The 57,413-nt window shown below is 45.3% G+C and carries 63 protein-coding genes (2 of these 63 only partly in view); 2 read left to right on the forward strand and 61 right to left on the reverse strand.

The window, feature by feature from the left end:
* The 9 genes from ABUA27_RS00405 to ABUA27_RS00450 form a co-directional block, all read right to left on the reverse strand.
* Positions 1-1,213 (reverse strand): IS3 family transposase (locus ABUA27_RS00405; RefSeq protein ID WP_349820026.1); only part of this gene is annotated, 1,213 nt, incomplete at its 3' end.
* A gap of 393 nt (positions 1,214-1,606) precedes the next feature.
* Positions 1,607-1,996: a flavodoxin family protein BilS gene (gene bilS, locus ABUA27_RS00410; RefSeq protein WP_349820027.1), complete on the reverse strand. Its 390-nt coding sequence runs from the start codon at positions 1,994-1,996 to the stop codon at positions 1,607-1,609.
* A gap of 48 nt (positions 1,997-2,044) precedes the next feature.
* A complete protein-coding gene (locus ABUA27_RS00415; RefSeq protein WP_287846670.1) occupies positions 2,045-2,728 on the reverse strand; it encodes a hypothetical protein in 684 nt (227 codons plus the stop codon).
* A gap of 2 nt (positions 2,729-2,730) precedes the next feature.
* Entirely contained in the window at positions 2,731-3,165 is a 435-nt protein-coding gene (locus ABUA27_RS00420) for a MarR family winged helix-turn-helix transcriptional regulator (RefSeq protein ID WP_287846669.1), read from the reverse strand.
* A gap of 132 nt (positions 3,166-3,297) precedes the next feature.
* Complete coding sequence (locus ABUA27_RS00425; RefSeq protein WP_349820028.1) at positions 3,298-3,465, reverse strand: DUF6219 family protein; 168 nt, start codon at positions 3,463-3,465, stop codon at positions 3,298-3,300.
* Positions 3,466-3,706: 241 nt separating this feature from the next.
* Positions 3,707-5,641 (reverse strand): immunoglobulin-like domain-containing protein, encoded by a 1,935-nt coding sequence (locus ABUA27_RS00430; RefSeq protein WP_502879937.1) that lies wholly within the window; start codon positions 5,639-5,641, stop codon positions 3,707-3,709.
* A 5-nt stretch (positions 5,642-5,646) separates the two neighbouring features.
* Positions 5,647-6,186: a VWA domain-containing protein gene (locus tag ABUA27_RS00440; protein ID WP_287969441.1), complete on the reverse strand. Its 540-nt coding sequence runs from the start codon at positions 6,184-6,186 to the stop codon at positions 5,647-5,649.
* Entirely contained in the window at positions 6,158-6,568 is a 411-nt protein-coding gene (locus ABUA27_RS00445) for a VWA domain-containing protein (protein WP_288835269.1), read from the reverse strand. The genes ABUA27_RS00440 and ABUA27_RS00445 overlap by 29 nt, the downstream gene beginning before the upstream one ends.
* 792 nt (positions 6,569-7,360) lie before the next feature.
* Positions 7,361-7,939: an RQC-minor-1 family DNA-binding protein gene (locus tag ABUA27_RS00450; protein WP_317374948.1), complete on the reverse strand. Its 579-nt coding sequence runs from the start codon at positions 7,937-7,939 to the stop codon at positions 7,361-7,363.
* Between the two features lie 259 nt (positions 7,940-8,198).
* Here ABUA27_RS00450 and ABUA27_RS00455 point away from each other — a divergent pair, with 259 nt between their 5' ends.
* Positions 8,199-8,384: a cupredoxin domain-containing protein gene (locus ABUA27_RS00455; protein ID WP_022424722.1), complete on the forward strand. Its 186-nt coding sequence runs from the start codon at positions 8,199-8,201 to the stop codon at positions 8,382-8,384.
* Between the two features lie 218 nt (positions 8,385-8,602).
* On the opposite strand, the gene ABUA27_RS00460 is transcribed toward ABUA27_RS00455, so the two are convergent.
* The 14 genes from ABUA27_RS00460 to ABUA27_RS00525 all read right to left on the reverse strand — a co-directional run bounded on the left by ABUA27_RS00460 (position 8,603) and on the right by ABUA27_RS00525 (position 18,247).
* Positions 8,603-8,740 carry a hypothetical protein gene (locus ABUA27_RS00460; protein ID WP_238634629.1) on the reverse strand — a complete coding sequence of 46 codons (138 nt, stop codon included), beginning with the start codon at positions 8,738-8,740 and terminating at the stop codon, positions 8,603-8,605.
* A 105-nt stretch (positions 8,741-8,845) separates the two neighbouring features.
* On the reverse strand, positions 8,846-10,513 hold the full coding sequence (locus ABUA27_RS00465; RefSeq protein WP_349820029.1) for a recombinase family protein: 1,668 nt from the start codon (positions 10,511-10,513) through the stop codon (positions 8,846-8,848).
* Between the two features lie 50 nt (positions 10,514-10,563).
* Positions 10,564-10,716: a hypothetical protein gene (locus tag ABUA27_RS00470; protein WP_169737582.1), complete on the reverse strand. Its 153-nt coding sequence runs from the start codon at positions 10,714-10,716 to the stop codon at positions 10,564-10,566.
* 40 nt (positions 10,717-10,756) lie between these two features.
* Positions 10,757-11,185, reverse strand: coding sequence for a type II toxin-antitoxin system PemK/MazF family toxin (locus ABUA27_RS00475; RefSeq protein ID WP_051643282.1), 429 nt, complete (start codon positions 11,183-11,185; stop codon positions 10,757-10,759).
* Positions 11,186-11,789: 604 nt separating this feature from the next.
* A complete protein-coding gene (locus tag ABUA27_RS00480; protein ID WP_031476464.1) occupies positions 11,790-12,218 on the reverse strand; it encodes an RNA polymerase sigma factor in 429 nt (142 codons plus the stop codon).
* Positions 12,219-12,743: 525 nt separating this feature from the next.
* Complete coding sequence (locus tag ABUA27_RS00485) at positions 12,744-13,226, reverse strand: hypothetical protein (protein ID WP_031476466.1); 483 nt, start codon at positions 13,224-13,226, stop codon at positions 12,744-12,746.
* Positions 13,227-13,280: 54 nt separating this feature from the next.
* The gene (locus tag ABUA27_RS00490; protein WP_031476468.1) at positions 13,281-14,099 is read right to left on the reverse strand and encodes a 4Fe-4S binding protein; all 819 of its coding nucleotides are present in this window, start codon (positions 14,097-14,099) and stop codon (positions 13,281-13,283) included.
* A 174-nt stretch (positions 14,100-14,273) separates the two neighbouring features.
* Positions 14,274-14,876, reverse strand: coding sequence for a class I SAM-dependent methyltransferase (locus tag ABUA27_RS00495; protein WP_031476470.1), 603 nt, complete (start codon positions 14,874-14,876; stop codon positions 14,274-14,276).
* A 46-nt stretch (positions 14,877-14,922) separates the two neighbouring features.
* On the reverse strand, positions 14,923-15,105 hold the full coding sequence (locus tag ABUA27_RS00500) for a cysteine-rich KTR domain-containing protein (protein ID WP_078097050.1): 183 nt from the start codon (positions 15,103-15,105) through the stop codon (positions 14,923-14,925).
* A gap of 13 nt (positions 15,106-15,118) precedes the next feature.
* A complete protein-coding gene (locus ABUA27_RS00505) occupies positions 15,119-15,640 on the reverse strand; it encodes a hypothetical protein (protein WP_031476472.1) in 522 nt (173 codons plus the stop codon).
* Positions 15,637-16,251, reverse strand: coding sequence for a CPBP family intramembrane glutamic endopeptidase (locus tag ABUA27_RS00510; protein ID WP_349820030.1), 615 nt, complete (start codon positions 16,249-16,251; stop codon positions 15,637-15,639). The genes ABUA27_RS00505 and ABUA27_RS00510 overlap by 4 nt, the downstream gene beginning before the upstream one ends.
* A 44-nt stretch (positions 16,252-16,295) precedes the next feature.
* Positions 16,296-16,460, reverse strand: a complete 165-nt coding sequence (locus tag ABUA27_RS00515) for a hypothetical protein (protein ID WP_349820031.1) — start codon at positions 16,458-16,460, stop codon at positions 16,296-16,298.
* A 4-nt stretch (positions 16,461-16,464) separates the two neighbouring features.
* Entirely contained in the window at positions 16,465-17,352 is an 888-nt protein-coding gene (locus ABUA27_RS00520; protein WP_031476476.1) for a helix-turn-helix transcriptional regulator, read from the reverse strand.
* A gap of 262 nt (positions 17,353-17,614) precedes the next feature.
* Positions 17,615-18,247, reverse strand: coding sequence for a TetR/AcrR family transcriptional regulator (locus ABUA27_RS00525; protein WP_087272928.1), 633 nt, complete (start codon positions 18,245-18,247; stop codon positions 17,615-17,617).
* Between the two features lie 228 nt (positions 18,248-18,475).
* Here ABUA27_RS00525 and ABUA27_RS00530 point away from each other — a divergent pair, with 228 nt between their 5' ends.
* On the forward strand, positions 18,476-18,835 hold the full coding sequence (locus tag ABUA27_RS00530; RefSeq protein WP_031476383.1) for a helix-turn-helix transcriptional regulator: 360 nt from the start codon (positions 18,476-18,478) through the stop codon (positions 18,833-18,835).
* Between the two features lie 28 nt (positions 18,836-18,863).
* Here ABUA27_RS00530 and ABUA27_RS00535 read toward each other — a convergent pair whose 3' ends face one another.
* On the reverse strand, positions 18,864-20,672 hold the full coding sequence (locus tag ABUA27_RS00535; RefSeq protein WP_349820032.1) for a lysozyme family protein: 1,809 nt from the start codon (positions 20,670-20,672) through the stop codon (positions 18,864-18,866).
* Between the two features lie 33 nt (positions 20,673-20,705).
* Complete coding sequence (gene srtB, locus ABUA27_RS00540; RefSeq protein WP_502879675.1) at positions 20,706-21,485, reverse strand: class B sortase; 780 nt, start codon at positions 21,483-21,485, stop codon at positions 20,706-20,708.
* Between the two features lie 85 nt (positions 21,486-21,570).
* Positions 21,571-21,975, reverse strand: a complete 405-nt coding sequence (locus tag ABUA27_RS00545) for a DUF6075 family protein (protein ID WP_031476377.1) — start codon at positions 21,973-21,975, stop codon at positions 21,571-21,573.
* A gap of 16 nt (positions 21,976-21,991) precedes the next feature.
* A complete protein-coding gene (locus ABUA27_RS00550; RefSeq protein WP_031476375.1) occupies positions 21,992-24,325 on the reverse strand; it encodes a VirB4-like conjugal transfer ATPase, CD1110 family in 2,334 nt (777 codons plus the stop codon).
* On the reverse strand, positions 24,309-24,770 hold the full coding sequence (locus ABUA27_RS00555) for a PrgI family protein (RefSeq protein ID WP_031476373.1): 462 nt from the start codon (positions 24,768-24,770) through the stop codon (positions 24,309-24,311). The genes ABUA27_RS00550 and ABUA27_RS00555 overlap by 17 nt, the downstream gene beginning before the upstream one ends.
* A gap of 78 nt (positions 24,771-24,848) precedes the next feature.
* Positions 24,849-25,166, reverse strand: coding sequence for a type II toxin-antitoxin system RelE/ParE family toxin (locus ABUA27_RS00560; protein ID WP_031476371.1), 318 nt, complete (start codon positions 25,164-25,166; stop codon positions 24,849-24,851).
* Positions 25,150-25,437: a type II toxin-antitoxin system Phd/YefM family antitoxin gene (locus ABUA27_RS00565; protein WP_031476369.1), complete on the reverse strand. Its 288-nt coding sequence runs from the start codon at positions 25,435-25,437 to the stop codon at positions 25,150-25,152. Before ABUA27_RS00565 ends, ABUA27_RS00560 begins: the two co-directional genes overlap by 17 nt.
* A gap of 95 nt (positions 25,438-25,532) precedes the next feature.
* Positions 25,533-25,604, reverse strand: a complete 72-nt coding sequence (locus tag ABUA27_RS12675) for a hypothetical protein (protein ID WP_502879678.1) — start codon at positions 25,602-25,604, stop codon at positions 25,533-25,535.
* A 25-nt stretch (positions 25,605-25,629) separates the two neighbouring features.
* Positions 25,630-25,887, reverse strand: a complete 258-nt coding sequence (locus ABUA27_RS00575; RefSeq protein WP_031476367.1) for a hypothetical protein — start codon at positions 25,885-25,887, stop codon at positions 25,630-25,632.
* A gap of 26 nt (positions 25,888-25,913) precedes the next feature.
* A complete protein-coding gene (locus ABUA27_RS00580) occupies positions 25,914-26,750 on the reverse strand; it encodes a VirB6/TrbL-like conjugal transfer protein, CD1112 family (protein WP_031476365.1) in 837 nt (278 codons plus the stop codon).
* Positions 26,751-26,855: 105 nt separating this feature from the next.
* Positions 26,856-27,212, reverse strand: coding sequence for a glutamyl-tRNA amidotransferase (locus tag ABUA27_RS00585; protein ID WP_031476363.1), 357 nt, complete (start codon positions 27,210-27,212; stop codon positions 26,856-26,858).
* Between the two features lie 13 nt (positions 27,213-27,225).
* Positions 27,226-29,016 (reverse strand): VirD4-like conjugal transfer protein, CD1115 family, encoded by a 1,791-nt coding sequence (locus ABUA27_RS00590; protein ID WP_117918406.1) that lies wholly within the window; start codon positions 29,014-29,016, stop codon positions 27,226-27,228.
* Positions 29,003-29,200: a hypothetical protein gene (locus ABUA27_RS00595; protein WP_031475745.1), complete on the reverse strand. Its 198-nt coding sequence runs from the start codon at positions 29,198-29,200 to the stop codon at positions 29,003-29,005. The genes ABUA27_RS00590 and ABUA27_RS00595 overlap by 14 nt, the downstream gene beginning before the upstream one ends.
* Before the next feature lie 15 nt (positions 29,201-29,215).
* The gene (locus tag ABUA27_RS00600) at positions 29,216-30,079 is read right to left on the reverse strand and encodes a hypothetical protein (RefSeq protein ID WP_031475743.1); all 864 of its coding nucleotides are present in this window, start codon (positions 30,077-30,079) and stop codon (positions 29,216-29,218) included.
* A complete protein-coding gene (locus ABUA27_RS00605; RefSeq protein WP_031475741.1) occupies positions 30,079-30,912 on the reverse strand; it encodes a PcfB family protein in 834 nt (277 codons plus the stop codon). The genes ABUA27_RS00600 and ABUA27_RS00605 overlap by 1 nt, the downstream gene beginning before the upstream one ends.
* On the reverse strand, positions 30,854-32,266 hold the full coding sequence (locus ABUA27_RS00610; protein ID WP_031475739.1) for a relaxase/mobilization nuclease domain-containing protein: 1,413 nt from the start codon (positions 32,264-32,266) through the stop codon (positions 30,854-30,856). The genes ABUA27_RS00605 and ABUA27_RS00610 overlap by 59 nt, the downstream gene beginning before the upstream one ends.
* Entirely contained in the window at positions 32,266-32,598 is a 333-nt protein-coding gene (locus ABUA27_RS00615; protein WP_031475737.1) for a plasmid mobilization protein, read from the reverse strand. Before ABUA27_RS00615 ends, ABUA27_RS00610 begins: the two co-directional genes overlap by 1 nt.
* Positions 32,558-32,710: a DUF3789 domain-containing protein gene (locus ABUA27_RS00620; protein WP_078097016.1), complete on the reverse strand. Its 153-nt coding sequence runs from the start codon at positions 32,708-32,710 to the stop codon at positions 32,558-32,560. Before ABUA27_RS00620 ends, ABUA27_RS00615 begins: the two co-directional genes overlap by 41 nt.
* A gap of 137 nt (positions 32,711-32,847) precedes the next feature.
* Positions 32,848-33,150, reverse strand: coding sequence for a hypothetical protein (locus ABUA27_RS00625; RefSeq protein WP_031475735.1), 303 nt, complete (start codon positions 33,148-33,150; stop codon positions 32,848-32,850).
* A 76-nt stretch (positions 33,151-33,226) separates the two neighbouring features.
* Positions 33,227-34,210: a DUF3991 and TOPRIM domain-containing protein gene (locus tag ABUA27_RS00630; RefSeq protein ID WP_031475733.1), complete on the reverse strand. Its 984-nt coding sequence runs from the start codon at positions 34,208-34,210 to the stop codon at positions 33,227-33,229.
* Positions 34,211-34,331: 121 nt separating this feature from the next.
* Complete coding sequence (locus tag ABUA27_RS00635; protein ID WP_117918407.1) at positions 34,332-34,661, reverse strand: DUF6664 family protein; 330 nt, start codon at positions 34,659-34,661, stop codon at positions 34,332-34,334.
* A 79-nt stretch (positions 34,662-34,740) separates the two neighbouring features.
* Positions 34,741-36,276: a helicase-related protein gene (locus tag ABUA27_RS00640; protein ID WP_502879676.1), complete on the reverse strand. Its 1,536-nt coding sequence runs from the start codon at positions 36,274-36,276 to the stop codon at positions 34,741-34,743.
* 91 nt (positions 36,277-36,367) lie between these two features.
* Positions 36,368-36,556 carry a transposon-encoded TnpW family protein gene (locus ABUA27_RS00645; protein ID WP_004452856.1) on the reverse strand — a complete coding sequence of 63 codons (189 nt, stop codon included), beginning with the start codon at positions 36,554-36,556 and terminating at the stop codon, positions 36,368-36,370.
* Between the two features lie 123 nt (positions 36,557-36,679).
* On the reverse strand, positions 36,680-37,945 hold the full coding sequence (locus tag ABUA27_RS00650) for a plasmid recombination protein (RefSeq protein WP_117468900.1): 1,266 nt from the start codon (positions 37,943-37,945) through the stop codon (positions 36,680-36,682).
* A gap of 180 nt (positions 37,946-38,125) precedes the next feature.
* A complete protein-coding gene (locus tag ABUA27_RS00655; protein ID WP_021650243.1) occupies positions 38,126-39,268 on the reverse strand; it encodes an AAA family ATPase in 1,143 nt (380 codons plus the stop codon).
* Positions 39,269-39,609: 341 nt separating this feature from the next.
* Positions 39,610-40,557 (reverse strand): serine hydrolase, encoded by a 948-nt coding sequence (locus ABUA27_RS00665; protein ID WP_021639596.1) that lies wholly within the window; start codon positions 40,555-40,557, stop codon positions 39,610-39,612.
* A gap of 196 nt (positions 40,558-40,753) precedes the next feature.
* Entirely contained in the window at positions 40,754-41,131 is a 378-nt protein-coding gene (locus tag ABUA27_RS00670) for a TnpV protein (protein WP_032089827.1), read from the reverse strand.
* Positions 41,056-43,176, reverse strand: a complete 2,121-nt coding sequence (locus tag ABUA27_RS00675) for a recombinase family protein (protein WP_349820034.1) — start codon at positions 43,174-43,176, stop codon at positions 41,056-41,058. Before ABUA27_RS00675 ends, ABUA27_RS00670 begins: the two co-directional genes overlap by 76 nt.
* Positions 43,177-43,223: 47 nt before the next feature.
* Positions 43,224-49,757, reverse strand: a complete 6,534-nt coding sequence (locus ABUA27_RS00680) for a helicase-like domain-containing protein (protein WP_502879677.1) — start codon at positions 49,755-49,757, stop codon at positions 43,224-43,226.
* A 39-nt stretch (positions 49,758-49,796) separates the two neighbouring features.
* On the reverse strand, positions 49,797-50,021 hold the full coding sequence (locus ABUA27_RS00690; protein WP_031475727.1) for a hypothetical protein: 225 nt from the start codon (positions 50,019-50,021) through the stop codon (positions 49,797-49,799).
* Positions 50,005-50,223, reverse strand: a complete 219-nt coding sequence (locus ABUA27_RS00695; protein WP_031475725.1) for a hypothetical protein — start codon at positions 50,221-50,223, stop codon at positions 50,005-50,007. Before ABUA27_RS00695 ends, ABUA27_RS00690 begins: the two co-directional genes overlap by 17 nt.
* Before the next feature lie 14 nt (positions 50,224-50,237).
* A complete protein-coding gene (locus tag ABUA27_RS00700; RefSeq protein ID WP_031475723.1) occupies positions 50,238-50,486 on the reverse strand; it encodes a hypothetical protein in 249 nt (82 codons plus the stop codon).
* A gap of 14 nt (positions 50,487-50,500) precedes the next feature.
* Positions 50,501-51,193 (reverse strand): hypothetical protein, encoded by a 693-nt coding sequence (locus ABUA27_RS00705; RefSeq protein ID WP_031475721.1) that lies wholly within the window; start codon positions 51,191-51,193, stop codon positions 50,501-50,503.
* A 138-nt stretch (positions 51,194-51,331) separates the two neighbouring features.
* Positions 51,332-51,607, reverse strand: coding sequence for a hypothetical protein (locus ABUA27_RS00710; RefSeq protein WP_031475719.1), 276 nt, complete (start codon positions 51,605-51,607; stop codon positions 51,332-51,334).
* A 9-nt stretch (positions 51,608-51,616) separates the two neighbouring features.
* A complete protein-coding gene (locus ABUA27_RS00715; RefSeq protein WP_031475717.1) occupies positions 51,617-51,919 on the reverse strand; it encodes a hypothetical protein in 303 nt (100 codons plus the stop codon).
* A 268-nt stretch (positions 51,920-52,187) separates the two neighbouring features.
* Entirely contained in the window at positions 52,188-56,336 is a 4,149-nt protein-coding gene (locus tag ABUA27_RS00720) for a SpaA isopeptide-forming pilin-related protein (protein ID WP_349820035.1), read from the reverse strand.
* A 186-nt stretch (positions 56,337-56,522) separates the two neighbouring features.
* Positions 56,523-57,413: the 3' portion of a ParB/RepB/Spo0J family partition protein gene (locus tag ABUA27_RS00725; RefSeq protein ID WP_031475713.1), read on the reverse strand. Its footprint extends 45 nt past the window's final position; 891 of the gene's 936 nt are visible here — the last part of the coding sequence; its start codon lies off the right edge, out of view; it ends in the stop codon at positions 56,523-56,525.
* Positions 57,412-57,413 carry a 2-nt sliver of a ParA family protein gene (locus ABUA27_RS00730; protein ID WP_031475711.1) on the reverse strand. It continues 826 nt past the right edge of the window, so just 2 of its 828 coding nucleotides fall inside the window; its start codon lies beyond the right edge, outside the window; the stop codon is cut by the window's right edge — 2 of its three bases fall inside, at positions 57,412-57,413. The genes ABUA27_RS00725 and ABUA27_RS00730 overlap by 47 nt, the downstream gene beginning before the upstream one ends.

Below are 57,413 nucleotides of genomic sequence, written 5' to 3' on the forward strand. Positions count from 1 at the left end.
TGCCTGAAGAAGTGATATGACTCACAACTCGCCCGCTTACTGCATCCTTTACACATGACAGGTATTCAGTTCTATTCAGCCCGTATTTCAGATAGCTCACATCTGTAAGCAGTATCTCACCCGGTCTTGCCAGACGGAACCTTCTCTTAAGAAGGTTTGGCTTCCTGTTGCTTTTTAAGTTTTCTCTGTTCGTTTTCAATTCAGTACGCTCCCTGCGGATGGCGCATATGCAGTTGTATTTTCTCATCAGTCTGAGAATCTTGTTTCTTCCAAAATGAACACCACATATATCAGGAAGCATCATATAGATGGTGCGTGTTCCTTTTCTGAATCCCTTATAATCCATGACCTTTTTTATGTATTCAAAATCAATCTCATCCTGTCTTTCCTTCATGCCGTAATTATCATCTGAGAGTATTGAATAATAGGAAGATTTGGATATGCCAACTCTCTTTAGTATGGAACGGATGGAATAGTCATACCTGTCGTGTGGAAGGTCTCTGATCCATATGCATAATGCCTTCTTCTGTTCAGGGGAAAGGGAAGGAAGAATTTTCCTGATCCTTTCAAAATGCATCATTGACAGTTTTTCTAGTGCTCTCATCCTGTTGTGCTGAATGCGGCATCTGAACTCCTGATCACACTCAATCATCATATTATCAGAATCGCCATTCCAGGATATGAGCTGTTTCTTTATTTTATTTCGCACTCTGATAGGAAGATCAGAACCATCAATCTCAAATATGCCAAGAATTTCATCGATGGAATAACTAATGAATATTATAGCTTCATCATAGAACTGCTTTTTGAGTGTGAAATGGGTTGCAGTGCATCTCTTGATATATGGATGACCAGAGTATTTCTCTACTGCATCAGCACTTATCTTTTCTTTAGGTTTTTCTCCATCTTCAAGTTTTCTTTTTAATTCATATATTCTATGATATCCGACTTTATTGGGATCAAGACCATAAGATTCAAGCAGGGATTCAATGGACACAGAAGGATATTCCTTGAAGGCTTTATCGATGAAATCAGAACTAAAATTAATTCCTTTTCTTGATTTAACGAATACTCTGGAGTCAATCAGAAATGAATTATCATATAATTCAACTGAATATAGGCTCTGTCCAAATACTTTATTCTTTCCGTTAGTAGGACGACCATAGCGCTTAAAGTTAATGATGATGTTATTTATTATAATTTTCCCTAACATCGAACAGTCAAAGCCGAATGATTTAAGTGTTTCTCTTATCTGAAAGGTAGATGGCTGCTTGATCCATTCATCATATAGGATGCATCTGAATTCATGTGTTAATGTAAGTCTGTCTTGTTTTATGTCTTTGACATAGGGCGATTTAGAAAGTAACTCAATTTCTTCATTAGTGAACCTTTTTGGCATAGCATAATTTCAACAACGAAATGAAAAAAAGATACCCACAAGGTGGGTATCACAACTGTCAGGTTGTTGTCCTCCTTATGGGTACCATTTTACATCCCCTTATGCTTTAATTTTAGCTATCAAATTATTCAAATCATTTTCATCAGGATGTGTTAAAGCTTGATCAAAATTATCAATGAGCATATCAATATTAGGCATATGATCAGGCTATGCCTTCATTTTTACATATCGATCACGTACAGATTGTGGCATCTTACCCTGGCACATATGTTCACCTACAATTGTATTACTTGCATCAATGCTTGTTTTCATATTATTTAGAATTCTCTGGAAATATTCTTCACTTACTCCAAATCCTGCTGTACCAAATAAGAAAATCTTCTTATTCTTTAAGGCTTCTAATAGTTTAAGAGTTGCTGCATCCGCATTACCTTTATCTGTCCAGAAACCAATATAAAACATATCTGAATCTACTTTTTTACATGGTCCAAAATAATCACAATCTTCTTCAGCTGGCGTGTCATGAATAGCCTCTGCAAGCATCTTTGTATTACCTGTTGGAGAACTATATAGTATTGAATATCTTTCTTGTTCCATCATTTCTACCTCACTTAATGATTTATTACAATACTATATAACACTATTCTAATTAAATAATAGCTGTAATCCCATTACAATCACCCACATATAGGCACATGTTTTAGGAATCATTAACAAACCAATTTTAGGTTTTTTCTTACTTAATAAAGTGACTGGTAAATAACAGCCAAATGAGATAATAATAGCTGCAACCATTCTAGTCATGTGAAGATTACCAGTATTACCGCTCATTGCATATAGAATAATAATTCCAATACCAGTAACTGCAAATACGGCATTTCTGATAATAGATAGTTTTAAGTTACCTTCATCCCCACACCAGTCATTTTGTGGTAAGAAACATACTACAATTCTAATGATTGCGGAAATGTAGATCATTGCTTCTACAATAAATGGAGCAAAAAGAGTTGGGAATGTGAGTTTCCAGATATAAAGTAAGATAATATAGAAAACAGTCATAGTAATAGAAGAAACCTGCAAACCTATACCAAGTTGTCTCTTAATTTTTTCATTAGTTCCTTTGAATGCTCTTATAATTCTAGGAACTAAGTGGAAGGCATCACCACCACATAATGTAAGAGTTAAGATACCATATAGTATAAATAACATATTGCCATTTGCGTTTGTAAGGAAGATTACACCAGCTACTAAGTCAAATAATAAGTAACAAGTATCAAAGATAGCCTCCATGATATCTGGCATTTTAGGTACATATTTTTGGTTATTCATAATCATAATCCTTTCTTTTGAATGCATTCTTCCGCATTCCTACAAATTTTTTCAAATACATTACGACATACTTTTATTTCTTCGTCAGTTAAACCTTGAAGCATGTCATGCGCAAATTGATTTTGAACATCTAATCCTTCTTTAACGATTTCATTGGCTGAATCCTGTAAATATAGCTCCACTCGCTTTTTATTGCTTGAAGATGTCTTCTTAGTAATATAACCACGTTCTTCTAATACTTTTAAAGCGGTCGAGACATGAGATTTTGTCGATTTTCTTATTCTAACAATATCCGCTGCTGTATTGTACTCTGGATTATGATACAAAAACATCAGTATGTCATATTCCATCTTTTTAAGATGATACTTATCACAAGTAGATGCGGTTAACATCTCATAATAAAGAGTAATCGTCTTATGTTGATCCCAGAAATACATATTAAGCCCCCTTTTTTTATCGTTCTATTTAGAACTTCTATGTTCTATATAGAACATTATAGGTATATATATATCATTGTCAAGGATATTGAGCACAAAAAAAGCCAGTATATTCCATACCGACTGTATTCATTAGTTCCTAGAAGTCATTTTGTATCCTGAATAAATAGACATAATCATACAAATAAGTGCAATAACACCAAATATTGCATGAATCATATGATTTTTTACATGTCCTGTTAAAAAAGTACAGATCATAGAAAGCAGCGCTCCTATAGACCAATATTTATGTGATTTCATTATACATCCCCTTTAGATTAGTCTGCCCTAACTATGATAACATAGTGTAAAAAAGATGTAAATATATAAGTGATCTTCTCTAACTCTACCGATTATTCTATAACTAATAGTAGAGCAAAAGTATTTATGTTCATTTATAACCCCTGGTTATTTTAAATTACCAGTTTTTGTTGATCTTAAAACGCAAGAAAGACAGCCGATTTCTCGACTGTCCCTTGGTTAAATATATATCTTAGTTATACTATGATACTTTCTTTTTCTTTAGTAATGCGAGTAATGCAATACCACTTACTGCAAGTAATGCAATCACTGCAGATACGTTTGTAGAATCGCCTGTCTTAGGAGCAACTGTAGTAGTTTTATTGTTATCCTTGCTTGGAGCAGAAGCTTTTTCTTTCACTGTAACCTTAATAGTCTTTGTGCAAGATGCGCCTTTACTATCTGTTACTTTGTAAGTAACTTCATATACGCCAGGCTTAGATGGATCAACTGTATTCTTTAAGATTTCAATCTTATCAGTTAAATTACCATCTTCTTTATCCTTTGCAGAAACGCCTTCTTTTGGATCAAACTTATCACCGACTGTGATTTCCTTATCAGTTACATCAATAGTTTGTGCTTCGTTAAGAGGTTCAATCTTAGGATTTACAGTAACTGTAATAGTCTTAGTGCGAGATGCGCCTTTACTATCTGTTACTTTATAAGCGACTTCATACTTACCAGCCTTAGTTGTATCTACTTCATTCTTCAATACTTCAATCTTATCAGTAAAATTTCCATCTTCCACGTCTTCTGCTGTGACATCAGCCTTAGGATCAAATGTATCACCAACTGTAAGAGTCTTATCTTCAGCTTTAATGATTGGTGCTGAATTTATAGGTTCCATCTTTGGATTTACAGTAACTGTAATAGACTTAGTGTATGATGCACCCTTGCTGTCTGTTACCTTGTAAGTTACTTCGTACTTACCAGGTTTAGTTGTATCTACATCATTCTTTTTGATTTCAATCTTATCAGTTAAGTTTCCATCTTCAGCGTCTGTTGCAGTTACATCAGCCATAGGATCAAATGCATCACCAACTGTAAGATTCTTATCTACGGCTTTAATGATTGGTGCCGCATTTAGAGGTTCCATCTTTGGATTTACTGTAACCTTGATAGTCTTAACATGAGATGCGCCACCGCTATCTGTTACCTTGTAAGTTACTTCATACTTGCCAGGTTTAGTTGTATCTACTTCATTCTCTAAGATTTCAATCTTATCAGTGATATCTCCATCTTCTTCGTCTTCAGCAGTTACATCAGCTAATGGATCAAATTCATCGCCAACTATAAGAGTCTTATCTGTTGTCTTAATCACTGGACATGCATTAAAATCTGCAGTTTTTGGATTAACAATAACCTTAATTGTAGTTGTATAAGATGCGCCTTGAGTGTCTGTTACCTTGTAAGTAACATCATAAATACCAGGTTCATTAACATTGACATCATTCTTTAAGATTTCAATCTTATTAGTGATATCTCCATCTTCTTCGTCTGTTGCAGTTACATCAGCCTTAGGATCAAATATATCACCCACTTCAATTGTCTTGTCAGTTGCTTTAATAACTGGTGCTGAATTCATTTGCACCCAGTTCATAACCCAAGTTGCATTGTAAGTGATGTTCTTTGTAACCTTTTCTTCAACTGCAGGTGACCATCCTTTGAATGTATAACCTGCTCTTGTAGGTGTTTCATCAAATTTAGGTGTTGGTGTACCTACTACTAAATCAGGAATTACCTTATCTTCAAATACGACTTCACCATCAACGCCATCAGTATAAGTAACTGTATAACGTGACTTGATTCCTGTTGCACCTGGAATTGGGAATTTAACTTTACTTCCATCAGGCATAGCAATATATGTTTCACCATTTAATGGATAAAGTTTTCCTTCTTTAAATTCAGGATGATCAGCATCTAATGTAACATAGTATTCTAACTCATAAGTATAATAAGTCTTAGTACCTTCTGTTGTAGTCGTTGCATTTGCAAGTTTCCACTTAAAGCCACTTGTATCCTGCTGTACAGATGGAGGTAATTGACTTACTGATAAAAATGGAGCAGCTCCATCAAATACTTCTAAGTCTTTACCAGTAATACTAGTGGTAACACTTTCAGAAATAGCCTTAAACACTTTAGCTAAATCATCAGCATCACTTGAATCATATGCTTTATCACGACTTGTTGCGAACTGCCTTTTAAGAATTCAGAAACTGTAGGACCATCTTCATATGCTTTATCTTTTGCTGCCCCATAACATACTGTATAAACTGTAGACTGATCTTTTAGAAGATTAGCATCTTTAGATGTTGCTTCAACAGTTTTTTCACTACCTTCTCCACCATCACCAGCTAAATCATATGTTATGCCATCAATTGTGACATGTGTATGTAAAAAAGTACATCCACCTTCACAATCTTTAAGATAATAAGTAGGTGTTCCATCAGTTAATACGACTGTATTTCTGTTGTCTTTTTGAATTTGTTTCACTGCATCTTTTAAGAATAAAGATGTGGCTTGTTTAATACCAGCATCTAGGTTTGTTCCACCACCAGCTTTTAGATTTTTGATTGCTTCAAATGCTTTGTTTTTACCTCTAGTAGAAGAGACATCCGTCCAATTTAACGGTACTTCAACATGAGTTGCAAAATCAACAACCGCAAGATAACGGTCCAACATTTTCTTTATCACCAGCATATGAATTCACAAAAGCATTTGCTGCTGCTTTTAAGTTTCTAATACGATTGCCATCCATACTTCCCGAAGTATCCACAACAAGAACTGTAGCTGACTTCTTGGTAAAAGTTTCAACCTTCTGTTTAGTAACAACCTTTAATTTCATCCTATAAGTGTTGTTACCAAGTGCTTCAGCTGTTTTATCAACTGAATGAATACCTTCTGGCAGGGTCTGATCTAATTCACCTTGAACCCACTGACCAGAATCGTTATAATAACCGTTCGTCACTACGTTATCAGTAGTAAGAGCATTCGCATTTATAGGTGCTAATGAGACACTCATCATCAATGCTACTGCATAATTCGTGAATTTCTTGACATTCATAGTTCTTTCCCCTTTCTTCAATTTTTAATTATTCGTTTACAATTGTATAAAAACAATTGCCTAAAGTGCACTTTTTAATATCTGACAATCTAGATAGTTTGTTATTAGCAAAAATAAGTTATTCTATAACATTCATATCATAAGTTTTATATTTATGTTTTCGCATCTCACCAGTTAAAGTATTTATCATTTAAAATTAATATGTTTTAAAAACCTTAATCTCATTATCTTAATCATTCATATTAAATTTGAAATGTTCCTCTTTAACCTTTAGAGCTTTTTTGCCACTTTATCATATCAATAATTATAGAAATAAGAGAGCATAGTAATATATGATTCAGCCGTGCACTTATGCAATTGATAACACAATCATTAGCAAACAATCACATACAATAGACGATTAAAAAAAATTTATTCCTCCTTCCTTTATATACCATTTCCAAAATAACACTTTTTTAATTGCCTATTACTTTCTATAAATATAGAAAACAATAGCGGTTATATTTTCGACGCCAATTACCCTACAGACTGTACCATATTTAGAAATTTATGACATGTAATAATTAAATGTGAGGTTATTTTGTTGGAATAACACAAATATGTAAGTGTATTCGCTTACATATAGTATTTACATAATACTGTATTTATAAGTGTTTAAGGATAGAACCACAAAAAACGACATGATTAACCTGTCGCAATGGACTGCTTTGTTATGGATCTTCCAATGATACAAAAAAAGTGACAGTGCAATATACATTTTGTATTTCTTGCCTGCCACTTTTTTCTTGACTCCTACACTTTATCTTTAATTGTCTTCTCTACTTCAATAATACGTCTGCCAATTCTCTTTGTTTCTATTTTTTTATAAGCTTCTAAACAAGGAATAAAATCCTTATTGCCTTCTTCCTCAATAATATCAAGTATACGTAAAATAACCTTTCTATTTACTTTGATCAATTTATGAATGACACGCGGATTATTTTCTTTTACATCCAAGCAGAACTGTTGATACAATTCCTGAGCATATGTTTCCTTCTCTATCTCCCACCCTTCATCAGAAAATACCAGCAATGGAAGACGTCCATCATATTTAATTCGAAGATAATCCTCATCAATCATCCAATCAATATAATGCATAATATCAGCTAATTTCATATCATGATAATAGCCATAAGCAGGACACTCATTTAGTTTAAGTTCTAGTACCTTCTTATCCTTAGAACCTTTTAATATCTTAGCAAGCATATTTCTTCCTGCTTTCATAATACACATATCAGCTGCTCTTAAGATCATCTTGATATCTTCTGGAGATAATTCTTTTACATTACCTGTATCAAGAACGACAGGTATTCTATTAACTCTTCTACTCATTGGTTATTTCCTCGCTTTCATATATAAATTTTAATACCACTCTGTTTATCATTCAACATAAAAGCTCTGTAAAGAGAATTACGATACAATTATCATATGCTTTGCACAAAGTCCATTTATCATTACAGGGAGCAGAAGTTAATTGTCATTTTTGAGATAACCATTTTGTTTACATATCATTCTAAATTAATTGTAAATTTTAAGATTGTATTCTTATATCACATTACCTATAATAAAGTAGAAAATAGAAGATATCAGTATGCCCACTTCAAGTATTACTCATAATTTTGTTATATCAAAACCAGATAGTGTAAAGCGTTTTGTAGATGCAATTGATGAAGCCGAGCGTGACCGCACACCTAAACAGACACTTCCTGGACGTCAGTTAACAAACCCACAGGAAATTTTAGCTTTAATGGCTAAAATGAAGAAACAACATGACTGATAAATAATTAAAACTTCTAAAAAATAGGTATTTCACTATCTCTTAGAAGTTTTTCTCATAACCAAATTTAATTATATGTCTTCTTCTAATCGTTTAAAAGTTTCTTCAACAGAAATAGAATCATTATTTTTAGCATAGTTTGAGTCAATATTCATTATCTGATCAAATTCTACTTTTTCTAATATATAAAGCCCCCTACATACATAGGAGGCTTCACTTTACTTTTTATTTATATAAAAACCACAAGGCATATCAGCTACTTCACCAATAGAAGGATCTAATGCATAGACTTCTTCTAGAGATACAATTCTTGCATCATCTGTCGTATGTTCTTTACCACATAAGAACTGCCACATACCATCCTCATCATGAGATTTATATAAGTAATAGGTTCTTCTTTATTTAATACATGATTGCATACTATGCAAGCAGTACGAGGATCATCATTAAATGGGAACATATTATTTACTCAACAACAAGATATTTTCAACGGTATTACCTCTTTCCCACAAAACCTTCCTTACCTCCTTGCCGTCAATATAAATCGGGAAGTTAAACTCTATCGACTTCAACGGCATTTCTGACTCCCCATTCGGGTATATCTGAATTTCTTTAATGAGGTATGTGATAAGGCTTTTCTTTTCCTCGTCACTCATTATAGCATATAACTTGCCAAAATTCTGCATGATTTTGTAAACATTGTCCAGAGTGATTGCTTCCATCTCAATGGAGCCTTTTCTTAATTTGGCGTCCTCAATGCGTTCCTCCAACTCCACCATCGTATCATACAGAGCGTCAAGCCTTAACGTCATATCATGGATTTTTCTCTCACGGTATCGGGCATCCGCAGGAAGATTGTCAATCTCATTTTCCAGACGAGCCTTGTTCAAGTCTACTTCTTTCAGTTTGTTTTCATAATTGGAAAGCTCCTTATCTACCGTACTGGTATCTGTCTGAACACCTATCCGCTTTTCAATCTCTTTAGCAAAATAGGCATCGCTTACCAACTCTTTTACAGCTTCGACTACAAGCGGCTCAATATCAGTTTTCCGTAGGGATGCTTTATAATCACAATGATGACCTCGCTCCTGCTTATTTCTTCCGCATATATAATAGTAGACTTCCTTATATGTGCCGTCTTTGTTTGTCCATGCGTGTTTATTCGTGTACATTGAACTGCCACAAATGGGGCATTTCAAAACGCCAGTCAGAAGATGCGACCTGTCTTTTCCAACCTTTGACGGCTGCTTAATTCCCGTTGCTTTCCGCTTTGCATGAACTTTCTGCCAGAGTTCCTCGCTGACAATCCCCTCATGCTGTCCGTCCTCTAAAATATAATCATCGGTATGAACCTGTTTATATTCGTTTTTTGTTCCCTTAACTTTTTCCCTTGTTCTCCTGCCATAAGCAATTTTTCCGCAGTAAACGGGGTTATCTAATATCTGCCGTATTAAATGGCTGCTCCATGTTTCTAACTTTCCATTCTGGCGGGGTATTTTCTTTATTCCTTGCAGGTTGAGATATTTTGCGACACCGCCAAGTCCTATATCTGAATTTCCGAACTTATCAAAAATAATTCGGATTGCTTCAGCTTCGGTTTCTTCTATCAAAAGCTGATTATCCTTCAGATAATATCCATACGGAGCAAAACCGCCGTTCCAACCGCCCTGTCTTGCTTTTTCCCTGCGTCCGTTCATCGTCTGCTCAATGATATTTTCTCTCTCAATCTCCGCAACTGCTGACAGAACAGATATTAAGAGCTTTCCGCTTGTCTGGGATGAATCAATCCCTTCCTCTATGCAGATTAAATTTATGCCATAAGACTGCACAAATTCTAATGAGTTTAAGATGTCAGCAGCATTTCTCCCAAAACGGGAAAGCTTATAGACCAGAATATACTCTATCTCCAGTCCGTTTTTTATGTCGGAGAGCATTTTCTTAAATGCAGGTCGCCCCTCGATTGATTTTCCAGACTTTCCTGCATCCTCATAAATGCCGACAATCTCCATTTCCTCACGGTCTGCAAACCGTTTTAAGCTGTTTTTCTGACCTTCAAGACTGTATCCGTCAACCTGCATCTCGGTACTTACTCTCGGATACAGAACACATTTCTTTCCTTCTCTGTTCATTCTATCACCTCCGATATTTGGGAAAATGTGATATGTAAGGTTGCGTAAAACTACGCAACACAATCCAATTCCTGCAAAACAAATCTTCCATACTTCTCAACAATCTGCACCATAGCTTTCATAAAAGTATCGAAGTTTTCGGCTTCATCAACCTTGCTTTCGTGCTGCTGTTCTGCATTTGTGGACGCTTTGACATTTTCCATTTGGCTACCTCCGCAAAACAAAGCGGCTGTATGCCCTAAATTATAGAGATACAGCCGCCGCTTGACCAATGTGCAAATCCCTCTGTTTCCTCTGATTTGCACATTTCCTTTCGAGTTTGTTATTGAGTGAAATACTAATGGCAAGAGCCTTATCAACTCTTGCCATTATGTTATCGGGCATCATTCCCATATACTGTTTTAACCTCCGCTTATCAATCGTCCGTATCTGCTCAAGCAGAATGATTGAATCTTTGTCGAGCTTATCAAAATCTGTTACCTCGGTGTGTGTCGGGAGCTTCGCTTTCGTGTGTGTACGGCTCGTTATCGGAGCAATAATAACTGTCGGGCTGTGCCTGTTTCCCGTATTGTTGGAGATAACAAGAACAGGTCTTGTGCCGCCCTGTTCCGAGCCGATAACAGGATTAAGCTCTGCATAATAAATGTCGCCACGCTTAACAATTCTTTCCATAAGTGTCTGACCTCCCATCAGAATTTAGGCAGGCGTGACCTGCCTATGTAACAGCCAGACACAAGGAAGTAATTAAGGTCGGGAGAGCATTAACAAAATCTCTGTTCTTATGACCGCCTTATATCTGGCTTTATGATAGGAGCATCTCTATTTGTCCTCGACACCCCGAAATGCAGGTGCGTCCGTAAACGCAGGGAAGTCGCCAAACGGTCAGCAGCGAACTGACGCCACGGGAGTTCCACCCCAACTGTCGGTCTGACAGAGCCGCCCTCATTGCCTGCGACGGGTTGGATACCGTTCGGGCTGTGACTGGACGGGAGTACCATTGTTCTCTTTGCGGGTCATGGCGAAATCGGGAGCTGCCCGATATTTTCAGTCGGTAAAGTTAGGCTCACCACCACCTTTCTGTCGCTCGCTGCCGCTTGGCAGGTCTTGGCGTACCGCTGCACACGCTTATGCTCATCACAATCACAAAGAGGAAGTATTTGGCGAATGAGTATTCGGTTGTCAAGGAACAAGCCCGTTTTCGCCACACAAAAGAAAACGGGGCGAAGGTTTTTACGCCTTACACCCCATAGTCCTTGAGAAACCTTTATTTTCCCCTCTACTCAAAAAACTTTTTTAATTTTTCTTTGAGCCTGTCCATTCGCCTGTAAACCGCTTTCTCTGTAACACCCAGATACGATGCGATTTCACGGGTAGAAAAGCCATGTATCTTCATCAAGGCAATTTGCAGGGTCAGCTTGTCCACCTTAATCAAAACCTGATAGAGCTTCTGATTTTCAATATTGTCCAGAAAATCCTCAACTGTTTTTACTTCGGGCTGTGCCGTGTCCTCGGCAAATTCCTCAAGATATGTACTCGCATCCTGCAACCTGCGGTAAAACTTCCTGTCAGAATTAAAGACCGCCCAATCGTAAATACGGAGTTTTTCGATGGTGTCCTCGCTGACACCTAAGCTCCGCAGTTTCTTTTCCTCAGCTTCTTTCCAGAGCCGCCATTTCTTTTCTTCTCTGCCATAATTGAATGACATTCTCTTGACCTCCAATCTGAAATTTTTTGAAAAATCCAGATTGGTCGGCGGGGAACGGCATCTTACGCCGCAAAAATGCTTTTGACGGCGTTCTGCAAAAAACGACAAAAGAAAAACCGCAAAGGCTGTAACACCTTCACGGTTATAGGAGATTAAACTTCTTTTGAGTAGAAATTTGGCATCTACTTTGAGGGTATAAGAGTTCCATGCACAAGTGAGAATTTTTTTAACAGGTTATCCTCGCTTATCCATGAAGCTATGTATGTAGCTGCTGCTTCGGATAAGCAGCAGGGCGGCGGTCTTAGACCAACGCATAAAAAATCCCTCCAAACTCAAAAACGTGTCTGGAGAGATGTGTTGTTTACGCTTTATTTAGGCATGGCAATACAGCCCACCAGAAAACTCCGTTTTTTTTATTCGGTGGGCTTGTCCTGCCTATGGTATATAAAAAGAGAGCCGACAAACTGTGATTTCATTTCACAAGTTCATCGGCTCTGCGTCTATGCGTCTGGCTCTCTGATGATGTTAAAATGCTGTTAGTATCGCTCCGTCAATGACCGCAATAATCAAAAAGGCGGCAATTCCTTTTAGAAACGAAACAAAGTGTTTTTTCGGGTTGGAATACAATTCCTTTCGGTTTTTTGTGCCTGTAAAGCGTACCCTTTTAGAATTTCTCCACCACAACATATCAATGACAAGAAAATCAAAAGCGTTAAGGCTTTGTCCTAAAATCAGCAGATTTATAAAATTAACCCTAAATCCGTCCTCTTTCACGAACAAGCCGAAAATAAAGAGGACAATGCCAAAAACAACAATATTTGATACAAGTGACACAAACGGCGAAGCTGTCTTGATTTTGGATTGCAGCGCAGGATTTTTCTTTACCATTTCCTGCACTTCATCGGGATAAGAAGCATAGCTTTTGATATTTTTATCATCGCTCCCTGTGTTTAAGTAGCATATTCCCCAAAACAGAATACACAAAATAACTAATTCAACTATCAGCATATTATCTACTTCCTCCGACTTTTCTTTGTATATACCATCCCGATAAAGAGGAATTTATAATGCATCTCTCGGACAATTCTTCACGCATTCAAAACAAAGAATACATTCCGTACCGTTTTTTCGTTTTCTGGAATTATCTGTAACATCTACTTCCATAGGACACACATTTTTACATTTACCGCATGAAACACATTTGCTTTTATCACATTTAATTCGGAGCAGCGAAAAATAACTCATAGGTTTTAAGAATATAGTGATAGGACATATGTATTTGCAAAATGCACGATTATCCTTAAAGACAAAAGCCAATATTATCCCAACTACATAGTATATGGCATTTCCAATGATAAACGCCCAAAACATAATCCTCTCAATGTTACCGATATGAGCAAGAAATAGTGCCGAAACAAATATAAGAGAAATTGCAAATGTTATATACCTTATCCACCCAATCTTTTCCCGTGGTGTTTTGGAAACTTTATACGGAAGAAAATCAAGCACCATTGCCGTCCAGCAGGCATACCCACACCAACCTCTGCCAAAAAGCAATGGTCCAAAAATTTTTGCCACCGCATAATGAATTGTTGCGGCTTCAAATACCCCTGTAAAAAGATAATACCAAAATCCCTCAATCTGCATATTTTCACCGCAAATAAAGCCCAAATACACCAACATATAAAGTCCGACTAAAAGCTGTGCAACTCTGCGGGCATATTTGTATTTTTTGATATAAAGAAATATCCCGAAAAAAATTGATATTCCAATATAGCTAAAATTAAAAAGGTAAAATATATTGTCCTGTGTCAGCCATAATGTTACTGCAACAGTCATAAATATTCCCAATACACCAAGCGGTAGAAAATACTTTTTCATTTTATTCCTCCAATCCACAAACTGAAATTTTGCGGCCTATATATTTGCATTTATCTCTTTAAGAATTGCTAGGTCTATCCGTAACCACATGATATACTTTCATAACAATACCTCTCTTACAAACCCCGATTTTTCGCTCTCTCAACTCCCCGGCAAGCGGAAGTTTTATCATGGTTATTTCTTGGTAATAACTGCAATAGCGCAAGGCATTTTACCCTCAACAATAGAATATTTCACATCTTTATATCCTGCTTTTTCAAAAAACTGCTGATATGTTTTGTATGTAAACTGACGTTTAAATCCTGCTCCCGCTTTTTCTACTGCTTTCACAAATATACTCGGTTTGCCATTATTTTCTTTATTTACATAGGTTGGAATGATGATCTGTCCGCCGAACCTACATACTCTCTCCAATTCCTTTAATGCCCTGTAGGGTTCATCCACTAAATGAATTACATTTCCCGCCACAACTTTATCAAATGTATTGCTTTCATAGTTTAATTGCATTATATCGTTCTGGGCATACTCTATATTCGTTGATTCCTTGCACTTCTTCCTCGCCTGTTTTAACATTTCCGCCGAAAAATCTGTTGCAATTAACGTCTGACACTTTTTGGCTATATGTTTACTGAGCATACCTGTCCCACAAGCACATTCAAGTACATAATCATTCTGTGACATCAGCTTTGCCACTTCAATACAGAGTTTTTTGTTGACTTTACCATTATATATATTTTCAAAAAGATCATATACTCGTGCTGCTCTATCCCAAAACATCAATATCCACCTCCAGCATATCCCGATTTGTCACTTTGTTATTCAGTTATGTGCTTTTTGCTCCAAATCCTTTAATAACTGTTACCTGTAAATCCTTTGCGTCAATCAAACTTTCCTGTCTGCACTTCGGGCAGTAGAGAGGAAAGTTTTTTAATTCTGTATCTTCCCGTATCTGTAATCTTGTTTTATTTCCGCAGACAGGGCAGCGTATCCATTCACTACTCACCATAAAAATCCTCATTCTATTTCCTTTTATTTTTCTGCTCCAGTTCCGCACCATAACGGACAACCATAGAAAGTAAAATCAGGCAGATGCCAAGCGTAATACTGCCTGCATCATCAAACCTGTTCCATTCTGCCAGACCGATATTTTCGTAGATGCCGTCTATCACTGACATAGATATAATAGATATTGCAATCTCTATAATTCCAAGCTGCTTTATCCTATCTGCACCTGCGTTTGTAAACGGCGTACCCTCTTTCAACTCCGCTGTAAAATAGCGATAGGCAAATGCCGTGAGGATGCCGCCAGACAGCAAAGAGATTGCCGCAGCAGCTAAAATCCCTACAAGCTGCCCTTTGCTCATTTCAGCCGTAACCGACAGGAAATTGAGAAACTGGTTTTCCATATTTAACACATCTGATGCCACAAGAGTTGCCCCGATGGACGCTAAAACCACTCCTACAATGGCAAATATCAGAATAATTTTTGAGAGTATCTGCAACACCCTCATGCCTTTTTGGATTTTCTCTAAATTGCTCATTCTTTACTTTTCCTTTCTTCGCTATTATTCTTTTCCAAAGGCTTTTCAGCAGTCTTATTCCTTACAAGCACGGCAATCGGCGTGATTACCAGATACAGAACGGTCAAAATCACAAAGAACCCTATATCCGCATCCAAAAACACATAAACGATATTAAAGCCAAAGTGCAGCAATACCGAATAGAGCAGGTTATTATGCCGTTCCAGAAAAATGTTCATCAGCACCGTAATGGATGTAATCACAACGATATTGGAAATGACATAGGGAATTGCCCTCCAGTCAGTAAACTCCGAGTCCACCACCCAAAGCAAAGTATGCCAGAAGCACCATACCAAGCCCTGGCAGACAGAGGATTTCAAAAAGCCATACTTTTTATGAAATTCCTCCCGCATAAAGCCACGCCATCCTAATTCCTCCCCTGTCGGTCCCGAAGTCAGGGAGAGGAAGATACTAAGCGGCAATGCTGTCGTTCCCAGATTGATGTAGGACAGCATTGGCTTTCCCGTCATAATGGAATAGAGAAACAACGACAACACGCTGATGCCAAAAGTAAAGGCAAAGGAGAGCAGCAACGGAAGCAGCTTTACTTTCCCAGAAAAGCACCGCTTCACAAAAGCCGTCCTTGTTTCATATGGTCTGAAATACCTCCATCCAATCAAAAGCAGATAGGTCGGCGACCATGCGTAAGGTTTCGGACAACCCACATGATGACAGGCGGCGCATGAAAGACAAGGCTTGCCGAGCCTGCTACAAAAATAATAAGCATCCAGACCAGAATATAGGAGCTGATGATATATTTCTTCAGATAATTTGTTTTCATTCCATTAGCTCCTTTCCCTGTCCGTGCTAATGACAAGCTCGCTCTTGATACCGTTCAGTTCAATGATATTCTCCGCATCGGGCGTGTCGAAGCGTTCCGTCTGCCGTCCGTCTTTCTCATAAGAGATACTTGTTCCAATCCCTTTTGTAACGGCAGTAAAAACAGTGTCCTCTGGAACATGGATTTTTGAGGTTGCCGATACTTGGTTGATTGCAATCTCCCCATTCAAAGAACGGCATACAATCTCCATATCCAGATTGCAGTTTACCTCTACTGTACCAGAAACATCCGCCAAAGCGATATACGGCGTCTTTACATCAAGCTCTATGCTGTCGCATTCCAGAGAACGGATTTCCACCGTCTCCGCATTGACCGCACATTCGATTTTCCCGACATAGGGTGATGGGATTTGGACGAAGATACTGACCGCTTCCTTTGCCGTCGTTTCGGATACGCCATTTTTTCGGTTTACATCCACATCAATCCTTTTTCGGATGTCGTCAATCTTGACCTTGAAATCATTCTGGAGCGTGGAGAAGGTATTGGATGCCAGACGGACACGGATTTTCTCGCCTTCGTAGCCTGACAACTGGAATTGCTTTGCTCCGCCAAACTTCATATCATAGCGTTTCGGCTCGTCAATATCGTACTCCGTGATACTCTCATAAAGATAATCCGTCGGTTTTTTCGCCCCTCTTTCATTAGAGAGCAGCTCGTCAATGGAAATGTCAAACAGGGCGGAGATTGCCATGATATTTTCAATGTCAGGAATACCCGCATCCGTTTCCCACTTCGTAACCGCCTGTCTGGACACGCTGAGCTTCTCTGCCAACTGTTCCTGCGACATTCCTGCCTGCTTGCGGATGGATTTTAATTTCTCTGCAAATGTCATGTTCGTGACCTCCTTATTTTGATATGCCCAGTATAGGAAAGCGTATTTTGCATTACAAGCAAGCAGGGTTTACATTTCAGTTTTTTCTGCTACTTTGCGTGGCATTTCCCCTTTTGCTATGACTTTGGTCTTCTTCTCTAAAAATACAGTTTATTTATAGACCGTCTGCCTGTCGGTAACGGATTGAAAAGTAAAGGAACAAATCTGTTCCCTTATCTTTCCTTCCTATAATTTAATCAAACTCCATAATTATCGGAAAACATCATTTCTGTCCAAATAACGGACGGATAATTTCCTCCATACTTCCTTGCTCCATATTTAGAAGCCGCTCCAAATTATAAATAAATGCTGTCATCTTCTTTTTCTTTTCTTCCTCGCTATATTCCATGAGGTCATCAAATGCTGTATAGGAATATAAAAAAGTCATTTCAGCAACTTCTTCTGGATAATCCGTCTGGCATATCCCCTGCGAAATTCCCTCCGTAATCAATGTCGCAATAAGCGGTGTGACTTCGAACAATAATTTTTCTTGTATTTTCTGGTGCATAAGGGCATTTTGCGGTTTATGTACCTGTTCCAATATCTCATGACCAAAGCTGCCGTCACTTATATTAAGAGCAAGCATCATCATCGTAAAACGCTGTAACACGGGTATCTCCGTTTGTTTCACAATTGATTTTGCTTTTTCAAGTATTTGCTCTGTCATACGGTCAATCATTGCATCCAAAATTTCTTCTTTGGATTTGAAATGATAGTAAAGCGTACCTCTTGCAATGCCGATTTCTTTCAGAATGTCATTGGTGCTTGTGGCATCATAGCCTTGTTCTCCAAACAATCTCCCTGCAACATCCAATATCTCATTTTTGCGTTCTTCCGCCTCTTTTACAATTCGCATTTTCTACACGCTCCCAAACACATCAAGACCGACAGATTGTCGGTTGTTATTCTATCATAGAGAGCGTTCGCTGTCAAGAAATAGTCACTTTTATAAAGTTTATAGCTCTTTCATCTCTGCTGATAGGCTATTAAATCTCTTGTTGTCAGAGATTTCACATTGTTCTATCAGAAACCACATCTCTGTAAAATATAAGGGCAAGATTTTCAGAGAACAGGTGGTGAGCTTATGGATAAAAGAAATAACGATTTTGACTTTGATTTCACGCCGATAGGACAGGCAATCAAGAAAGCCCGTGAAAAAACAGGTATGACACGGGAGCAGCTTGCCCGTATCGTGGATTATGACCCAAGACATCTGCAAGCGGTTGAGAACGAGGGGCAGTATCCGAGTATCGAGCTGTTCATTCAGCTTATTACGATGTTCGGGGTATCGGTGGACGAGTACATATTCCCAGAGAAAGAAGTCAAAAAGAGTTCTATCCGCAGACGCTTAGACGCTCAGCTTGACCGTCTGGACGACAGGGAGCTGTCCGTCATCGAAGCAACCGTGAACGGGCTATGTAAGGCAAAAGAGCCAGAGGAATAAAACCTCTGGTTTTTCTTTCGCCCTTTTCCTAATAGCTCGGACAACCGTAACCGAGGATTTCATAGTACCCGACGGGGTAGTTGTTCTGTCGGCAGGCATCGCCAGAGTTGCCCTCCACGGTATAGACAACGCCGTTCTCGCATTTCTCCACGATGCCCACATGGTCGGCATCGCCGTCCTGCCCGTCCTTGCTCCAGTCGAAAAAGATAATGTCGCCTGCTTTCGGCTCATAATCCTTTCCCTGCCATTGCCCGTTGCTGTTAAACCAATTCACACCGTCCGAACAAAGGGAGAATTTCGGCACGATGCCGCTTTCCAGATAACCGCATTGGTCGGCACACCATGAAACGAAGCAGGCACACCATTCTACACGCCCGTCAAAACCATACCAACTCCAATAGGGCTGTCCTCCCTTGTTGCCAAGCTGCGTCAGAGCAACCTCCACGATTGCCTGATTGCCGCCGCTTGTGAACGCCCGCCCATATGGGTAATACCGAAGCACATGGGCGGGGTACTGCGTGTCGCCGTACTTTTCCCAACCTAACCGCTGTGCCTGCATGGTAGAAAACTCTACCGCATTGGCATAGGAATACCCGCCATAGTTGCTCTTTGCCCATGAGATATAGCCATTGCCGAAGTTATAGCCCTGCAAAGCGAGCTTGATACGTTCCATGTCAATCGGGTTTTCCGCCTCTGCGGAGATAAGAGCTGCCTTTAGCTCCTGTACGCCGCACTGGATAGAATACTCTGGGTCTTGGATACCATTCGGCTCATGGGGATACCTTGTATTAAAACTGCCCTCTGCCGCCTGCATAGGGTCAAGCCCACGCCCACCGCTTTCCTGCATCATCACAGCTTTGATAAGCTCCACATATTCGGGAATGCCGTACTGCTTGGCATATTTTTGTATCAACGGCTCATAGGCTTCCACCTCCGCACTGACAGGGGTATAGGAAGTGCTTTCGCTGCCGCCGCCAAATAAAGACACGGCACACCCAAGCAGGACGACAATCAGGATAATCACGACGGCAATCCAACCGCCTGCGATTAAGGCGGAAATCAACGCCTTTGTGCCTGCGATAATCGCCTTAACCGCCGATATGGTGGCTCTGACCGCCGTTTTCGTTGCTTCGGCTGTCGCCTTTGCGGTGGCTTTCGCCGTCTGTGCCGCTTTCTGGGCGGCTTTGGCAGATGCCTTTGCCGCCGCCTGCGTCGCTTTAGCGGTCTGCTCCGTGGTCTTAATCGCCGTTTTAGAGGTCGCCTGTGCGGTTTTCACGCCGTTTTCTGCGGTCTTGATTGTGCCTTTCGCTGTGGATTTGACCGTTTTCTCCGCATTTCTGGCGGTTGTCTTAATTGTCTTTTTTCCCTGCCGCCTTGTCTTTATCAGCGGATTTTGTGTATTCTTAGGAACTTCGGGCTTCATGGCAGGAGAATCGTCCGAAGCAGGGGAACGGCCCGCTGTCCCGTTTCGGATCAGCGAGCCGTCCTGTTCTGCCATCACCTGTGCTTTTTTCTTCTCGGCGGCTTTGACCGCCCGTTTCTGCTTAAAATCCGATACCCTGTCCTTTGCCCTAACGATGTTCTCCTTCGTGGTCTGGACGGATTTCTGCCCCTGCTTATTGAATTGGTGGATGCCCTCGTCTTTGATACGGTCTGCACCGTAAGAGAGCTTATCCGCCGCATACTCGGTGGCGGAGCCTTCGTCAGCATAACAGCCCTGTTCCGCTTTTTCCTTTGTCTTGGCATAGGCAGATTTCATACGCTCCGAAGCAATGGCGGCTTTGTCTATGGTCTTTATCGTGCCTTTTATCGCATCCCTTGTCTTAATATCAGCCATAGCAAACCTCCCTTCCGTAAATTCCTGCGTTTGTTACACGATTTTTTTCGCCACAACCACAAGCCTGCCGTTCTGGGCGGAGTATTCGCAGGTGGAGAGGGTAATGAGCTTATCGCCGTACTCGGCGGTCACACCCGTATCATACAGGGCAAGCTCCTTACACTTGGCGATATAGGCGTTAAATTCCTCCTCATTCTCCGCATCCACAAAGTCATAATAGCGGTAGCCCTCCGCACTATACGCCACGGTCTTAAAGACGGCGATGATTTCATACTCGCCCTGCTCGGTCAACGTGTCAAACTGGATGGTCTTGTGTTCCTCATAGAAGCTCTTGTCCTTATAATTCTCCAATGCCCCGAACATCTTTTGCCCCTTGATGTGATGACCGTAGATAATCAGGTTGTCGCTTGTGAGGATGTCGCAGTTTTCTTGGATATACGGCACGCCCAAATCGCTGTATTCCTTTTCAAAGCTGTGCTTCAGATAGAAGTTGGGGTTGTTCTTGCTCTGCATAACGGGATAGTTGATAGCTGTCCCGTCAATGGCAATCCAGCCAACCATGTCCTCGTTCTGCAAGTACAATTCCTGATATTTGGCAAGCACATCCTCGCCCTCGCTGACGGGCGTATCTTCTGGTGTTTCTTCCTCCGCAGGAGTGTTCTCCACCACCTCCGCAAGACTGTCAAACACTTCCTCCTGCTCGTCCACCTGTGCATAGTGGGCGTAGATGTGATAGCCGCAGAAAGCCGCCGCCCCTAAAAGGGTAACGGCGGCAACGATACAGATAACAGATTGATATTTTTTCAAATTCATAGGCTTGTTTTCCTTTCTTTCATTTGCCCTGTTTTCTGGGCATAACGGTATGCCCGCAGGGTATTTCATTTTTTGAGATTACGGTTTACCGTGTATGCTCGGTCTGCTTCTTGGGCGACGGTAAATCCCTGCAATACTCGGGATACCTCACCTTGATGCCCTCCATAAAGTACGGGGCAAACTCGCAGCAGAACAATTCTTCTGGGGTGAAATACCTCTCACGCCCCTCCTCGGCATAACCGTTCCAGAGGTTAAAGGCAAGGTGGCAGACCTTGACCGTGCCGCTTGTCTGCCATCCGCCGTGCATCCCCTCTGGCTCAATGCAGTCTGTCTTAAAATCAAACATGGCATTGATGTTGTTCCTTGTTTCCTCCGCAATCCCCATCACATAGAAAAACGCCCTGTGATAACAGTCGTTTACCCTGCATTTCATCATATTTTCCAGAAAGAAATCACGGTGGGCTGCATTGCGAAACCTTATCTCTGACATAAAAATCCCTCCATTCTTAACACTCCCCAAATTTGGTTGTCATCAGCTTATACAGCTCCGTATTGCGTGGGAACTTATTAACGAACGGCACGAGGGAGCTGCCCACTTTCAAAAGCCCCTGACCTGCACCGACATTGGTGATATAGCTCATCTGCAAATCAGAGATATTAAGGAGCTTTGCAAGCTCGATACGGTCTGTGGACGCCTGATTGAGCATAATGATAAACTCGCTGTTGGCAAGCATCGTCCTCGCCGTATGGCTCTGCAACAGGTCGTCCACGTTCTGCGTAATGCCCGTACAGTACGCCCCGTACTTACGCACTCGCTTCCAGAGGGTAAAGAGGAAGTTTGCCGAGTATTCATGCTGAAAGAGCAGGTAAATCTCGTCAATGAAAATAAAGGTGTTCCTGCCTTTCGCCCTGTTCTGGGTGATGCGGTTTAGGATGCTGTCAAGCACCACAAGCATACCGATAGGCTGTAGCTGCTTGCCTAAATCCAGAATGTCATAGCAGATAAGGCGGCTGTGGGTATCCACATTGGTATGCTTGGCAAAGGTGTTGAGGGAGCCGTCCGTGAAAAGCTCGATGGCAAGGGCGATTTCCTGTGCTTCTGGCTCGTTCTGCTTTAACAGCTCCTCACGGAAGTCCTGCAAGGTGGGCGGCGTTCCCATATAGTTGCCCTGCTGATAGTAGCGGTAGACGCTCGCCGTGCATCGGTCAATGATAGATTTCTGCTTTGCCCCCAGACTTGCCCCGCCGATGAGCTGCTCGCACAAAGACAAAATAAACTCCGATTTCAGGATGACGGGGTTTGCACCGTCGCCGTAATCGGAGTTCATATCCATAGCGTTGATGTGGTTATCGCTCGTTGCCGAGATGTGGATGACCTCGCCCTGCATGGCTTTCACAAGCGGGGAATATTCTCGCTCAGGGTCTATAATAATAACATCGGCGTTGGGGTCGGTCAGAATGATGTTCGTCATTTCCTCCTTTGCCGTAAAGGATTTACCCGCACCAGACACGCCGAGGATAAAAGAATTGCCGTTCAATAGGTGGCGGCGGTTAGCGATAATCATGTTTTTGGAGATTACATTCTGCCCGTAGTACACGCCGTCCTTATGGTAGATTTCCTGCACTCTAAACGGGATAAACACTGCAAGGCTCTCCGTTGTCAGCGTCCTTAATGCGTCAATCTTCCTCACGCCAAAGGGCAGGGCTGTATTTAATCCGTCCATCTGCTGATATTTCAGCACCGCAAACTGGCACAAATGCTTTCTTGCCGTCGTCAAGAGGGCTTCCGTGTCGTTGTCAAGCTGCTCTTTGGTATCGGCGGTATGCACCATCGTCAGCACCGCAAACATCATCCTCTGGTCACGGGTCGTCAAATCGTCCAGAAACTCCTTGCTTTCCCGACGCTGCTGCTCCAAGTCGTAGGGGATGACGGCGGAAAAGTTGTTGTTCTGGTTCTGCTTCCTCTGCCAGTTCGTTATATTTGTTTCCACGCCGAGCAGACGGTTTTCCACCTCCCGCACCGCTTCGTCCGTGGGAACGGGAACGACATCCACGGAGAGCATCATGTTTCTGTTCAGCTCGCAAAGCTCCGCCACCATGCTGTCCTTGATATAGGCGGCATATTCCCGCAGGAAAATCACACGCCCGTACCTGTCGCCCATACGGAAATAGTCTTTTTCAAACTCAAAGGTGTCGGGGCAGATATAGTCCTTAAAATCGTGACCTTTTTTCATGGACTGCACCATATCAAAGGCAAAGGCGGTTTCCTCGCCCGTGCGGTAGAAGTCGTGGAAGATGCGGAGCTTGTCAGCTGCGTCAAGCTCACTGCACTTTGAGCCAAGACGGTTAAAATGGGCGATAAGGTCAGCACCAACACGGGCAAAATAATTCCGTGCTTCCTCGATATTCTTTTTGCACACCGATACGGTCACATATTTATCCTGCACGATGGAATTAGCCCCTGTCGCCTTATCAAGCAGCATCTTGTTGTATTCCTTACGGTACTTATCCAGACCGTCCTCCGCCATCGGGATTAGGATGGTCTGCTCAAAATCCGCTTTATTTAAGCGGCGGTTGTTAATCGTGATTTTTGTGGTCGCACCGCTGTCGAGGGCGTTCAAAAGCTCTGAATACTCTAAAAACATCGCTTCCTTGTCCTCACGGCTCGCCACGGCGTAATTGATGTCCTCAAACTTGAAGGTCTTGGCGTATTTGTTCTTCCCGACAAGGAAAATGCCGTCCTCCCAGATGGTTTTCATGGGGATGACCGCCTGCACTGATTTCGGAACGGCAAATTTCTCCTTGTCCTGCTTAAACAGGTTTCTAAGCGTCTTTATCATGGCTTACCTCCTTACGCTTTTTTGATTTCTTAGCTTTCTTCATTTTCTGTTTCTCTGACTTTCCCGCCTGCCGTTTCTGCTTCTTTATCGGGGCGGGCAAGCCCTTCTCCCTTGCTTCGATATTCGGCTTCAACGCTTCATAATAGAGGTTGTCTGGCAAAAATAAAATCTTCTTCGGCATCAGAAACTCCGATTTTATCCACGCCCAGACAAACTGCTCGGCGGTCATTCCGTTGTATTTCACAAAGCCCATCATGGCAAAGGGGGAAGCCCCCAGAATACACATCCAACTGAGGGTTTCCGTGCCGAACTTCGGGCGGAGCAGGAAATACAAGCCCACCGCCACGCCGCAGGCAAGGACAGAAAAAATGAACTGCCGCATCGACAGCCCGAAAAACATACTCTCCGTATAGTTGCGGATTTCCTTATTTATTTTGACTTCCAAATAGATAGCACCTCCTTTTGGACATAAAAAAACCGCCACCTGTTATCAAGTGACGATTTTGCTCGGTTTATTTTCTTGTTACCTGATAAGCCAACTGTAATCCTGCCTGCAATCCACCACATAATCGGCGTAGACTATATCGTCTACTATCTGGAAGATTATCATATAGCGTTTTTCAAACAGGATAAAACGGTAGGCGTTTCGGGGAATATATTCCCCTGTAAGCCACGAGCATCTCTGTGGCATCAGCTCCAATGAATTTGCGGTCTTTTCAAACTCGGCTGTCAACCGTTCCGCCGCCTCTGGGCTGACCTGTGCCAGAAATGCGGCATGGGAAACGAGCATCTGTGTTGCACGTTCCGATACAATCACACGGTATTTATTCTGCTGTTCCATGACCTGCTGCCTCCTTGATTGCGCTACGCATCATCGCAGCAACTTCATCAACAGAGTAACCTTTGTTCCCGCGCATCCTATCTTCCTCAACGGCAAGCAGCTCCTCACGGAGTTTTAACATCTTTTCCCGTCTGTTATAGGTTTCAATATCCATGACAACCAAATCCCCCTCGCCATTCTTGGTAAGGAAAATCGGCTCTGCGGTCTTTCTGCACATATCGGCAATCTCATTGTAATTCTGGCGGATTGCTGCGGATGGACGAATATTCATAATGACACCTCCTTGAATTGTATCGGTAGTAATATTCTACCCATATTATACCCATTCCATGCAACATAGTCAACAGCTCCGCAGAAAATTTACAATTACAAGCCCACCGCCACGCCGCAGGCAAGGACAGGAAAAATGAACTGCCGCATTGACAGCCCAAAAAACATACTCTCCGTATAGTTACGGATTTCCTTATTTATCTTGACTTCCAAACGGACACCATCCTTCCTTTACATCGCCTGTCGCTATAAAGAGAATGCTGCGTTTGGGGATATACGCAAATCCTGAAATGGCGTCCCCGATTTCAAAGATTTCGTTATCGTCAGCCTTTTCAAATTTTCCGACTAATCCCTTTTCCGCAGGCAGGTCATAGGCTTCGGAAGCCTCAATGACTTCTCCGTTCAACAAATGGATATGATAAATCTGGTAATACTCTGGCTCTTTTTGCATTTTGATTTTCCTTTCCTGATTGATGATTACAAGCCCATCATTTCCCGTACCACACGGTCTGCCATCTTGACCGCACCGACAAGGACGAGCATATTAAAAACAAGTTCCCCGATATAGCTCCATACCATCGTGACCGCCGCCGCATCGGGATTGACGACAGGCGGGGAAGCCGCAAACACGGAGAAGATGATACACGCAAGCACGATAATTGCCCCTTCAAGGCAGACGGCGGAATAGCTTTTGATAAAGCTCTTTCCGACACTCTGGCTCGGCTCTCCCGCAAAGGCGGCGAGGGGGACAGGGGCGATGGCGGTATAAAGGTAGAGCTTGAAAAATCTGCCGTACACCGACATAATCATAATGAATGAGAGTACCGTAATGAACAGACCGCCGATAAGCGTGACCGCCCATAGGGGGATGCTCTCAAAAAATCCGCAGTCCTCAACCGCCGTGACGATTTCCTGCGGCAGTACCGTCTGCTGTGCCGCACCGAAGCCTGCGGCGTTCATAATCGTGGATATGATACCCTGCACAATCTTGAAAAGAGCCATCATCAGCTCCAAACCGTAAGTTACTGCACCTTTGGCAAGGGCGAAACGGATAAACAGCTTCAACGCCTGCTCAGGACGCTTGACCTCGGCAAAGTTGCCGCAGGTACGCATCACGCCCACCACAAAGAACAGGACGAGCAGGGCAAGCCCGATAGCCTGCACCGCACCGTGTATATCCACGATGACATTCCATATCGCCCCGCCCTTAAAGGTTTCTGGGGATTGGGTAATGAGCTGCCATATCTCGGCTAACTTCTCGTTCCAAGTGTTCAAGGCGTTCTCTAAATTCTGCACTACCCAGTTATCAGACATTCGACCACCTCCTTGTTATAATCAGCTTGCGGGGCAAGCCGCAAAGCGGATCTGCCCCGTAAGCCCTGTCTTGTGTCTTTGGGTTGCTCTTTCTGTTCCTTGCAATCAGCCCGTGATAAGCGTCAAAATCTCCTTCGCAAAGGTAATCACAACGCCGCCGGCAAGCGTCAGAAATCCATTCGCCCTCTGGGAAGGGTCGTGGGATTTCAGCGACAAGCCCACCTGCACGATACCGAAGCCGAGCATAATCATACCGACAGCCCTTACCAGACCGAAGATGAAATCGGAGAGGTTGTTGACTACCTGAATGGGGTCGCTTGCGGCAAAGGCGGTCACGGAAGTCACGCTCATCAGCGTGAGGGCAAGCACCGCCACGCAGTAGCGGCGGAAGCCTTTCTCTACCTTGCCAGTCATGGGCAGCTTGGTGGTTTTCTTGTTCTCATTTTTCTTGAAAATTCGCATAGATAAATCCTCCTTATAAATTGAATAATTCTTCCAAGTCCTCCTCGGACAGAAGCTCATAGGAAGTGCTGACAGCATTTACGCTGATTGCGTCCTTTGGAATATCGCTGTCAAACACAACAGTTGCGACAGCCTGCGTCGGCTCGCCGTGAAGATAAGGCGGCTGCCCTCCGTCTGCTGTCAGTTTCACATTGGGATGCTTTAAGATGTCGTACTTAAAGTCCATCACGGGGCGTTCCCCTCGCACAAAAAGAAGTGCGTAGCGGTTGTCAAGCATACGCACCTCGTCTGGCGTTAAAAGCTCACGCCCCGAAATCTGATAGTTGGTAGAATAGTTCCCGCTCCGCCCAGAGCTTTTCCCATAAGTGTTCGTGTCGATAGTTTCCTTTCCCAGAAGCTCCGACACATACTTGTGGGTACTCTGCTCATTGCCGCCCAGATACAGGAATTCATCGCAGTTGCCCACGATGCTTTCCCACTGTTTCTCAAAGAGGGCTTTAAGCTGTGCCAAGTTCTGCAAAATAATACTGACTGACACACCTCTGGAACGCATAACGCTCAAAATCTTGTCGAAGTCATCGGGCAGCGAAACATTCGCAAATTCGTCCATGATGAAATGGCAATGGACGGGCAGGCTGCCGCCGTACTTGTGGTCGGCAAGATAAAAAAGCTGTTGAAAAAGTTGCGTGTATAGAATCGACACAAGAAAATTAAAACTTGTATCGTTATCTGGGATTAGGGCAAACAGAGCCACTTTCTTTTCGCCTAAGCTCGGCAAATCAAGCTCGTCTGTGGCGGTAAGACTTGCAAGGCTCTCCAGATTGAATTTTTCAAGCCTTGCGGCAAGGGTTATCTGGATGCTCTTTAGCGTCTTGGCAGAGCCAGAGTGATAATCCCGATAATACTTGAGTGCGATATGCTCTGGGTTTTCCATTTCCAGACGGTCAAACAGTTCATCAAGGGGGCTTACATAGCTGTCGTCGTCCTCCTTAACCTCGCCTGCACGAAGCAGCTCCATCACCATCGGGAAATTCTGTTCGTCTGGCGGGGCTTCGTATTTCAGGTAGAACACAAGGGAGAGGAGCAGCATACTCGCCGCCGTATCCCAGAACGGGTCTTGCGACTGACTTCCTTTCGGCGTGGTCGCCTTAAACAAGTTCGTTACAAGACGCTGCACATCGTTGTCGCTCCGAAGATAGACAAACGGGTTGTAGCAATGGCTCTTGTGCATGTTGATTAAATCAAGCACCCGCACCTCATAGCCTTTCTTTTCAAGCAAACCTCCCACATCCCGCACGATTTCTCCCTTTGGGTCTAAGATGACCATCGAAGTGTTGCACTGCATGGCGTTGGGCTTACAAAAGAAGCGGGTCTTGCCCGCACCAGAGCCGCCGCAGACTAAGATATTTAAGTTGCGGCGGTGCTTCCTCCCGTCCAGTCCGATACGGACATTCTGGGTTAAGAGCTTATTCTGGGTCGGGTCTTTATCTCGGTACTTTTTATTAAGCGTACCTGCGTTGCCCCATTTTGCCGAGCCGTGTTCCTCCCGTTTGCGGTAGTTCCTGCGTGTGGAGAGATAAATGCCGATGCCCATCCCGTAGGCAAGCAAAAAAATAAGGACAGTTTTCACGCTGTCCTCACATACCGTTATCTGAAACGGCTGATTGATTGCTTCGGATAAACCTCCGATTATCTCCACGATGCCGCCGTCCACATATGGGGCGGTCAGCAGGGCAAACCACACAACAGGCACAATCCCGCAGGCGGCAAGGATTAGGCTCGTCCTGTTCTCATCGTTCCTCATGGCACTTGCAGTTTACGACACGCACCTTTTTGGTCGGGGCGTGGGCTACCGTGCTTATCAGCTCGTCAACAGGGTCAGTGGGGCGTTCCTCCTGTATCTGCTGCGTCCGCAGGGTATTGAGTGCGTTCAGCACGATATTCTTATCGTACTTATCAAGGGCGATGTGGTAGCGTTCTTCTTTCATCGGCTGCACCTCCCATTAGCGTTCCTGTTCCTTCGACTTCGGCGGCTTGTTCTTCTCCATGCTCTTATACATATCGCTCTGGATTTCGCCCAAAACATCACGCATTGAGCCAAGCTCGCCTTTGAACGCCTGCGTATCCATCCCCTCATACTCTTTGGGTAGCTTGCCAAAGTTAAATCCTCTGGTGTCCACACCGTAACGGGAACTTACCATATAGGCGACGCAGAAGGATTTGAAATCGGATGCGTCACGGCTCTCATTGTATTTGAAATCGAAAACCGCCGCCGCAACCTCCTTCGATATACACACGAAAAGCTGTTCCTCTGAAAGCCCCGTCCTGACAAAGATAGTCTGCTGCGAGCTGTCATAGAAAGCGGGTACTTCCAGTTCCTCCACGGGCTGAAAATTGGCGGGGCTTGCGTCAATCATTGCCGACGCCAAATCCCGCATGGTCTTTGCTTCCTGCGGCTGCTGCCTGTCCTTTGCAGAGGTTTCGGAAACATCGTAGACCTCTTTAGCATTGTAGCCGACAGCCTTTGTACCATCATTACGGGTATATTCCTTACTCGGCTCAAGGATAACGACTTTCCGTGCGTCCTTATTCACATAGACACGGTTATTCTTCCAAGCCGATTTTTCTTTGAGCTGCGTCGCTTCGGGCATCTGCGCCGCCACCAGAATGGCGTTATTGACAGAGTAGCGGTCAAACCGCCCCTGCACATCAAGATACTGCTGAAACACACCGCCATCTGCCATCATCTTTTCGCAGGTGTTGTCAATCAGTTCATAGGCTTCCTGCCTTTGCGCCTGTTTCTGGGCAGCCCATTCCTCTTTGTTAAAGGGGCGGCTGCCGCCGCTGAATACATCATAGATACTCATTATCTTGCTCCTTTCGATTTTTTCGGTTTCTTCCGCTTCGGCGGCTGCTCATGCTCCGTCTTTCCTGCGGGCGGCTTCTTCGCCTTATCGGAAGATTTCTCCCTGCCGACAGGGGAAGCATCGGCTTCCTGTTCCTTTCGGCTCTCCCTGATTTTCCGCAGTTCTTCTTTGACCGACGGCTTTTCCGCCTTAGTCATAGTAGCCCCCTCTGCGGATTTCTTTGGCTGCTCTGAGGTAGGCTCGGACAGAGGGGATTTTTCTGTCTTTGCCACCGAGGGGTTTGGGGCGTTTTCCTCTTTCTGGACGGGCTTGCCCATGAGGGCGTCAAGCAGCTTGTCTTTTTCTGCTTTCTCCTGAACGCCGATGTCTGGCTCTGGCTGACTATCCTTGCCGTCCTTCGCCGCAGATTTCCCGTCTTTGGATTTTTCCGCTTCGGTCACGATAGATGCGGTATCCACCGAAGCAAGATGGAAGCGTTCTACAATACGGCTGATTTTGGAAGCGTCCTCGGCTCTGGCAATCACATCCACTTCCGCATTGGGGTCTTTGTTCTTACGGTCTGTGAGGACGCAGTAAAGGACGCCGTACTTTTTTGCCTCCTGCGTGAATTTCTGCAAATCGCCACGCTTGACGGTAAAGACCTTTAACTCCTTGCCAGAACGCAGCATACTCGTCAGCCTCGCCTTGCCTTTGGTTTTCTTTTCTTCTTTCAGAATGGAATACAGGAGTATGGCGATATTCTTCGCACCTGCACCTGTGATTTTGGCAGCGACTTCAAATCCCTCCAAGCTCATCCGCACGATTTGTTCCGCCGCTTCGCCGCCTGTGTTCATCTTTCCTCAGCTCCTTTCCTTGCTGTCTGTTTTCGTCTGCCCGTATCACTTTCAGTTTCTCTTTGAGGGTATCGCTGCGGGCTTCGATGCCCTCGCACAACCTGACCTCCTTCCGCAAAAATTTCATTCGCTCCGTGATTTCTGAAAGTCTTGCTTTGACCGCTTCTTTTTCTTCGCCGCCTGCCTTGCGGCTCTGGGAATAAAGCCCCTTACGCTGTTCGGTCAGCTCAGCCATTTCGGATTGCAAAGAGCTTTTATAATCACAAAGCTGCTCCGTGGTGTCGATGTGACAGCGGCAGAGCAGCCTTGTTTCCTGTGTGATGGCTTCCATCTTCATCAGGTCGTCCTTCAGGAGATAATGAAGCCGTGCATAATTGGGTTGTTTCTTTTTCGGCAGGATACCGAGCTTATAGCAGTAATGGAGATACAGCCCACGCAAGCCGCCGATTTTCTTGGCGTCTTTTAGTGAGCCTTTCAGCCGATAGACCGTGACCTGCTTGGTCAGTTTGGAAAACCTCTGGAATTTGACCGCATAAGAATTTCCCTTGATACGCTCCACAATCCTCTCATTGGTGTAATCCTCTCCGAGCTTGTAGAGCCGCTTCGGTCTTTGCCATCCTTTCCCGATAATCGTCCAGTATTTGCGGTTGGGGTCGAAGCTCACTCGGTATCCCATTTCCGCCATCTGGCGGTCAAAGTCCTTGAGGGTAAATGATTTGGAGATGGCTTCGTCCACCGCCTGCCGTGCCACATTATCCCGTGTGGGTCGCCCCTCCTTTTCCGCTTGGTAGAGAGCGTAGGGCTTTTTCTTCCCGCTTGGGTGTTCGATGACAGACAGGGCATACTCCCTGCATAGCTCATCGGAACGCTTACGGAGCAGCCGCAGATTTTTCTTGTTGTCGTGGTAGTGCTTCCCGTCTGTGAAAGAAACAGAATTGACGACAAAGTGGTTGTGCAGGCACTCCGTATTTAAGTGGGTGGCGACAATGACCTGAAACCTGCTGCCCCACATCTTCTCCGCCAGTTTTACGCCCACCTCATGGGCAACCTCTGGCGTGACCTCTCCGTGCTTAAAGCTCTGGAAGCCGTGGTAGCAGACAATCTCGCTTGTATCGTTCCACTGAAGCTTAGCAATCATCATCTCATCCCTCGCCGTGGCGGGGTCGCAGTTGACGCCCGTAACGAAAAACCGCTGCTCGGTCTTGTCCTTGTTGGTGGCGTACTCCATCACATCCACCATCGCCTGTAACTCGCCCTCGCTGTATTTCGGGTTGGCGGTCTTTTCTGGGTTTTCGGCATAGTCGATTGGGTGGTCGAGCCTGCCTTTCACATCCCATATCTCGCAGACCGCCATCAGCCCGTCTGCTTTCTGGGGAGCAGGTAGGTCTTGCTGACCTCCAGACGGAAGTCACGCCACCGCTTGGCTTCCTCACGAAGCATGGGAGCGTCCACGAAGTCAAGGGCGTTGGCTTTCGCCGCAAGCTGGTTGATACGGTTGCCGATAGCCGACAGCTCCCGCATTATCTGGTAAAACTCTGGGTCGGGCTTTTCGCAAAGGCGGTAACCCATCAGCATGGAACGTAGCAACGCCTCCTTAGACCGCCCAGATTTTGCCACAAGCTCATAGAGGTAGGCGGCTTCCTCGTCATTCAGACGGAACAGTATCTGCACATTTCTTTTTCGCATCGCAGTCCTCCTTTCTCTCGGAGAGCCTGTTAATCTGAAGCAAGCACATAAAGACAACGCCGATGACGCTGCCGAGCATCGTGCCGATGAGGAAGAATAAAAACTCACTCATTTTTTATGACTCCTTTCCTGACCGCCACGCTTGGGCGGATATTCTTTTTCGGGGTTTCAGGGGCAGCCCCCTGACAAGCGAATTTGGGCGTCCATCGGGAGATGGATAACCAAATTCAGTGCTTGGTAAGACATTGCTCAGTCCCCGTCCTCCAGACGGCATTCTCCGCACATCGGGCAGAAGTACGGACATTCCGAACAATCCTCGTGCTTCAGACACTCGTCCTCACCCTCATCGGATGGGTCAATTTCCTTTTCACCATCCCCGTCTGCTTCCGCAATATCAGCTTCGCCGCAGACAAAATCTTCATCAGAAAAGTCGATAAGGTCGGTGTCAAAGAGGATGACTTTGAGCTTCTCCGCCGCCTGTTCTGGGCTGTCGGCATAGACGGAAATGGTCTTTTCATAGTGTCCTGTGAGCGTTACTTCATACTGTTTCAATGGTTAAAATCCTCGCTTTCATTCTTAAATTTGGTGTGGTCTGGCGGTCTTTCTTAATATAAAATCTGCTGCACAATCAACGGGCATCCCTCCTTTCACAGTGGGGATTTTGCTTTGCAAGCCCCAGATAGGACATTAAAAAATCGTTGACATCCTTGCCGACTGGCGGCGGGGCGTCAACGATTTTATAGTCTTTCTGCAATAATTCTTTTAGGGCGGCGGTACAGAGCCTGCCTGTCTTGTCGTTATCCAAGTGCAGGATAACGGTCTTAATCTGCGGATTTTCACGCAGGTAAGTGGATAGGGCAATGGGAATTTTGCTCTCCGAGAGTTCCTTTTTGGGCTGATACACGCCCGACAGGGAGAGCAGGTTTACCGCCCGATAATCCTTTCCCTCGCACTTGAGGTAGGTGGCATAGGACAATAAATCAATAGCAGCTTCAAATAGATGCACCTTGTCTGTCGGCTCTCTTGCCAGAAGTCGGAACGAATACCGCTTGTCGCTGCCCGATGCATCGCCCTTAAAGGAGCTGCCAACTGTACTCCTGAGAGCCGCATACTTTGGCGTTCCGCTTTTGTCCTTGCCGACAAAAACAGCGTTGTGGTACTTCCTGCTCTCGAAAATAATGCCCTCCGCAATACACTCCTGAATGAGCGAAAAGTCAATGCCACGCCCGAACAGGTAATCCGTCACTCGGTCTGCATTACCGTTTTTCTCTGGCAGGAGCAGCACCTTTGGCTTATCTTTCTTTATGGCAGGGGGCGGTGGTTGCCACTCCGCCGTAATGCCTGTGAGAGCTTCGACAGCTTCCACAAAACTGTACTCCCTGACCTTGATGAGATAATCGAGGGCGGAAACACCGCCGATACCTCTTGACCACCAGTACCATTTGCCGTTGGAAATCTTTAAGCTGTCGTGTTCCCTCGTACAGTAGACATTGCCCGCCACACGCTTTAGGTTACTCGGCTCGTACCGTTGCAGGTAGGAAAGCAAGTCCATCTGCCGTGCCTGCTCGATGACCTCTGGGTCAAGCTGCACATAGGGTCGGTTACTTCTCATTCAATCATCATCACCTCCAGAAATAGAAAAAGCCAAGGGATTTTCCGTTAAGAAAACCTCTTGGCTATGTAAACGACGGCATCAGCTTCACGCCAACGCCGTCGTTTCTTTGGTCAGTCCGTTATAAAATTCCTGCTTTTTTCAGATAACCTACGCTGTCATAGCAGCCACGCAGGTAAACAGACTGCAATTCCATATCCGTGAGCTGATTTATAAGCTCCATTACTTTGATAAGAGCCGCACATTCTTCCTTTGTCAGCTCCGCCGCCTGCTCGCTGTCGCACACGCCTAAGATGGCGGGATATTTCCCATATAGGCTCTCAATCTTGTCCTGCAACGCTTGGTATTCCTCGTTTTCCTTACTCAGCTTTGCGATGACAGAGCTTAAATATTCGTTGAAGATATTGCTGTGGACATCTACAAAGGTTTCAAATCTGAACGCATCAGACACCGCTATCACCTCCGACATTTTCTAAATCTACACCTATTATACTGCCCACTTTTCAGCAATACAAATATGCAAACGCAGATTATCGCTCATGGCTGACACATTTTCTTTCGGACTGTTCCTCTCTCTGTTCTGGCTCGGTATCCATAACGGAAGTATCTTTTTCATCCAGATTAAGCTCGATGTTGAGGGCATTGAGCCGTTCCATCTTTTCTTTCAGCTCCTCTTCAAAGGCAAAGGGCTTTAATACTTCGGTCTTTGCGTTGGCAAGCTGCTCTAAGGTTTCCGCCTTTCTGGTCTTGGCGGCTTCCAGTCTGGCAGGGAACTTCGCAAGCTCGTTCTCTATTCGGGTCAGGTTTCCCAGAGCGTCAGAGCCTAACTCTACCTTGTGCTTTGCCGTTCCGCAAAGATTAAGGCAGTAATGCGTGTTCAAGGTATCATAATAAACCTCCATCTTAAAGCCCCGATAGCTGCCGATTTCCACGGGATTAGCAAGGGGATTTTCCTTACAGACGGCAAGGAGCATTTCGCCTGCATCCGATTTTTCCTTATAGGTCACGCCCTTTATGGTCATGGGGCAGAACTTTTCCTCGCCCTGCGGTTTATGCTGCTCGACAAGGGCGGCGTCTCTTTCATATCCTGCGATGCGTTCTTCAAACTCTTTAATGGTCTGGGGAAAGTATTTCAGTATCCTGTCCTCAAGGTCATAATGCTCGGACAGATAGCTCTGCTTCAATACTTTCAGCTTCGCCACCTGCATATCCAAGTCCATTTTTTCCTTAAATCGCTCGTCGCCTGTGGCAAGCATCTTGACCTCCGCAAAGGAGAGAGCCACTTCGTCTACGTCCTCGGCGGAACGTACGGGGCTTTTGCTCGTCATTATCTGGCTGATAAATTTCTGCTTGCTCTCCACCAACTGATAGAGGTATGCGTCAAAGGTCTGCTCCGTCACATAGCGGTAAACCTCCACCTCTGGGAACATATTCCCTTGCCTTTCCAGACGACCTTGGCGTTGTTCCAAATCCGAAGGTCGCCACGGGCAATCGAGGTTGTGGATGGCAATGAGCCTGTCCTGCACATTTGTACCTGCCCCCATTTTCTGAGTAGAGCCTAAGAGGATACGCACCTCGCCGCTTCGTACCTTTGCGAAAAGCTCTTTTTTCTGTGCGTCGGTATTCGCTTCGTGGATAAACCGCACCTGTTCGGCGGGAACGCCACGGGCAATGAGCTTCTCCCGTATATCGTCATAGACATTGAAAGTGCCGTCATTCTTCGGGGTGGAAAGGTCGCAGAAAATGAGCTGTGCCGCCTTTGTGTCGGCGTGTTCCTCCCAGATATGATACACATTTTCGATGCAGGCATTGACCTTGCTGTCTGGGTCGTCTGGCAGCATCGGGTCTATCATCCTCTGGTCGAGGGCAAGTTTCCGTCCGTCGTTGGTTACTTTAAGCATATTGTCAACCTGCGGTTCGACAAGCCTTGCCCTTATTTTCTCTGCCCGCTTCGCAAGGAAAGCTACCATTTCACTCTGGATTTCGCTCGGCTTGGTCTTGATGTTGTGGTAATTGACTTTCGGAACGGGGAGTTTCAGCATATCGGCGGTCTGAATATCCGCCACCTCCCGAAACATCTGCATCAGCTCTGGCAGGTTATGGAACTTGGCAAACCTCGTCTTGGCTCGGTAATTCGTGCCTTCGGGAACGAGTTTGTCAAGATGATTTTTGTAAGTTTTCTAAATTCAAATATTTATCCGCTGAAAAATCTCCCAACATCTCGTGTCTGCATATTTCTTGAAACACCGTATTCAAAGGCTTCTTCGCACTTTCCGATTGCTTCACATTTACAATAAAAGTTGTTTTGCCTATTCGTGTTGTATAAGATAAAGTATTCTCTTTCATATAATCATTTTCTCCTTTTCATAAATTGATTGTGGGGCATTCCGTTTGGAACACCCCACAAATACAGCCTGTTTCATCGGAACATATCAAGAAGTCATTAAGTCGTGAGTATAATGGAAAAGGTTATCTTTCCATACCTCGCTTGCTCTTTCGTGCCTTGATACGCTCCTGTCTTTCTTTTTCCCTTGCTTCTTTTTCGGCTCGTTCCTGTGCTTCCTTAAAAGAAAAAAGTTGCTTCACTTTTTCGGTAAAAAGTTTGGCAACTTCGGGGAAATGTTCCAACGCTTCAAGAAAAGGTCTGCACTTTTCTTTCAGTTCGTTGTATTTGGTTTTCATTCGTTCCAATGCGTTTGCACTGTCCATATACTTCTGTCGGTAAAAATTTGCACTCTGCTCAAATTTTTTGATTTCCGCACGACTGGTAATACCCTCTTTGGCAAGGGCTGTCAGTTGAGAATAATCCTCTTTAGAGATTGCCATTTTACCTGTGATTGTTTTCTGCCCCATACTGTCAATCTCGTTTAATGTTTTGGAAACATTACGGGCAGGCTCATACTTGACTTGTTCCTTTTGAATACGCTTCTGCAACTTCTCCAATCGTTCTTTATCCTGCTTGATTTGATATTGCAGGGAAGTTAAATGCTCCGCTGTACTTCCGTATTCGCCACGCTGAAAGCCCTTGAACCCTTGTTCCGTCATATAGTGAAACAATTCATCTTGCAGTATGCTGTACGAAGCTCGAAACATCGGCTTGCCGTTCTTCCTAAGAAGCGGATTTCCTTTTTCATCGGTCAGCGGAATATCCGATTTCCATTTCTTTGAATGGCTAATCTGATTAACCACTTCCTTGACTGTTCCTCGCAGTTTTTCGTCTTTGCAACGCTTACTCCATAGGATTTCTTTCTCCACCACTGGCAGAACCATAGCGTGAAGATGATAGTGGTAAACCTCTTTTCCCAGTTCTTCGCTTGCGGCTACATTGATTTCATCAGCGTGCATTACCGCCGATATAACATTGTCCGCACCGAATTTTTCTTCGATGAAATGATAGGCTTCTTCATAAAACTGCTTTGCGTATTCATAACCACCGTTACGCTCGAAGTACATCGTGTTCACATCAATCACAATCTCATTGAAAAGGGTAGCGTCTTTCCTTAACCCACGAAGCGACACCTGCCCGTCTGTTTCCATCTGCTTTAACTGCTCCATATAGGTCGGGGCAGTCGGCTTTTTGAAATGCACATTAAAGGGTATTCGTTCCACAATTACATTCATATTTTCATAGGTTTCATTCTTGCGTTCGTTGTGCCTTTCCGCCTTGCTCACATCAGAAGCGGTGTACTGTTTTACCCTTGCACAACTCATATCCGCCTTGTCGATTTTTGCCATTTTGCTCTCCTTTCCAGACAGGGCGAAGCCATTACACAACATTCTTTGAATGTGTGTAACCCACTATGACACTTTCAGACTTCGTCTGCAAAGATGTCGTGGGCAAGGGAGTTCCCCCTTGACCTCCTTTAGATACCTCAATCATAAAAACAGACTGTCCCGCCATCAGACAGCCTGCTTTTATTCTCTCGGTATATCGCCCATCGGCAAAGACCAGTACCACAGAAAGCCTCGTTTTCGTGAGATAACGCCTGCTTTCTTCTTTGCCTTTTTGATGGTCGATTTCTTGAACCCTGCGGCTTCAAGTCTTTCTTCGCAATCCGAAGAAAGCATTTCTCCGTCTTTCAGCATTTCTAAAAGAAATTCTTTCGCCTTGATTTCCTTGTCGTTCGGTCTGCCCATTTTAGGGGCAAGGGACTGGAACGCTTCTTCTGCTGTCATTTCCATTTCAGAAATAAAGTCCACTCCCTTTTCTGCAACCTCAAAGAGAATTGCAGAGCCTGTCGGGGCAAGGTTGGATTTCACTTGAACCATATATCTTGCCGCCGGTGCTTCTTTGTTCGGTGTGCGTGTGATTGCAAGAATACTTCTTGCAGCACCCGCAATATCAATAGAACCGTTGGTACGATAAAGAGGGTTGGTATCTCTCATCTTGTTCATATGAGCGATAATCACGATGGCACAGCCTGTATTTTTTGCAACTGCAATCAAGTGATTAAACTCTGCCCTTGTTTCGTTGGCATTGTTCATTGAACAGTTCTCTCCGATATAGGAACTCATCGGGTCAAGAATTAAAAGTTTTGCGTGATACCTTTCGATTGCTTCAGCAATACGGTTATCTCCAAAGGATAAAGATTTTTCATCTTCTTTGATGAAGATAAGATTTTCTCCGTTCCCACCGGCAGAGTTAAAACGGGGGACTACCGTATCGTCTGCATCATCTTCCGTTGTCTGATAGATGACTGTCATAGGCTCTGTTTCTTCTTCGGTAAAGGGGAGAGGTTCTCCCTTTGAGAGCAGGGCGGCTATGGAAAGCATTAACTTGCTTTTCCCATCGCCAGGATCGCCCTGCAAAAGCGTAACCTTGCCGAACGGAATATACGGATACCACAGCCATTTCACTTCTTTCGGTTCAATCTCACTTGCCTTGATAATTTCAAGCGGTACATTTACATTCATCTCATTTTCCATTTTCATCATTGTTCTTCGTTCTCCTTTTCGATAAATACTTCGGGCAGAGCACCACGATACAGCGGAAACTCTGCTTACAGTCATTACTGCATTTTCTGCAAAGTTCGTTGTAGGTAATGCGATTTCTTTCATTCAGAAACAATGCCCACTCTTGTTTCCGTTTCTTACTCATTCTCGGCATATCAATCCTCCTTTCCGCCTGAAAACAAAAAACCACAGGGAAGATACTTACTGCCTTGTTTCTGTCATTTCTCGGGGCGAAAATCGGGCAAAATTGCCTTTCTAAGCCTTTCAAAAAATCACACAAGGTATTTGTACTAACCTGTGGTTATGTATAAAATTGTAGGGTTTGGGGTAACAAAAAACACCGTATTTCTACGATGTTTTTCGTACTTCAACTATTGTTGTTTCACCAAACTAATCTTTATCTTGTCCACGACACTTTAACGCTTTAATTAAAAGATATTTCGACATCATTTAATAATTGTATTTATAGCGGACTGCACTGCTTTATATCTTCCTTCATCTGATAATGATGCCAAGCAGGTAATCAAATATTCCTTGCCATCTTTTTTATAAAGAACAACAATATTATAGGAAGATGCCATAGTTCCTGTTTTTATTCCTTTTACATTTTCATTATAGTACGGTGACTTTTTATCTAAAAACTTATTGGTATTTTTCCAAGTAAATTCACCTTGTGGAGTTTGAATTGAGAAAGTGCTTTTCCCTACACATTCTTTAACAAAATCATAATTATAAAGCTTCAAGGCTACACGATTAATATCATCCAAATGTGTATCGGCTGACATAGCTGCCCCGCTCGGATCATTATACAAATTTGTTTTAGAATAGCCTTCTTCAATTAAATACTCACTTAGCTCTGTCATAAAATAATTTATATATTCCGTTGCTGTATAGCCCTCTCCTAATTCATTTTTAGCAATATAATATGCCAACGAATAGGCAGCATCGTTTCCCGAAGGAACAAGCATAGCTTCCATTATTTCTTTTACTGTGTACTTCCCAACTTTTAGATTTGCTAAAGATGACCCAGCCGGCACAAGATCCAATACCTCTTGATTTACTTCAATAACATCTTCCAAGTTAACTTTTGTCAAAGCATAGTCAATGACAAATAGTTTTGCCAAACTTGCTACTGTGGGCAATTGGCTATCTCCCTCGTAAAATAAATATTCACCCTGTTCAATATCATAAACAGAAAACGAAAGAGCGTCCTGAGGAATGTTAAGCTCATTTGTACTCAGTTGAAAATCGATTTTTTTATACACATCCTTAAAAAAATCAAAACGATAAATCCCTGTTTTATATAATCCAACTACTGCTACAAACGCTATAAGCAAGACTGTTGTAAAAACCATTATTATCTTTATCTTTTTGTATTTTCTATTCTTCTTCATACTCTCACCTACAAATTCATTTCGTTATTCCTAATAAAATACAACCTTCCATTAAACATTATAACAAAAGTCATCATTTTTTTCAATACTTCAAACTACTTCGACTACACTCACAACTTAATGACTTCTTGAATACTTCCCGAAAAAGAAAACTGCCATCAATTAAGACAGCAGTTCCTTTTCGGCTGGTATGCTATTAGGAATACACAATATCGTTCAATACAATCTCATCTGCACAGGCTCGGATATTATTCATCAATCCGACCCATCTCATCATATCCTCCGCTTTCAGTTGTTCCGTCACACCTTGTTTTCTTGCCATTTCCTTTATCAGATACTCCGCCATATTACACGCCGAAGTATCAATTTCAGCAAGGTGTTCATATAACTTTCCGCTTGTAAGCAGATTGAAATATAAGACTTTCTTGTGTTCCCTTAAATATTTTTCCCTCGTTCTTCCGTATTTTATGAGCGTAGACGGTTCTTCGTTTTCTATCGTCAAGCAGGGATAGTAATAATCTCCGATGAGTTCGTACTGGATACCAGTTCTTTCGTCTGTAATAAATCTTTGCATTCTGATTTCTCCTTTTGCTTCTTGTGATAAAATTCCAAAGATTTCTCGTTGTGGTTTTGCTTTTGACATTCCTCGGAACAGAATTTCTGCTGACTGTGTGTAGGCCAGTAGGTACTGCCACACACAGCACAGACACGCTGACGATAATAATGATTTCCTCTTTCTGCTTCTCTGTCGGCTTTCTTTTGGTCCTGCCTTGCCTGATAGCAGCAATCCTTTGAACAGAATATCTGTCGGTTACTTGTAGGCACAAACTCTTTTTGACAGTGAGGGCATATCTTTGTCTTGACGATTTCTCCACCGGTTTCAGCGAGTTTTTTCGCCTTTCGCTTCTCTCGGTAGGCTATTTCACGCTCACGCTGTTTTGCCAAGCGTTCCATCTCGATCTGTTCTTCCTGTGCCTTTATTTCAGCAAGTTCTTCTTCTGTATAGGCAATATCGACCCGCCCGACATAGTTGAAGTAAATATCAACCTTTTGTGTCCTTGCTTTTCCCACACCCTCTGCTTCATATACCACAATCTTGTCAATGAGTTCAGCAAACATCAAATCGGAAATTTCTGTCGGCTCTTTGCACTTGCGAATTAAAGAAATGAAATGCTTAATATCAACAGCATTTACTTTTTCTTCGGCAAGTTCCTTTTCCATTACTTCAATCTTCGTTTCCAGTTCAGCCTGCTCGTCATCGTACTGCTTCATCAGTTGCTTGTACTGTCTTTCGGGCAGTAAACCCGAAACAAGATTTTCATACAAACCACGAATGAGTTTGGAAAGCTCATCGTATCGCTTCTGAAAACGGAGCAATTCCGATTTATTCTGCTTTGGCTTTTCTGTCTGCTTTTCATTCCATAAGGCTTGAAGTTCTTTTGCAAAGGCTTCTTCGTCATTCAGAACAAATCTTGATAATCGTTTTACAGCCGATAATATCAAGGTTTCAACATTATCAGCACTAATTGAATGGGCAGAGCAGGAGTTTACTTTGCTTGCATACCCACCGCAACGGTAAGAATACTGCACCGAACGGTCTTTTTTACTGTAATGCGTTTGCAGGGTCATTCTTCTTCCACAATCTGCACAGTACAGATAACCGCTTAAACGGTTGCTATGCGTACCTTTTGTGGCTGTTCTGTTTGCTCGTTTCTTTCGCTTCTGAACGCTGTCCCAAAGTTCCTGCGTGATGATAGGCTCGTGCGTATTATAAAATACATACTGTTCATCTTCATCGGTATTCTTCCTTTTGTGCAGTTTGAAATTCGTACTGACCGATTTACGCAAAACGGTATGACCGAGATATTCCTGTCTGCTTAAAATCCCTCTTATGGTTGACATTCCCCAAAGATACGGGTCTGTAAACTTTATTCCATTATACTGTTCGGGGTGATATTCCCTTGCGTGTGCCGCCGGAATTAAAACCTTTTCTTCGGTAAGCAATTCAGCGATTGCTCTCGGACTTTTTCCCTCGTTGGCAAGCAGAAAGATACGCTTTACTACCTCAGAAGCCACAGGGTCAACGACAAGCGTTTGTTTGTCGGTTGCTAATCGGTTATATCCATAAGGGATTGAACCACTGCAACGCTTCCCGTCTTTCATACGGGCGTCAAACACAGCCTTGATTTTATTGCTTGTGTCTTTGGCGTACCATTCGTTCATTATATTCAAAAATGGGGCAAAGTCATTATCAGAAGCATTATTACTGTCAATGCTGTTGTTTATTGCAAGAAAACGGACATCTTTCTGTGGGAACAGAACTTCCGTATAAAAGCCGACTTGCAGATAGTTTCGTCCTAATCGGCTCATATCCTTAACAATAATCGTTGCGACATTTCCTGCTTCTACTTCCTTAATCAACTCCTGAAAACTCGGACGATTGAAATTCACACCCGAAAAACCATCGTCAGTAAAATGGCGGATATTCTCAAAACCATTCCTACGGGCATAATCTTCGAGGTATTTTTTCTGATTGGTAATGGAATTACTCTCGCCATTCAGGTCATCATCTCTTGATAATCTCTCATAAAGTGCTGTAATCTTTGAAGTCCTTGACATTCTCTTAACCTCCTTCCTTATGTATTTTCAATTTAGGACAGTTAACTTTATCGTCCTATTAAAGCATAGCCCTCAGGTGCTAATTCCAGAGCCGTAACCGTTTCGCCAAAGGTGGACGCCCAGCTGTCAAAATGCTGCAAACCGTTCCTCGCAAGGGCGTCATACTGCAAATACCTCTGGACGGAGTACATCTCCACCATTGAGTTACTGATAGGCGTACCCGTTGCAAAAATCGTGCCACGGCTGCCCGTGATTTCGTCCAGATAGCGGCATTTCATAAAGAGGTCGCTCGATTTCTGTGCTTCGGTCTGGGCGATGCCGCCCACATTCCGCATCTTCGTATAAAGATACAAATTCTTATAAAAATGGCTCTCGTCAATGAAAAGCCTGTCAACGCCGAGCTGCTCAAAGTCAATGACCGTATCCTTCCGCTTGGTATCGTTGAGTTTTTTGAGCTTGGCTTCGATGCCTTTCCTCGTTTTCATAAGCTGCTTGACCGTGAACTGCTCGCCGTGGGATTTCTGCACCTCGTCAATGCCCATCTCTATATCGTCAAGCTGTTTCTGGAGCTGCTCACGCTGCCGTTCCACGCTCATCTGGATTTTCTCAAACTGGGAGTGCCCGATAATGACCGCATCGTAATCGCCTGTGGCAATCCTGCCGCAGAACTTTTTTCGGTTGGAGATTTCAAAATCCTGCTTGGTAGTCACAAGGATATTGGCACTTGGATAGAGCCGCAGGTACTCGGAAGCCCATTGCCCCACAAGGTGGTTGGGTACGACAAACATGGATTTCTGGCACAAGCCTAACCGCTTGCTCTCCTGTGCGGCAGCGACCATTTCAAAGGTCTTGCCTGCCCCTACCTTGTGGGCAAGGAGCGTATTGCCGCCATAAAGGATATGGGCGATAGCATTGACTTGGTGCGGTCTTAGCGTAATCTCTGGGGAAATGCCGCCGAAAGTGATATGACGCCCGTCATACTCACGGGGTCGCTTGCTGTTAAAGGTGTCATTGTAGTACCGCACAAGTCGGTTTCGCCGTTCTGGGTCTTTCCAAATCCAATCTTGGAACGCCTGCTTGATGACCTCCTGTTTCGCCTGTGCCGCCATCGTTTCTTTCTGGTTGAATACGGCTTTTTTGTTGCCGTCCTCATAAATATAATCAAAGATACGGGTATCCTTTAGGTTTAAGGTGTCCTCAATAATACGGTAGGCGGAAGCCCTCTTTGTACCGTAGATGCTTTCCGCCTTGACATTTCCAAAATCGGAACTCTTATTCTCAATAAACCAGTCGCCGTTGTACGGGGTGTATCGCACTCGGATACGCCCTGCGGCATGGCTTGACGGCGTTAGAAGCTCCATGACAAACCGCTGTATATCGGTTTCTGGTATCCAAGTCGTACCCAGACGGACGGAGATTTCCGCCGCACTCAAATCCTTCGGGATGACCTGCTTTAGAGCTTCCACATTTAAGGTAAGGGCAGGGTCGAACTTCGCCGCTATCTCCGCCACTTTCAGCTTTTCCCGCACATCGCCCGACAGATATTCGTCTGCCGTCACATATTTTGCAGGCTCAGTATTTGGCACACGGAAGATGACGCCCCTTAATTCCTCTGCGATTTCCTCCTGCGGCTTACCTGTGAGCTGTGCCATATAATCAAGGTCAACACGGGCTTTTTCTCCGATAGATAATGCCAACGCTTCGCTCGCCGTTTCCACGGAAGTGATTGCCCTGTGGGGCTTTATCGTCCGTTTGGAGAACATATCCGCCTTGCGTTTGAAGTTCCCCTCATCATCAAGCACTTCGAGGGAGCATAAAAGGAAGTAGCTTTCATCGGCGGCAAAGGCAAGGTAATTCCCTCGGTTGTTGATAAGCCCGTACTTTGCGGTAAAGGCATCGTACAGGCGATTTAGGTTTTCCTGCTCCGTGCGTATCAGCTCATCGGGGCAGTCGTTGGTCTGGTAATCAATCAGCTTCCTCACGCAATCCCTGATTTCAAGCAGCCCTTTCACACGGTTTGCCGCCGTCATGGACAGCTTGGCGGGGGTCATGCGGTCATTCTCACGGAAGTAAACCTGACCGCCCACAAGGGTATAAGAGAAGTTCCGCACATCGGGGTCGGCGGGGATGGAGTTGTCCTGCTCATCGGAGATTTCGTCAATCTCGGCTTCATAATCGGGTATCTCGCCGTCTATCCTCTGCATCGCTTCATGGAGAAGCTCGGAAAGGGGTCTGTCCTTATCTGCTTTGCAGGCAGCTTCCAACTTCCCGAAGCGGGTACTTTCGTTTACCATCCGTCCAAGCACCATTTCGGGATGCTCTACAAAGTAGCTGTTCATCGTGACGCCGTTCTCGTCCGTGTCAAGGTAAATCCAGTCTGGCTCGACATCTATCACTCGGTCACGCTTCTGCAAAATCAGAATATCACTCGTGACCTCCGTGCCTGCGTTGGCTCGGAAAGTGTTGTCGGGAAGCCTGACCGCCCCTAAAAGCTCGGCTCTTTGGGCGATATATTTCCGCACTTCGGGGCTTGCCTTATCCATCGTTCCTTTGGAAGTGACGAACATCACAACGCCGCCCGTGCGTACCTTATCCAGAGCCTTTGCGAAAAAGTAATCGTGAATGAGGAATTTCTGGGCGTTGTAGCGGCTGTCGTCCACCTTAAACTCGCCAAACGGCACATTGCCAAGCACCACATCAAAATGGTTGTCGGGCAGCTTCGTGTCCTCAAATCCCTCTATGGCGATGTTCGCTTTCTGGTAGAGCTGCCTTGCAATCCCTCCCGTCAATGGGTCGATTTCCACGCCGTGTAGCTTCGAGCCTGCCATTGCTTCAGGGAGAAGCCCGAAGAAATTGCCTGTGCCGCAGGACGGCTCCAAGATGCTGCCCTGCGTAAAGCCCAGACGGTCAAGGGCTTCGTACATCGCCTTAATGACAACGGGCGGCGTATAGAACGCCGTCAGGGTAGACTCTTTCGCCGCACGGTATTCCTCTGGGGAGAGGCTTGCGTACAGCTCCGTAAATTCATTTGCCCACGCTGCGTTGTTCTCGTCAAACGCCATTGACAGACCGCCCCAACCGACATACTTTGAGAGGGTTTCCTGTTCTTCGGGCGTGGCAAGGCGGTTTTCAAGCTGAAGCTCATGCAGAAGGTTGACCGCAGCCATGTTGCCTCTGAATTTTTCTTTTGCACCGCCAACGCCAAGTGCATCATCGGTAATGCGGTAGTTGCGGCGGTCAGCAGAGAGGGCGGGCGTGTCTGCTTTTCCTTTTTCGGGCTGTATTTCTGGCTCGCCAGTCCGTATCGTCTGGATGACAATATCATAGGGCAGACCGTTTTCCACGGCAGGGTATTCCGCCACGGTTTCGGTTATCGGCTCTGAGGGAGCGTCTGTTTTTTCTTCGGACGGTAATTCTGGCTGCTGTTCCAAGAGCCTGCGGATATAGCCGATTTTCTCCACTCGGTTAATCGGGAAGCCGACATTGTTCTGAAAAGTAATATCCCGCAGGGAAACATCGCCGCCGATTTCGCTGATACTCTCAATAAGGTAGCTGCGGTTGTCAATCGTGAGCTTCCTTCCGATAAGGTCGGCGTTGTCCTGCCTTGTGGCTTCACGCTCGGCTTCTTTTTCCGCAACGGCTTTCCTGACTGCCAAAAGCCCTGCTTCGGCTTCCACCTCGGTTGGATAAGTCAGCACCTTGCCGTAATCATCGGCATAATATTCGTCATAGATGTTATCCCAGATGGCAAAGGCATCTTCGGGGTCGGCAAAAGCGTCCGAGGTCATAATAACTTCAAAGCGTTCCTCTGGCGGCTCGGCTTCCTGCTCGGCGGCTTCTTTTTCGTCAGGTACAAACCACTCATTCTCAAAGGACATAATCTCTGCAAGGAGCTTCTCGTCCTCTGGGGTCAGCTCGGTATGCTGCATAAGAAATGGTATGAACACATCACGCCCGAAACGCAGGCTTTCCATCTTTTCCTGATAGAAGTCCTCGCCCTGTCGTTTCCATTCTGCGATATAAGGGCAGTTCGGGGAAAAGCAGTAATCATAATAATTCCTGATATGGGCAATCAAATCGCCCTCGCCGTCGCCTATATCAAACCGCCCCTCGTAGGTGTGTTCCTCGCCGCCGATGACCGCCGTAATGGTAAAATCGGTCTTATGATACCAACCGACATGATTATCCTCGTTTTCCCGTTCCCGATGCTGTTTCTCGTCCAGAACGCCAAGAAGCCTGTTTCCAAGAGCGAAGCTCAAATCCGTGTAGCGGTCATTAAGCTCCCTGTCATAAAAGGCAGGGTGTTCAGAGAAGCCAATGGAGAGCGTGACGCCATCTGCCCGTTTTTCGGGTGGTATCTCTGTTTTCTGGATTTCGGTAACGATGACCTTTAAGTGGTCGTTGGCAGGATTTTCCCTTAACCTTTCCTCAAAGTCTGTCCTGCTGTATTCCTTGCCGAACAGGGGAAACTCTACATTTCGCAGGGATACGGCGTTTTCATTAAAAGCGGAGATTTCGTATTTATCCGCCCCGATATACACCACATCATCCTCGTGAAAAAGGTAATGGATAGGGTGCAGTTCCATAAGCTCCTGCGAAAAACGCCACGCATTGCTGCGGCTGTAAACATCGCTTGTTTTGTCCTGTATGGATTTCAGGAAGTCTGCAAGCTGCTGTACGGCGGCAGGGTCTGCAAGCTCCGTTTCCATCTGCTCTGCGGTCATATCGGCAAAATCAGTACGCCCAACCTCGGAAAGCAAGCCTTTCTCATAGCCGTCCAAGTCACGGATAAAATCAGAGAGCCGCAGGGAGAGAGTATCCCGCTTGTCGGCAGGCTGCATCTCCCTGTGGGCTTCGATAAACCTCTGGCGTGATAACTTCCTCTGCGTGTCGATTTCATACTGCGGGGCAGAGATGCCCTCCAGAAAATCAGCATAATGGTCTTTCTCTTTGGCGTTCAGATAGCGGTCATTCTTAATCAGCTCCCGCAGGCGTTTTTCTACCTTAGACCAGCTAAGCCGCAGGTCTGGATTGGTATATGAGCCATGCTTTTCAATACCGATGCCTTTCCCATCGTGCCATTCGCCGCCCCTTGTGCCGTCTGGATAGTCGTGCGTACCTCCGCCTGTTCCGTATTCGTTTTTGAGGAAAGCGATATTGCTTTTGCTGTCCTCATTCTTCTGAAATTGTCGGTAGATACGGTATTTTCCGTCCTGAAAACCGCTTCTCCTTGTAAGGACGGAGTCAATATCCTCCTGAGAAACGGCAAAAGCAGAGGATTTTTCGTCCTCTGCTTGCGTCATCATTTCTATCTGTTCTTCTACGGTTGGGAGATTGGCGGCAACTTCCTCCTCATTGGCAACGCTTTCCGTAGAAAGCTCATTGTCGGTTAGTTGTAAATCAGTTCGCTGAGGATTACTTCCTCCGCTTGGCTGCGGATGTTGTTCATAAGCCCCAACCACTGCATCGGAGCTTTCTCCTTCAGCTCCTCCGTCACGCCCTGCTCGGATGCGAGCTGCTTCGCCAGAAACTCCAACCTCTGTAACGCCGCCTGCTCCGTCTGATGCAGGTAGCTGTTCAGCCCGCCCGTCGCCAAGAGGTTGAGGTAAGTTACCCGTTTGTGCTTCTCCAGATAATCCCTGTGCATCATAGCGTACCTGCCAAGCGGAAGTTCTGGCTCTGTCGGTAATGTGAGGTCGGGAATAAGGTAATCCCCCTGTTTGGTGTAAGTGATTTCGCTCATTGTATTCGCTCCTTTCGGGTTGTGTCCTGCCTATATCATACGGATTTGCCTGCGGCTGTGCAAAGGTGCGGTTTTGTGCTTTCTCCGCCATTTGCACATTTCGGATGGAGAGGGAGATTTCCCTTAGAGCCTTCTCCGCAATGTCGCTTGTGGCAATGCCGATGGCGTTCAAGGTCTGCGGCGTATTAAAATTCGTTATATCCGCAAAATCCTCACGCTCAAAATATTCCCCCGTATCTATCCCGCATCGGCTCATCAGCATATACGCCACGCTGTTTACGGCAAGCCCTTTGTAGATTACTTCGATATTATAATCGTCAAGCTCCTCCAAAAAACTGTCCTTTACATAGCCTTTAAGCTGTGCGGTATAGTCCTGTAGGTTATCCTCCACGGCGTTTCTCGCCGTTTCCATCAGCACCTCGGCAAGCCTGCCGCTTTCCACCTCGCCAAACCTGTCGGAGAGCCTTTCGGTAACTGCCTGCTCGTATCGCTCATCCATCTGCCATATCGGGACGGGGCGGCTGCCGTAATAGCCTTCGTGGGTATCCGATACATCAAAATAGTATTTGAGGGTGTTCCTGCGTCCTTTCGTGTCAAAGACGGCAATGCCCCTGCTGTCCTTGTTTACCCAACGCTTAAACTGTTTATTCCAAGTTTCCATCTTCGCCACGGCGATAGCGTCGGGGCGTTGGGCGAAGATAAGGAGCTGCTCGTCAAAGCGGCACTTATAGTTGCGGCAGGCAGAGGACAAAAAGTTTTGCCACGCCTGCGGGTTTCGTGTGACCGTCTTGCCTGTACGCCGATACAGCTCCGTGATTAGCTGATATTTCGCAGCCATGTGTGATGCACCTCCTTTTTCCTGTGCCTGCCCATATCTTTAAGCAGGCGTAAAACTGATTTGGTTTCGTTCCATGCGTTCCGCAAAGTCCGTAAGGGCGTAGGAAACGCCGTCAATCTCTGCGTGGTCTTTATCCTGATAACGGCAGATTGCATAGTTTTCATCGCCATTTCCATAAGCGAGCTTTATCATGCCGCCGTCTGGAATGGTAAACAGGGCGTTGCCCTGACTATCGGTAAAACAGATGTTATTCTCCCTTTTCACGCTGCACCTCCGCCAGAAAAGAAACGACCTTGTTCGCTTTAATGCTCTTTTGCAGGTCGTTGATAAGGGCAATCTCCGCCACCGTAATGCCCTGCATGGAGAGAATGTCGTCCATCGTCATAGCGGCGATAGATTTTTCATCGGTAAAGCCTGCGTCCAAAACCTTATTGATGACCTTGACCGCTTTCTGGTTGACTGCCATATCAAAAATCCTCCTTATCGTTCATGGTCTTTGTGCTTCGGCTGTAAAGAGGGCAGCCTGCCGCCGTTCATCTCTTTGACCTGTTGGACATATTCCTTTTCCTTGTCCTCGAAAATCTCATAGAAGAAATCGGCAAAGCCCTCGCCGTCCTTTCTCTCTGGTACATCGTCAATACAATCGCACCATTGGCGGCAGGCTTCCTCCAGTACCATGTCAAAAACCGCTTTCTTTTCCCTGCTTTTCGCTATATCCTGAATATCCATTGTCACATCTCTCCTTATCGTTCATAATCTTTGTGCTTCGCCGCTTTCTGGGGCGGCTCTGTCGGCTTTGGCTCATAGGTCGCCCCGTTTTTCTCCATACGCTCGGCAAACTCGCAGATATGGTAGAGGTTGTTGCCGATTTCCGTATGATACTCATCAATGAAGCGGCAGGAATACTCCATCTTTTCTTTCCATGCGGTAGTAACGATGATTTTGCCGCCGTCTGGGATGCGGAACAGCTCTTTATAATGCGGGTCGATAAAACGGATGCCCTGCTCGGCTCTGCCGATATGCCTGTCAAGCCATTCCTTCACATAGCAGTAACAGTAGAAGTTATAATCGCCCCTTGTAGGGTTGCATCGAAACAGGAAAGCGTGTTTTTCCGTATCAGCTCGAAAACCGTACTCCACGCAGTAGCTCCCCTGAAAAGCACTCACGGGATAACGCCTTGCAAACGCCCGCATATCATAGCGGTTGTGCAAAAGCCCTTTGTCCTCCCGCAATTCATTGATAACCTCGTCAAGTCCTGCCTTAAATTCATCCGTTTTCCATTGCTCTCTGGTATCAAACCAAGTGGTATAAAAGCCATATCCAGAGTCGGCAAAATCGCCACGCAGATGCCCAATGTTGCCCGTCTGCCCCTCAAGCTGCATACTCTGGGAATAGGTGTATTTCTGTTCTTCGGGCAGTAAAGGTCGTATCTCCATCAGCTTTCCTCCTGTCTTTTTTGCTTTTTCTCTCTCTGCTCATCCAAAATCTTTCGGATACACACATCGCAGAAAATAACATGACCGCACTTATATCGGGGATAAGGGCAGGTCATACAGTCATATTTCTTATTCTCTTTATCGCTCACGGTCATCACCGCTTTTCTGCTTCGGGGCAGGGGGATTGTTATAAGGCATACTTCGTTCCTCATTGTACCGTTCACTCAGGCTTTCCCTCGCCGCCGACAGCTCGTTGCAGTAGCAGCCCCAGTAATAATTGTCGCCGCCCTTACAGTACCAACAAACATAAGGGTTGGGGGCTTTAGGGTTGTAACCGATGACAAGTTCCGTACTCCCGATAGTACAGCTCTCTATAATTTCATAGCCCTGATTGGAGCGTTTCTCATTTTCCATAAGCACCTCTCATTCTCTGGCGTACTTCCGATACGCCTTTTCGCCTGTCGCCCGAAGTTTTTGCACAGGGCGGCTTCCCGCCAGTTCTGGGTATTTCGCCTGCAACTTGCGGCGTGTCCTGCTGACGCTCTCAAAGCTCGGCAAACCGAGGTATTTATGCTGTGTCATTATTTCCGCAAGGGGCATCGCCCCCGCATCCTTCAGGCACACATTGCAGAGGGCAAGGTACAGCACCATATCGTCATTTCGGGCATCCTCATTCTTTTCCAGAATGGCTCGGACTTTCTTTTCAATGGTTTTTAAGTTTCGCATATCTTCCTCCAGAAATGGAATGGGGCGGCACGTCGTCGCAAACTTCATATCACTCGCTTCGCCGCAAGCGGTAAAGCTCGTTTATTCCGTTGCTCCTCCTTTCCCCACGAAGTCCATATGACTTCGTGGGGTTCCCCGACATAAACCGCCCCCGTTCCTAAGACTTCATGGGTTACTTATTCTTTCTGTTACGGATATTCAGCCAGAGTGCCGCACCGCCGATAAACACGACAAGCACAATGGCGATAATGGTTTTCGCATCCATCCCTTAGTCCTCCTTCTTCTTTTTTCTGCCCTTAAAGGCTGCGACGCCGAGAACGCCTGCACCGAGGACGCAAGCCGCCGCAAGTCCTCCCCAGAGGGCAGGGTTGAAGTCATCGCCTGTTTTCGGGGTGTCACGCAACTCGTTGTGCATCGTGACCGTCACGGTTTCGACCGTCTTGACCGTCGCTTTCTGGTCGGCAGGCAGGATATAACCAGAGGACGCCTTATCGTTTACCTCGGACACGGTATATTCCCCGATACGCAAGCCCTCGATGATGATTTCGCCGTTCTTATCAGTCTTGAATGTCTGGTCGTAACCGTTGTTCCCGATAACTCGGAAAGAGAAGCCCTCCACCTTGCCGTCAGAGGAAGTCTTGACGATTTTAAGAGAGCCTTTCTGTGCTTCGTTTAAGAAGCCCTTGCCCGCTTCATTTTCCACGGTATAGGTCTTGCCGTTTTCCTCAATGGATACGGGGTAAACATTGTCGTCCAAAAGGAAGCCCTCTGGGGCTTTCGTTTCCTTGACAAAATATTTTCCGTAAAGCAAGTCCTTCATCTGGTAAACGCCGCCGTCAAGCTCCGTCATCTTTCCAAGCAGCTCATCGTCCTTGTCCAGTTCGCCGTTGCCGTTGGTGTCGGCGTAAACCTCAAACTCCGCACCTGTGAGCTTGTTATCGGGATAGTCCTTATCCACCTTTGTCAGCTCGATGTTGCCACGGATGCGGTAGTTGACAAGGGAGATTTCCACAACCTCGTCCACCTTGCCGACAGTCACGGCGATTTCTTCCTCGGAGAGTACGAAACCTTTCGGGCTTTCGATTTCACGGACAATCCATGTGCCATACGGTACTTTCTCAAAAGCGAAGCTGCCGTCCTCTGCGGATGTTGCCGTAGCAATGGCATTTTCCTTTGTAAACTCTGTCGTTCCTGTCTTGAAAATGCCTATGACCGCACCGCCAAGGGCGTTCCCGTTCTCATCGGATTTCTTGCCGTTTACTGAGCCGTAGATGATGTCATTGTTGATGGCTTCGCCCTCATTTGCTGTGATGTGGACGGTAGCGGTATCCTGTCCTGCGTATTCAAAGACAACGGGATATTTCGTATCGTCCAGAATATAAGCGGCGTTTGTGCTGATTTCCTGCACATAGTAACTGCCCATCGGCAGGTCACTGATTGCCTTGCCGTGACCGCTTTCGTCAAGGGAAATGACCTCAAGCAGACCGTCAGCAGGGATGACCGTACCATCAGCGGCGGTGAGTTCCTCGGCGGCATACAAGCCGAAGGTCACATCAAAGATTTCGCCGTTTGTGCCGACGCCGTATTTCTCGTCTGTTGCAAGGCTCTTTACAAGGTCGATTTCCACTTTCTGACGCTCGTTTACAAAGCCTGTGGCGGTTTCGGTGACAGCCACTTCCTGACCTGCATACACAAGCTCGACGGAGTGGGTTTCCTCATTCAGCACCATGCCATACGGGGCTGTGATTTCCTTTACTTCGTATTTGCCAAGATACAGCTCTTTGGATTTTGCCATGCCGTCTGCACCTGTGGTAACGGTATCTACCACCTCGCCCTTAGAAGCACGGAGCGTACCGTCCAGAGTAACAATATCCTCGGCGGCGGTAATCTCATAGACCGCACCTTCCAGACCGCTGACGGAGAAAATCGGCTGATACAAGCCCTTGTCGCCTGCCACGGTGGAGAACACCTCGCCTGACTTCTCCACGGTAACCGTGCCTTTCTGTGCCATATTGGAGCGTACCACTTCAACGAGCGTAATGCCGCTTTCCTCCTCGGAGTTCTCCTGCACCACATCAAAATAAACAGGCTCGGAGTTTAACACATACCCATACGGAGCCTGCACCTCCACGATGGAGTAGCCCTTACCGTATTCCAAGGTCTGGGGCGTGATAAGCTCGCCGTCCGCCGTGGTGTAAAAGGTGTCAATGGTCGTCACTTCGGGATAAGTGAAAGTCATCGTCACAAGTTCGCCATTCGGGTCGTAAATCTGGAAGCCTGCCCCTGCATATGGGATGGTGTTGCCTGTTTCCGCATCCTTCTTCACGATTTTGATATAGCTCTCGAAGCCCCTGTTGTTGATAAGGTAGCGGTAGGTCTGACCGTCCTTGTTAATGAACACATCAAACGGCTTCATCAGCTCACGCCCCTCCCATCCAGAGGTCTGCTTTACGGTATAGACGCCATACGGCATATCCTTTGTCTGGGCGAAGCCGTTCTCATCGCAGGTGAGAATGTCACGCTCGGTTTCCTTTGCATTTCCATAGCTGCCTGCGGATTTGAGGAACACTTCAAATACCGCACCTTCTTCGGGTGTTTCAATCTGGGTTTCGCCATTGTCGGTATGCTTGATGATGGCGATATTGCCCTTAATGACCTGCTCATTCACATCATTTGCGGCAGAGTTGTACTCAATGGTATAAAGTTCTGGCTCTGCCCCTACATGGTGGATGGTTTCATCGAGCAGATAGCCCTCGGACGGGCTGATTTCACGGACGCTCCAATCGTCACCGCAGATATAATACTTGGTCGTGAACTGTCCATTTTCATCGGTGGTGTAGGTGTCAATCAGTTCCTCGCCCTTGTAGATGCCATAAACCGCACCTGACAGGGTAGCATCGCCCTGCGGGTTTCCTGTTTCCACATCGGTCTTTGTGACCGTCACATTAAATTTCTTCAGCACATTGTGGAAGCTGCGGTTTGTGACCTTTTTCCATTCAATCGGGGCGGTCTGGTTTTCGGGAACGACATAGCGGATAGCCGTGTCCACTTCCTCAAGCACATACGGGGTATCGCCGCTAATAAGGACATTTTCAAACTTCGCCAGTCCGTTCTTATCGGTTACGGCGTATTCATCCACGGGCAGACCGCTTAACGAAGTGCCGTAGAGGTGGAAAGTCACGCCCTCCACCAGATTGTCCTCGGAAGTCTTAATCACTTCCAGACTGCCACGCTTCAGCATATTGTTGAAATTAACCGTGGTGGTCTTGCCGCCAATCAGCGTTACCGTCTGGCTCTGCTGCGGCTCATAGCGGTCAATGGACTGCTCGGTAATCGTATAAGTGGCAGGGAATAAGCCCTCCACACTAATGTTGCCGTTTTCATCAGTCTTTACGGTCTTATCAAAGCCGTCGCCCTTGATGTGGAAAGAGATGCCCGCCACAACGCCGTCCTCGGAAGTCTTTTTTAAGGCAATCGTGCCTGTAGGCGTTTCGATGTTGATATATGCCTTTACGCTGTCAGCGTTCTCTACGCCTGTTACCAAGTCCTGCAAGTTCGGGTCGCCGTAAGCGATGAGCTTTGCGGAGCTGCTGACTGTCGGCACATTCTTCCTCGTCGCCGTAATACGGACAGGACCGCTAATCGCCTTTTTGGAGCTGATGGTCAGCTTGTTGTCGTCCTTCGATACGGACACATTGGCGTCGGAGCTTGTAAAGGAATAATCAGAGAGAACACCGTTTTTATCAGTCAGCGTGACGCTGTACTTCCCGTCTTTATATGCAAGCTCCTTAGTAATATCGTTTTTACCGCCCGACATGAAACTCGGTATGGTGTTATGCTCGCTCATCAGCGAAACAATCTGGTCGTAAGCCGCCCTTGCCCCGCCGTTCGCATAATTCGAGCCGAAGTGCAGGCTGTAAACCGTTGTGCTTGTCTGCTTATACGAGCCTGTGGCTTCACGGCAGCCCGTAACAAACTCCCACACAAGGGTCTGGGTGGCAAGCCATTTTTCATCATCGCTGCCTGTGAGGTTGCTTCGGTTGCCCTGATAGCCGTAGAGCAGGGCAAGCCCGACAGCTTTTTTCTGGTTGGCGGAGAGGGCGTTCCAAGTTTCCGAGGACGCTTTCGCCAGAGTGTTGCCTGTTTTCAAGGGTACGCCCGGCTGGATACAGAACGCATCCTCGCCGTCCACATACATACGGTACTTGTAATTGCCCGTGCCGCCTGCGGTGTAGCCGCCGATGTTGGCACTTGAATTGTACCGCATGGCGTTCCCGCTGCTGTCATAGGTGTGGGTAAAGCTGATTGTGCCGATGTCGCCTGCGGCAAACGCCGTGGTTGCAGGCAGTACCGACAACGCTGTGACCGCAGCCATCACAAGAGCCGCAGCCTTTTTGAATAGTTTAGGGATTTTCATAAATACCTCCTGTAATTGAGATTAGATTTGCCTGACTGACCGAAAAAAGCTGCCCGCATTGGACAGCTTAAAGTGTTTCTTTTTTCGGATAGTTACTGGCAGTATAGGGGGTGAGGTGTGGAGAGGGGGAACGGCAAAAAAATTTGGCTATCCTCCAAAGGGCAGACCTCGCCCTCGGTGTGTGGCTTACCTTTCGTGAGCCTTGCTTCTCTGTAAATGGCGGTTGTAGAACTCCAAAGCCTTGACAACAAAATCCGCTTCCTTCCCTCTGGGGACTGACCTCGGTATGAGCTTGGTTATCCTCTCGTCCTTGAAAGCAGGCTTTTCTTTCTGGTTGGGCTTTTCCTCCTGCATGATGCTCTGGATAACCTCGTCCGTGAGCTTGCCGTCCTGCATAAACTTTTTCATTTTGATAGCCTGTGCAAGTGACGGCGTGGCGTCGTTATATTCCATAGCTTCAAGCAGGGTGTACTGCTGTCCCTCGGTGAGATAGGAGATTTCCACCGCAGGGCGGAACGCTATCTGGCGGTCATCTACCATTTGCAGGATTTCGGGTACAAGCTCGGTTAGGCGGATAAAGCGGCGTACCTGCTCATGGCTGTCATCGGTTTTTGCCGCTATCTTTTCTCGGCTCGTCAACTTCTGCACCACTGGTGCAGAAGTTAAATCTGTACGCTCACCTTGTCGTTTCATTGCTTCAAGCCGCATCTTATACGCAAAGGCTTTCTCACTCGGCAGGATGGTAGTGCGTTGGAGATTGCTTTCCACCATAACGATAATCGCTTCGTCACGGGTCAGCTCCTTGACCTCGCATTTGAGCTTTTCAAGCCCTGCAAGCTCGCAAGCCTTTTTCCGTCTGTGACCGCTGATAAGCTCATACCGCCCGTCCTCTTTGAGCCGAACAGTAGCAGGCGTCATCACGCCGCTTCGCTTGATACTATCGACAAGCTGCTCCATGTCCTCGTCCATTAAGACCTTGAACGGGTGGTCTGGAAACTCGTCAATCTCCACAAGGGGAATGTCTCTTATCTTGCTTAAGTTGGCTTCCTCACGGCTCTGGTCTGTTTCAAACAGTTC

It is taken from the genome of Catenibacterium sp. RTP21428st1_D7_RTP21428_210409 (genome assembly GCF_040227455.1).
Taxonomy (GTDB): Bacteria; Bacillota_I; Bacilli_A; order Erysipelotrichales; family Coprobacillaceae; genus Catenibacterium; species Catenibacterium mitsuoka_A.

Excerpts from the sequence above, each read along its gene's own strand:
- ABUA27_RS00705 (WP_031475721.1), bottom strand. The coding sequence starts at position 51,193 with ATGGAGATACGACCTTTACTGCCCGAAGAACAGAAATACACCTATTCC.
- ABUA27_RS00545 (WP_031476377.1), bottom strand. The coding sequence starts at position 21,975 with ATGTCAGAGATAAGGTTTCGCAATGCAGCCCACCGTGATTTCTTTCTG.
- ABUA27_RS00485 (WP_031476466.1), bottom strand. The coding sequence starts at position 13,226 with ATGCTGATAGTTGAATTAGTTATTTTGTGTATTCTGTTTTGGGGAATA.
- ABUA27_RS00420 (WP_287846669.1), bottom strand. The coding sequence starts at position 3,165 with ATGTATTTCTGGGATCAACATAAGACGATTACTCTTTATTATGAGATG.
- ABUA27_RS00505 (WP_031476472.1), bottom strand. The coding sequence starts at position 15,640 with ATGAGCAATTTAGAGAAAATCCAAAAAGGCATGAGGGTGTTGCAGATA.
- ABUA27_RS00445 (WP_288835269.1), bottom strand. The coding sequence starts at position 6,568 with ATGAATGTCAAGAAATTCACGAATTATGCAGTAGCATTGATGATGAGT.
- ABUA27_RS00425 (WP_349820028.1), bottom strand. The coding sequence starts at position 3,465 with ATGAAATCACATAAATATTGGTCTATAGGAGCGCTGCTTTCTATGATC.
- ABUA27_RS00620 (WP_078097016.1), bottom strand. The coding sequence starts at position 32,710 with ATGAGTGAGTTTTTATTCTTCCTCATCGGCACGATGCTCGGCAGCGTC.
- ABUA27_RS00440 (WP_287969441.1), bottom strand. The coding sequence starts at position 6,186 with ATGTTGGACCGTTATCTTGCGGTTGTTGATTTTGCAACTCATGTTGAA.
- ABUA27_RS00520 (WP_031476476.1), bottom strand. The coding sequence starts at position 17,352 with ATGACATTTGCAGAGAAATTAAAATCCATCCGCAAGCAGGCAGGAATG.
- ABUA27_RS00480 (WP_031476464.1), bottom strand. The coding sequence starts at position 12,218 with ATGTCATTCAATTATGGCAGAGAAGAAAAGAAATGGCGGCTCTGGAAA.
- ABUA27_RS00650 (WP_117468900.1), bottom strand. The coding sequence starts at position 37,945 with ATGGCAAAAATCGACAAGGCGGATATGAGTTGTGCAAGGGTAAAACAG.
- ABUA27_RS00700 (WP_031475723.1), bottom strand. The coding sequence starts at position 50,486 with ATGGATATTCAGGATATAGCGAAAAGCAGGGAAAAGAAAGCGGTTTTT.
- ABUA27_RS00680 (WP_502879677.1), bottom strand. The coding sequence starts at position 49,757 with ATGGCTGCGAAATATCAGCTAATCACGGAGCTGTATCGGCGTACAGGC.
- ABUA27_RS00610 (WP_031475739.1), bottom strand. The coding sequence starts at position 32,266 with ATGGCGGTCTGCGAGATATGGGATGTGAAAGGCAGGCTCGACCACCCA.
- ABUA27_RS00460 (WP_238634629.1), bottom strand. The coding sequence starts at position 8,740 with ATGTGGCAGTTCTTATGTGGTAAAGAACATACGACAGATGATGCAAGA.
- ABUA27_RS00565 (WP_031476369.1), bottom strand. The coding sequence starts at position 25,437 with ATGAATATTCGTCCATCCGCAGCAATCCGCCAGAATTACAATGAGATT.
- ABUA27_RS00590 (WP_117918406.1), bottom strand. The coding sequence starts at position 29,016 with ATGAGGAACGATGAGAACAGGACGAGCCTAATCCTTGCCGCCTGCGGG.
- ABUA27_RS00475 (WP_051643282.1), bottom strand. The coding sequence starts at position 11,185 with ATGGAAAGAATTGTTAAGCGTGGCGACATTTATTATGCAGAGCTTAAT.
- ABUA27_RS00470 (WP_169737582.1), bottom strand. The coding sequence starts at position 10,716 with ATGGAAAATGTCAAAGCGTCCACAAATGCAGAACAGCAGCACGAAAGC.
- ABUA27_RS00495 (WP_031476470.1), bottom strand. The coding sequence starts at position 14,876 with ATGTTTTGGGATAGAGCAGCACGAGTATATGATCTTTTTGAAAATATA.
- bilS (WP_349820027.1), bottom strand. The coding sequence starts at position 1,996 with ATGGAACAAGAAAGATATTCAATACTATATAGTTCTCCAACAGGTAAT.
- ABUA27_RS00575 (WP_031476367.1), bottom strand. The coding sequence starts at position 25,887 with ATGCAAAAAGAGCCAGAGTATTACCAGATTTATCATATCCATTTGTTG.
- ABUA27_RS00415 (WP_287846670.1), bottom strand. The coding sequence starts at position 2,728 with ATGAATAACCAAAAATATGTACCTAAAATGCCAGATATCATGGAGGCT.
- ABUA27_RS00490 (WP_031476468.1), bottom strand. The coding sequence starts at position 14,099 with ATGAAAAAGTATTTTCTACCGCTTGGTGTATTGGGAATATTTATGACT.
- ABUA27_RS00535 (WP_349820032.1), bottom strand. The coding sequence starts at position 20,672 with ATGGCTGATATTAAGACAAGGGATGCGATAAAAGGCACGATAAAGACC.
- ABUA27_RS00450 (WP_317374948.1), bottom strand. The coding sequence starts at position 7,939 with ATGAGTAGAAGAGTTAATAGAATACCTGTCGTTCTTGATACAGGTAAT.
- ABUA27_RS00645 (WP_004452856.1), bottom strand. The coding sequence starts at position 36,556 with ATGAAAGAGAATACTTTATCTTATACAACACGAATAGGCAAAACAACT.
- ABUA27_RS00665 (WP_021639596.1), bottom strand. The coding sequence starts at position 40,557 with ATGAAGAAGAATAGAAAATACAAAAAGATAAAGATAATAATGGTTTTT.
- ABUA27_RS00525 (WP_087272928.1), bottom strand. The coding sequence starts at position 18,247 with ATGCGAATTGTAAAAGAGGCGGAAGAACGCAAAAATGAGATATTGGAT.
- ABUA27_RS00655 (WP_021650243.1), bottom strand. The coding sequence starts at position 39,268 with ATGAAAGAAATCGCATTACCTACAACGAACTTTGCAGAAAATGCAGTA.
- ABUA27_RS00500 (WP_078097050.1), bottom strand. The coding sequence starts at position 15,105 with ATGGTGAGTAGTGAATGGATACGCTGCCCTGTCTGCGGAAATAAAACA.
- ABUA27_RS00615 (WP_031475737.1), bottom strand. The coding sequence starts at position 32,598 with ATGCGAAAAAGAAATGTGCAGATACTGTTCCGTCTGAATGACGAGGAA.
- ABUA27_RS00595 (WP_031475745.1), bottom strand. The coding sequence starts at position 29,200 with ATGAAAGAAGAACGCTACCACATCGCCCTTGATAAGTACGATAAGAAT.
- ABUA27_RS00550 (WP_031476375.1), bottom strand. The coding sequence starts at position 24,325 with ATGATAAAGACGCTTAGAAACCTGTTTAAGCAGGACAAGGAGAAATTT.
- ABUA27_RS00455 (WP_022424722.1), top strand. The coding sequence starts at position 8,199 with ATGCCCACTTCAAGTATTACTCATAATTTTGTTATATCAAAACCAGAT.
- ABUA27_RS00695 (WP_031475725.1), bottom strand. The coding sequence starts at position 50,223 with ATGGCAGTCAACCAGAAAGCGGTCAAGGTCATCAATAAGGTTTTGGAC.
- ABUA27_RS00670 (WP_032089827.1), bottom strand. The coding sequence starts at position 41,131 with ATGCAAAGATTTATTACAGACGAAAGAACTGGTATCCAGTACGAACTC.
- ABUA27_RS00715 (WP_031475717.1), bottom strand. The coding sequence starts at position 51,919 with ATGCGAAACTTAAAAACCATTGAAAAGAAAGTCCGAGCCATTCTGGAA.
- ABUA27_RS00585 (WP_031476363.1), bottom strand. The coding sequence starts at position 27,212 with ATGCGAATTTTCAAGAAAAATGAGAACAAGAAAACCACCAAGCTGCCC.
- ABUA27_RS00465 (WP_349820029.1), bottom strand. The coding sequence starts at position 10,513 with ATGAACAGAGAAGGAAAGAAATGTGTTCTGTATCCGAGAGTAAGTACC.
- ABUA27_RS00600 (WP_031475743.1), bottom strand. The coding sequence starts at position 30,079 with ATGAGTATCTATGATGTATTCAGCGGCGGCAGCCGCCCCTTTAACAAA.
- ABUA27_RS00530 (WP_031476383.1), top strand. The coding sequence starts at position 18,476 with ATGGATAAAAGAAATAACGATTTTGACTTTGATTTCACGCCGATAGGA.
- ABUA27_RS00630 (WP_031475733.1), bottom strand. The coding sequence starts at position 34,210 with ATGAGAAGTAACCGACCCTATGTGCAGCTTGACCCAGAGGTCATCGAG.
- ABUA27_RS00710 (WP_031475719.1), bottom strand. The coding sequence starts at position 51,607 with ATGGAAAATGAGAAACGCTCCAATCAGGGCTATGAAATTATAGAGAGC.
- ABUA27_RS00605 (WP_031475741.1), bottom strand. The coding sequence starts at position 30,912 with ATGAACACAGGCGGCGAAGCGGCGGAACAAATCGTGCGGATGAGCTTG.
- ABUA27_RS00720 (WP_349820035.1), bottom strand. The coding sequence starts at position 56,336 with ATGAAAATCCCTAAACTATTCAAAAAGGCTGCGGCTCTTGTGATGGCT.
- ABUA27_RS00580 (WP_031476365.1), bottom strand. The coding sequence starts at position 26,750 with ATGTCTGATAACTGGGTAGTGCAGAATTTAGAGAACGCCTTGAACACT.
- ABUA27_RS00560 (WP_031476371.1), bottom strand. The coding sequence starts at position 25,166 with ATGGAACAGCAGAATAAATACCGTGTGATTGTATCGGAACGTGCAACA.
- ABUA27_RS00515 (WP_349820031.1), bottom strand. The coding sequence starts at position 16,460 with ATGAAAACAAATTATCTGAAGAAATATATCATCAGCTCCTATATTCTG.
- srtB (WP_502879675.1), bottom strand. The coding sequence starts at position 21,485 with ATGAATTTGAAAAAATATCAATCTGTTATCTGTATCGTTGCCGCCGTT.
- ABUA27_RS00675 (WP_349820034.1), bottom strand. The coding sequence starts at position 43,176 with ATGTCAAGGACTTCAAAGATTACAGCACTTTATGAGAGATTATCAAGA.